Consider the following 56037-nt stretch of genomic DNA (forward strand, 5'->3'; position numbering starts at 1 on the left):
CGCGCCCGCCGCGCGCGCCGGGCCCGCCCGGCCCGGGCTGCTGCCGTCACCAGGGTCGGTGTCGGCGAGGAACCCGGTCATCGACGCCGCGCCGGTGGCCGCGACCGCGCCGGTGGCCTCGACCGCCCCGGTCTGCGACATGCTTCCCGAATGGACGTGCGGGCCCGTGGCCTCGAGCTCCCCGGTCGCCCCCATCGCGCCCGTGGCCCCCATGGCGCCCGTGGCCTCCATCGCGCCCGTCGCCTCGGTCAGACCGGTCGCCGTGGCGGCCTCCGTCACGGCCACCGCCTCGGTCCGCATCGTGGCCTGCGTGCCGACGCTGGGTTCGCCCTCCTCGAGCGGGTCGTCCCACTTCCGGTAACTCATCGCTGCTCCTCCGGCACGTATCTCGGCACCGGCATCCCGGGGTTGGGCCCCAGCCCGGACAACCACGTCGAATACATGCGGTTCCACGTGCCGTCCGCCCTGATCCGTTCGAGCGTGGAGTTGACCTGACGGACCAGCCCGTCGGTGTTGTCGCCCGGCGTGGACTTGGCGATGCCCACCCCGTACGGCTCCGCGTCGAGCTGCGGCCCCACGATCTCCAGGTACGGGTCCTGCGCGGTGATGCCCACGAGGATCGCGTCGTCGGTGGTGATCGCGTCCACCTGGTTCTGCTGGATGGCCACGAGGCAGTCCGCCCACGTGTTCACCGACAGCACCGTGATCCGATCCAACTCCTCCCACAACCGCGACGCCGACGTCGTCCCGGCGGCCACGCACACGCGCTTGCCCTCGAGGTGCTCGATCTCCGTGATCCCCGACCCGCGCACCGCCAGGACCCGCTGGTAGGCCTGGTAGTACGGCACCGAGAACGTCACCCGCTCGCGCCGTGCGCACGTGATGGACATCGACCGGATCACCACGTCCACCTGGTCGTTCTCCAGCGCCTCGAGCCGGTTCGACGACGTCAGCGACCGGAACTCCACCTGTCGCGGATCGCCGAAGATGTCCGCGGCGATCTCGCGCGCCAGGTCCACGTCGAAGCCGGTGAGTTGGCCGCTGGCAGGGTCGCGGAAGGAGAACAGGTTGGAGCCCTGGTCCAGTCCCACGATCAGTCGACCCCGCTCGAGGATCCGCGGCACCCTCTCCGCGGGGGTGGCGTCGTTCGGCCGCAGACTGGGCAGGGGGTCGCAGCTCTCGTCGTTCTCGTCGGGCAGGCCGGCGGGGACGTCCGTGCTGATGACCGCGCCGGCGGGAAGTGGCATCACCGCGTCGATCTGCGGGATCCCCGCCCCGGCGATCCCGGCCAACTCCGCGGTCGCGTCTCGTTCCGGCCCGCCCGCGCCGGGGCCGCCCTCGTCGTCGTCGACCCCACACGCCGCCCCGAACGCCAGGGCCGCCACCATCACGCCCCCGAGCGCGACCCGCCTCGCCCGGCGCCGCGCGCCGTGTCCCCGCGCGCCCGACCCGGTCCGCACCCCCGCCGTCACAGGTACTCCCTGATCCTCGGCGCGATCCCCACGACCACGGCGAACGCGGCCAGGGTGGACAGCGCGATGATGAGATCGGGCCCGTTGGAGGAGGTGCGGCGGGCGTTGTCGATGCGCGTGCGCAGGGTGTCGCGGGCCTCCTCGATGGCGTCCTGCATGGACTCGTCGAACTCCTCGAACGCGGCCCCCGAGTCGCCCTCGCTCTGGCCGGAGGAGATGGTGATCGCGCCCTGGTAGTCGCCCTGTTGGTACAGGGAGTCGGCGCGGTTCTGGGCGGCCATCCAGGCGTCGAGCGCCTCGATCGCGTCCGTCACCGCACCCTGCGAGTCGAGGTTGATGCGGCCGGAGGAGTCCGCGTCGTCCTCGTCGTCGAGGTAGACGGTCAGGGTGTCACGCACGTTGCCCAGGGTGGTCGCCCGCTCGGCCGCCGACCCTTCCGGATCGGTGCGCCGCACCAGGTTGAGCGTCTCCTGCGCGCGCACCTTCTGGGCGTTGATGCGCTGGCGGGTGAGCTCGTTCATCGGTGCCGCGCCCTCGGACAGGCCCTTGGCGTTGTCATTGGCCGCGAGGAACCCGGCGATCATCGTGAGCAGGAACGTCGCCACCATGAGCAGCGAGCCCAGGGCGAGCGCCGGGTTGAACCGCCGCCCGGTGAGTCGCCACAGCCACTGTTGCAACAGCAACAGCACCGCGATCGCCAGCCCCAGCAGGAAGAACGACCCCCATGGCGGCGACGACCACTCCCTGTCCGACTGTCCCACCGACGTGGACTGCCGGTCGTACAGGTCCGCGGCGGCGGGCAGGATTGTGTCCTGCATCAGCGTCGACGCAGACGCCAGATACGCCGAGCCGACCGGATTGGCCACGCGGTTGTTGGTGCGCGCCGTCTCCACCAGGCCGGTGTAGGTGGCCAGCTGGGCGTTGATGAGCGCGAGCTGTTCGATGGACTCGGTGTCGGTGCGGTCGAGGCCCTGGGAGGCGGCGATGATCGACGACGACGAGGTCGCGATCGCCTGGAGGTAGCGTTCGCGCAGTTCCGCAGGCTCGATACCGCCGGTGATGAACGCGGTGTTCGCCGCGGAGTCCGCGATCGTCAGGGAGCTGTACAACGTCTGCGAGGCGTTGGCGACGGGCTCGACCTCGGCCAGCAGCGTCTCGGTATAAACCTGCCGCTGGGTGATCGTCGAGGACGCCACGATCCCGCCCGTGAGCACCGTGATGATCGCGAGCAACGCGAAGACCGACATGCGGCCCGGCGTGGTGAGCACGTCGTTCCAGAAGCGGGCGGCGCGGCGACGGACCGGCCTGCGGGGTTGGAGGGTGGATGACGACTCGCCACTCGAGCCGGGCGTTGGTGTGAGCGTGGAGGCGGAGCCGGACCGGGAGCCGGAGGCCGACGTGGAGGCGGAGCCGGACCGGGAGCCGGAGGCGGCACCTGATGCGGGTGCGGCGCCGGCCCGGGGAGCGGCGTCGGCCGAGGATGCCGGGGTGGACTGTGCGGAGCCTGACTGGGACGCGGAGCCTGACTGGGACGCGGAGCCTGACTGGGACGCGGAGCCTGACTGGGACGCGGAGCCTGACTGGGACGCGGACGCAGGCGTGGCCCCGGCGGCGGACGCCGCGGGCGTGGATGCCGACGTCGACCCGGCAGGGGCGCCGCCCACCGGTGCGTCGCCGGGTGCGGGCGTGTCCGCGGCCGCACCGCGGGCGCGGCGTAGCGAGAAGGTTCGGGCGCGCATCTGCTCGCTCACCTCCCCGGTCTCCGCCCGCCGAGCCGACGATCCGACGGGAGTGTCTCCCAGGTTAGTGAAGTGGCGGCGCGGAGTCGGGCAGACTGGTCGACGAGGACTCAAGGTTCCGCCCGATCCGGGGGTGGACGGGTCCAGGGGAGGTGGACGACCGGTGGCGGCGAGCGAAGGTGACGGCAACGGCTGGGTGGTGTCCGACGAGGGTGATCGCCGGTGGGGGCGGTTCGGCGCCGCCGGGCTGCTCCTGCGGGCCGTCGACCCGTCCGATCCCGACACCCCACTCGTGTTGCTGCAGCACCGCGCCGTGTGGACGGCCTCGGGCGACACGTGGGCGCTGCCGGGTGGTGCGCGGGACTCGTACGAGGACGCGCCCGTGGCGGCGCTGCGCGAGACGGAGGAGGAGGCCGAGATCCGGCCCGCCGACGTGGTGGTCCGCGCGCAGGTCGTGACCTCCCGCATGCCCGGGACCGTGTGGCACCGGCCCGGACTCGACCTGCGGCACGCGGCCGAGCTGCTGAGCCGGCTGCGGCCCGACCAGCGCCACGACGAGCTGCCCGCGAACCCGTCGGGCTCCGCCCGCCCACGCGCCATCCCGCCGCTGGTCCAGGAGTCGCCCGACGCGGTGGAGTGGACGTACACCACCGTCATCGCGGACGCCCCGCGCGCGCTGGAGACCGTGCCCAACAACGAGAGTCTCGAACTCCGCTGGGTGCCCGAGACGCTGGTGGCCGAGTTGCCGCTCATGCCCGCGTTCGCCCACGCCTGGGCGAACGGGCTGCGCACCGACCCCGTCGAGCTGGTCGTGGACGTGGCCAATGTGCTCGGCTCCCGCCCCGACGGCTGGTGGAAGGACCGGGCCGGCTCCACCTCGCGACTGCTCGACGACCTGGGCGCCGGGATGCCCCGCACCCTCGAACTGCCGGGGGGGTTCGGCTGGGTCGCCCGCGCGCACGCCGTCATCGAGGGCGTCGCCAAGGCCGCCGAGCACGAGGGCCCGCTCGTCGTCCACCGCGCGTCCGGGTCCGGCGACGACGCGATCGTCGATCTGGCCACCGAGCTGGATGGCGGGCCCCGCCGGGTGGTGGTGGTGACGGCCGACCGGGGACTGCGGGACAGGCTGCCGGGCGACGTCGTCGTCGTCGGACCCCGCGCCCTTCTCGGGTAGCACGCGCGCACGCCGGCCCGGTCCCACCCCGGTCCCACCCCGGTCCCGCCCCGGTCCCGCCCCGGTCCGACCCCGGCCCCGCCCCGGTCCCGGCCCGGTTCACCGGGTCCACCCGACCTGACGGGTTGGATCTGCGCGCCGCACCGCCCCGCGGGTGCACACTGGAACGCATGACCCTGCCCCCGGAGATCCTCGTCGGCCCGATGCTGCGCTACGTCGACAGCACCGACGCCACGGTGTGGGTGGAGGTGTCGGCGCCGTGCGAGGTGACCATCCGTGCCGGCGACGAGGTGGTCACCGAGCGTTCGTGGGGCGTGCACGGCCACCACTTCGCGGTACTGCACCTGTGCCGGCTGCCCGAGGGCGAGATGACGCCGTACGAGGTGTCGCTCGATGACCGGCTCGCCTGGCCCGTCGACCCGGGTCGGCCCAGCGTGATCCGCACGCCTCGCGCCGACGACACGGTGCGGCTGGCGTTCGGGTCGTGCCGGCGTGGGGAGAGCCAGACCTCGGTGGCGCTGCGCAGGATCGGTGCCGACGCACTGGTCGCCCTGGCGCACCGCATGGCGCACACCCCGCAGGAGGAGTGGCCGGACGCGATGCTCCTGCTCGGCGACCAGGTGTACGCCGACATCCCCAGCCGGGAGATCTCCGAGCGGCTGGCCGAGCGTCGGCGCGCGGGCGGTGGCCCGCAGTCGGTGCGGGACTCTGCCGGCGCCGGGGGAGACCGCGACGTCTCCGACGAGATCTGCGATTTCGAGGAGTACTCCTGGCTTTACCACGAGTCGTGGCGTGACGCGGATGTGCGCTGGTTGCTGTCGACGGTGCCGAGCTGCATGATTCTCGATGACCACGACCTGCGCGACGACTGGAACTCCTCCCACGCGTGGCGTCGCGAGATGACCGCCCAGCCGTGGTGGAGCGACCGGGTGATCGGCGCGTTCGGCAGCTACTTCGTCTACCAGCACCTGGGCAATCTCGCCCCCGACGAGCTGGAGCGAAACGAGATGTACCGGGCGTTGCGGTCCGCCGGTTCGGACGCGGAGAGGGAGTCGCTGCTGGACGACTTCGCGCTGTCCACCGATTCCGAGCGCCGCACCGAGCAGTGGAGCTTCAAGCGTGACTTCGGTCGGGTGCGGGTGGTGATGCTCGACGTGCGGGCGTCGCGGCATCTGGACCCGCAGGACCGGCGGGTCATGGACGCCAACGAATGGCAGTGGACGCGCGAGTCCTGCCTGGACACCGACGTGGACCACCTGGTGATCGGCTCGTCCCTCCCGGCGTTCATGCTGCCGGCCCTGCACAACCTCGAGGGCTGGAACGAGGCGGTGTCCCGGGACCGGCCCGGCAAGCCGGCCACCGCGCGGGTCGGCGAGTGGATCCGCCTGGCCGTGGACCTCGAGCACTGGGCGGCGTTCCGGAACAGCTTCGACGATCTGGTGGGTCTGCTCACCGAGGTGGCGGCGGGCGATCACGGGCCCGCGCCCGCCTCGATCCTCCTGCTGGGCGGCGACGTGCACTGCTCGTACCTCGAGGAGGTCGACCTCACCGCCGAGCGGGTGGTGGACTCAACCACCCGCGTCCATCAGCTGGTGATGTCGCCGTTCCGCAATCCTCTACAGAAGTCGATCCGGGCGGTGAACCGTCTGTCGGTCCGCGAGCCCGTGCCCGCCCTGACGCGCCGCCTGGCCCGGGCGGTGGGGGTGCGGGAGCCCGAGGCGCGGTGGCGGGTCACCGACGGACTCTGGTTCGACAACGGGGTGATGACCCTCGTACTGCGCGGCCGCCGCGCCACGGTGCAGGTCGATCACGCCACCGTCGAGTGGCCCGCGCGCGGACTGGGCAAGGCCCTCACCCTGGTGCCGGGGCTGGCGCCGGAGTCATGGGGACGACGACGGCGAGAGGGCGATTCGCTGGGCCGCAAGCCCCGGCAGGTGTTGCGCAGGACGCTGAGCAAGGAGTTGACCGGGGAGGGCCTGTCTCCGCGGGGATCGGCCGACCGGACGGATGCGGACCGGGACGGAGCTCTCCGGGGCGGGGCTGGTCAGAGTACGGCTGTCCGGACCGAGGCCGCGCGCTAGACCGACACCGCCGACCGGCTAGGCCAGGGCCGCGCGGAGTTCGCGGGCGGCGGCGGTGGGGTCGGCGGCGCCGGTGATCGCTCGGACCACCACCACCCGGGTCGCACCCGCTGCCAGCACCTCCGGCAGGTTCGTCGCGTCGATCCCGCCGATGGCGAACCACGGCGTCCCGGCCGACCCCGCAGCCGACCCCGACCCCGCGGTGGTCCCTGCCGCGTGGCGCACGAGGTCCGGGCCCGGCGCGACGCGGCCCGGCTTGGTCGGGGTGGGCCACACGGGGCCCGTGCAGAAGTAGTCGACCAGCGGGTTCGCCGCGGCCCTGTCGACCTCGTCCACCGCGTGGCAGGACAGGCCGAGCACCACGTCGTCTCCGACGATCCGGCGCGCCCACTCCACCGGCAGGTCGTCCTGCCCGACGTGCAGCACGTCCGCCCCGGACGCCACGGCGACGTCGGCGCGGTCGTTCACCGACAGCAGCGCCCCGTGGGAATCGCACACCTCGCGCATCACCGCCAGGGCCCGCAATTCGTGCCCGGCCTCGAGCGGCCCGAGGTCGCGTTCGCCGGCCGAGTGCTTGTCCCGCAGCTGCACGATGTCGACCCCGCCCGCCAGGGCCGCGGTGACGTCCCTGCGCAGCGCCGGGAAGTCCCCCGACCACCCCTGTTCGCGCGCCTGCTCGTCGAGGTGTCGACGCGCGTCGATGCAGAGGTAGAGACGGGCGTCGGCGAGGCGGGCACGGAGGCGGTCGGCGCGGGAGGTCATGGTCACAACCGTAGGCCAGGGCCCCGCTAGGCTGGCCTGCATGACCTCCCGCGCCGCCGCCGACGACGACGGCCACCGTCCCGCCGCCGACGACGGCTTCCGCCCCGGTGCCGGTGCCGGTGCCGGTGCCGCTGCCGTCGCCGCGGCCCGGGAGGCCGCGGATAACGGTGTCGCGCGTATCGGGGCCCGGCGGCTGGCCGTGATCGGCGGCTCGGTGATCGGCCTGGCCTGCGCGTGGTCGGCCGCCAGGACCAAGCTGGCCACGGAAGTGGTGATCTACGAGCCCGACGAGTCCGGCCCCGACGGTGTGCCCGCCGCGGCCGCGGCGTGGGTGGCCGGTGGCATGCTCGCCCCGTTCAGCGAGGCCTGGCCGGGAGAGGAGGCAGTGTTCGCGCTCGGAGTGGACTCCCTGCGGCGGTGGCCGGACATGCTGGACGCCCTCGAGCCGTACGTCCCTGCCGGCCCACCGGTCCGCACCGGCACCCACACGCACATGCTGGCCGTGGACGAGGCCGACGCCCGCGACCTCGACATGGCCATGGAGTGGGCCGCCCGCCAGCCGGACTCCACCGACGCCGACCTGCGCCGAATCACCCGGCGTGAGCTGCGCGAGGCCGAGCCGTCCCTGGCCCGCGTCGCCCGCGCCGCCTATCGCATGGACTCCGAGGGGGCCGTCGACAACCGCGTCCTGCTGGCCGCCCTGACCCGCGCCTGCCGCGCCGAGGGTGTGAGGTGGGTGCGCAGCGCGGTGCCCTCGCTCGACGACGTCGACGCGGACCGCATCGTCCTGGCCGCAGGTTCCGGGTCCGCCGAACTGGCGGGGCTGCCGGTGCGCCCGGTCAAGGGCGAGGTGCTCCGGCTACGCGCCCGGCCCGGCTGCGAGGACCCACCCCGGGGAGTGGTGCGGGCGTTCGTCCGCGGGCGACCGCTGTACCTGGTCCCGCGCGACGGTGGTCTGGTCGTGGGCGCCACGCAGTACGAACACGGCGACGACCGGCAGGTCACCGTCGCCGGGGTGCGCGACCTGCTCGCCGACGCCGAGACGATCTTCCCCGGGATCGGGGAGTACGAGTTGGCCGAGGCGATCGCCGGGCTCCGGCCGATGTCACCGGACAACCTGCCGTTCCTCGGCGCCGACCCGACGGACCCGCGCGTGATCCACGCCACCGGGCACGGCCGCAACGGCATCGCGCTCACCCCGGTGACCGTCGCGGCGGTCTGGGCGGCACTGCACGCGGTGCGCGGTCCGGCGGCGGCGCGTGCGGCCGCTCCCGACCGCTTCGCCCGCGGGTGAGCCCCGGGTGCCGGGCGCCGTGGGGCCCGGGTGCCGGTCGCTGTGGGCCCACCGCACCGACGTCACCGGGCACCCCCGCAGGCGGCTACGGGCACCCCGCGCAGGCGACTACGGTGGAGACGTACAGCCGCGACCAGGAATTTGGAGGCCCCATGATCGTCACGGTGAACGGCGAGGACCGCACCCTGGCCGACGGCGCGACCGTCCGCGCACTCGTCACCGAGCTGGACTTGCCCGACGAGGGCGTCGCCATCGCCGTCGACGGCGTGGTGGTGCCCAGCTCGGGCTGGGACGACGCCCCGCTCGGTGCGGGCGCGGAGATCGACGTCCTCACGGCGGTCCAGGGTGGCTGACCCGACCGCGACCCCGGTTCACGGCGTCGCAGGGCCGTCCGCGTACCCGTCCGACGTTGCCGCGGTGCTGGACTCACCCCTGGTGATCGCGGGCGAGGAGATCTCCTCGCGGCTCATCACGGGCACCGGCGGCGCCGGTAACCAGGAGGTCCTGCGCGAGGCGCTGATCGCCTCGGGGACCGCGTTGACCACCGTGTCGATCCGCAAGGTCGACCTGCGGCTGGGCTCAGACGGACTCGGGCTGCTCGGGATGCTGAAAGAGCTCGACATCCGCCCGCTGCCCAACACCGCCGGCTGCAGGTCCGCCACCGAGGCCGTCAAGACCGCCCGGCTCGCCCGCGAGGCGCTGGGCACGAACTGGGTCAAGCTCGAGGTGATCGCCGACGAGCGCACGCTCCTGCCCGACGGGGTGGAGTTGGTGGAGGCCGCAGAGGACCTGGTCGACGACGGTTTCGTCGTCCTCCCCTACACCACCGACGACCCGGTCCTGGCCCGCCGACTGGAGGACGTGGGCTGCGCTGCGGTCATGCCCCTGGGCGCGCCGATCGGCACCGGGCTCGGGATCTGCAACCCGCACAACCTGGAGATGATCGTCGAGCGCGCCGGGGTTCCGGTGATCTGCGACGCGGGGATCGGCACCGCCTCCGACGCAGCACTGGCCATGGAGCTCGGTTGCGACGGTGTCCTGCTCGCCACCGCCGTCACCCGGGCGGAGAACCCGCCGCTCATGGCCGCGGCGATGCGCGAGGCAGTCCGGGCCGGGCACGCCGCCCGCCTTGCGGGGCGGATCCCCAAACGCTTCTGGGCGCAGGCGTCCAGCCCGCCGGTCGACTGAGGCCCTACCGACCGCCCGACAGCATGCGCGCGACCCGCCCGCCACCCCGCCGGCGGTCAGTCCTCGCTGCGCGGCACCCGCCGCACGCCGATCCCGCCCATGAGCGCCAGCCCGGTGACCCGGATGACCGGGGCGCCGGGCGGGGCCTGACGGACCGGGCGCGGGTCCGGCTTCCAGTGCCCCGACTCCTCGCCGAATCCGCCCATCAGGCCGATCCCCTCGACCTCCACCCGCACGTCGTCGGGGACGTAGATGTCGATGCCGCCCATGATCGCGAACGCCCGGATCGTCGTCTCGTGGGACTGCAACGAGGCACCACGCAGGTCGATCTCGATGCCGCCCATCAGCGCGAACGCGGTGTGCACGGAGGGAAGGGTCCACGCCCCCGCCCGCTCGACGCCTCCCATGATCGCCAGCGAGGAGGCGGGTCCGCTGGCCCCGGTGACGCGACGCGCCGGGGCCCCGTGCGGCCGGGTCGCGGGCGTCGAATCGTGCTCGTGGTGGGCGATCGGCAGGTCGTGCGTCAGCTCGATGAGCTCGGACCGGAAGCGTGCGGCGTACGCCCGCGAGGTCCGGTCATCGAATTCGGCGAGCGTGAGCCGCCCCTCCGAGAAGGACTCCTGGAGGAGCCTGGCGGTGGCGTCGCGCTCGGCGTCGGAGGCGCGGACCGACGGCAGGTGACGATCCGGCTCGGGCGTGGCGTCATCCATGGTCACGAGCCGAGTACTGCACTACCTGTACGCGGGCTGAGTAGGTGGACGCACGCTGCCAGCACCCCGGCAGGCAGACTGGGGGCCATGATCGAGGTACGGAATCTCACCAAGCGCTTCGGCGCCTCCACCGCCGTGGACGACCTCAGTTTCGAGGTGCGGCCCGGCGTCGTCACCGGATTCCTCGGCCCGAACGGCGCCGGAAAGTCCACGACGATGCGGATGATGGTCGGTCTTGACACCCCCACGTCCGGGCAGGCGCTGATCAACGGCACCCCGTACCGCGAGCTGGACCGGCCCGCCCACAAGGTGGGCTGTCTGCTCGACGCGTCCTGGACCCACGCCAACCGTTCCGCCGGCGCGCACCTGAGGATGGTCGCCGCGGCGGGCGGGGTGGCCCCGGGCCGCGTCGACGAGGTGCTCGGCCTGGTCGGCCTCACCGACGTCGCCGGCCGCAAGGTCGGCGGATACTCGCTCGGCATGCGCCAGCGACTCGGTCTGGCCACCGCCATGCTCGGCGATCCCGAGGTCCTGCTCTTCGACGAGCCCGTCAACGGTCTCGACCCCGAGGGCATCCTGTGGATCCGCCGGTTCATGCACGCACGCGCCGCCGAGGGCCGCACCGTGCTCGTCTCCTCGCATCTGCTGTCGGAGATGGCGCAGACCGCCCAGGATCTCGTCGTGATCGGCCGCGGCAAGCTGCGTGCGCAGACCTCCGTCGAGGAGTTCCTGGACGCCGCCACGTCCTCGGTGGTGTTGCGCACCCCGCACGTCGACGAGTTCACCGCCGCCGCGCGCGACGAAGGCATCGAGGCCACGTTCGACGCGGAACAGGGTGTCTTCGTCATCCAGAACCTCCGCGCGCCGCAGGTCGGCGATGTCGCCGCCAGCCTGGGGATCACCGTCCACGAACTGCACGAGAAGCGGGCGTCGCTGGAGGAGGCCTTCATGGCGCTCACGGACCAGGACGTCGAGTACCACGGTCAGGAGTCCACCCGATGAACCAGTTGAAGTCCGAGTGGATCAAGGTCACCACCACCAAGAGTGCCTACTGGCTGTACGCGATCGGCATCGGCCTGGCAGTGGTGCTCGCGGTGGTCATCGGCCAGTTCGAGCAGCCCGCCACAGGGGACCCGATGGCCGGTGCGCCCGGCGGCGGCAGTGACCCGCTGTTCGCGATCCTCGGCGTCAGTGCGTTCACCGTCCTGCTGGCGTGGATCGCCGCGATCGTCGGTGTGACCGGCGAGTACCGCTATCACACGATCAAGGCGACGTTCCTGACGGCGCCGTCGCGCTGGCCTGCCATCCTGGCCAAGACCGCCCTGTTCACGGTGCTCTCGATGGTGGTCACAGCCATCGCGGTGATCCTGGCGCTCCTCGTGGCCGGGGCGCTCTCCGGAAACGAGGGCTGGACCCCGTTCTCCGGAGACGGGCTGACCTACCTGTGGCGCTTCCCCGTCTACGCCGCACTGGGGACGATCGCGGTGACGGGCCTGGCGTACATCATGCGCAACGCCGCCGGCACGATCTCCCTGTTCCTCGTGTGGATACTGGCCCTCGAGGGCATGGTCTCGTTGATCCCGCGGGTCGGCGAGGACATCGCCGCCTGGATGCCGTTCGCCAACGGTGACTTCTGGACCCAGGGAGAGAGCGTCCGCGGGTACATCACGTGGGGCGAGTGGCCGGCGTTCGCCTGGTTCGCGGCCGTGTGCGTGGCCCTGTGGGTCGTCGGGGTGCTGATGACGCTGCGCCGGGACGCCTGAGTCCGGGCTCCCGATCCGACGTCGCACCGGGGCTCGCCCCGTCGAGGGACTGGTGGGTGGCGGCGCTGTCGGTGACGACGACGAGGTCGACCCGTCGCTCCACCGGTGCGACCTGCCGGTCGACTCGCCTGGCCGGAGCGGTTATCGACCGGTGATCGGCAGGTAGACGCGGCCACCGAGTTCGGAGAATTCGGCCGACTTCTCCGCCATCCCCGCCTCGATCGCCTCCACCGTCTCCATCCCGTGCTCCGCGGCGTAGTCGCGGATGTCCTGGGAGATGCGCATCGAGCAGAACTTCGGACCGCACATCGAGCAGAAGTGCGCGGTCTTCGCCGGCTCCGCGGGCAGCGTCGCGTCGTGGTACGCCAGCGCGGTGTCCGGGTCGAGGGCCAGGGCGAACTGGTCCCGCCAGCGGAACTCGAACCGGGCGGTACTCAGCGCGTCATCGCGGGCCTGCGCGCCCGGGTGACCCTTCGCCAGATCGGCCGAGTGCGCGGCGATCTTGTAGGTGATCACTCCGGTCTTGACGTCGTCCCGGTCGGGCAGGCCCAGGTGCTCCTTGGGGGTGACGTAGCACAGCATCGCCGTGCCGGCCTCGGCGATGCGGGCTGCACCGATCGCGGACGTGATGTGGTCGTAGCCCGGCGCGATGTCCGTCGCGAGGGGGCCCAGCGTGTAGAAGGGGGCCTCCTCGCACCACTCCTCCTCGAGGCGCACGTTCTCCACGATCTTGTCCATCGGCACGTGACCGGGTCCCTCGATCATCACCTGCACGCCGTGGCTCTTGGCGATCCCGGTGAGCTCCCCGAGCGTGCGCAGTTCGGCGAACTGAGCCTCGTCGTTGGCGTCGGCGATCGACCCCGGGCGCAGGCCGTCGCCGAGGGAGAACGTCACGTCGTGGCGGGCGAGGATCTCGCAGAGTTCCTCGAAGTGGGTGTAGAGGAACGACTCGCGGTGGTGCGCCAGGCACCACGCCGCCATGATCGAACCGCCACGCGACACGATGCCGGTGACCCGCTTGGCCGCCAGCGGGACGTAGCGCAGCAGCACGCCGGCATGGACGGTCATGTAGTCCACGCCCTGTTCGCACTGTTCGATGACGGTGTCGCGGTACAACTCCCAGGTCAGACGGGTCGGGTCGCCGCCCACCTTCTCCAGTGCCTGGTAGATGGGCACGGTGCCCACGGGGACGGGGGAGTTGCGCAGGATCCACTCGCGCGTCTCGTGGATGTCCCGGCCGGTAGACAGGTCCATGATGGTGTCCGCGCCCCAGCGGGCAGCCCACACCATCTTCTCGACCTCCTCGGCGATCGAACTGGTGACCGCCGAATTGCCGATGTTGGCGTTGATCTTCGTGAGGAAGCGCTTGCCGATGATCATCGGTTCGCTCTCCGGATGGAGGTGGTTGGCCGGGATGACCGCCCGCCCGGCGGCGACCTCCGAACGCACCACCTCGACGTCGATCCCCTCCCGCACGGCGATGAACCGCATCTCGGGGGTCGTCAGCCCCGCCCGCGCCCAGGCCAACTGCGTCCGGACGAGGGTGGGGTTGTTCGGCGAGGCGGGGACGGCCCCGGGGTGGGACCACTCACGGCGGGTGGGCGGCAGGCCTGGGGCGAGGTCATGGCAGTCGGCCGCACTCGCGTAGGCGGTATACGGGCCGGAGGTGTCGTAGACGTCGAACGTCGTGCCGTCGGTGAGCGCGATCCGGCGCACGGGCACGCGCTGGCCGTCACCGGACTCACCGGGCACCTCGAGATGAGCCTTACTGCTGGAATGGATGGGGCCGCACGTCACGGCGTCGATCGGGGTGCCGTCGGTGCCGTCGGTGCCGTCGGTGAATAGAGCTGTGCCCATGGTGTTTCCTGATCTCCCTACGCCGGCATGATCCGGACAGGTTCTACGGTCGACGACCCGGCTGGTCGTCCTCTCAGCCCGCGCATCGAAGCGGACTCCCGTGTGGATGAGTATGTGATTGTGCAGGGGCGAGCGTAACCCGACGAGTAGCATCGCGGGTGGAACACGCCCTGCAGAAGGAGTTCTGATGTCCGCTGTAACGTCGCTCAAGCTGGTCCACAACACCGATAGAGACCGCTTCGAACTGTGGGACAGCGAGACCTTCATGGGTCTCGTTGGTTACGAGAAGGACGGCGACGTCTACATCCTGCTCCACACCGTGATCGAGGAGCGGTACGGCCAGCAGGGGATCGCCCGCCTGCTGGTCAGCCTGGTCCTCACCCGCATGCGGCTCGATGAGCTCAAGATCCGGCCGGTGTGCAGCTATGTGCGGCGGTTCCTCGTTCGCTTCCCGGAGTATCAGCTCCTGGTCGCCCAGCCGTGACCGACGCCGGGCGGTGACCGTCGACCGCCTGCGGTGACCGGTGTCAGTCGCCCCGCGAGCGGCTGAGGAGCGGCCGGAGGAGCGGGACGTAATCTGACCCCAGACGACCAGCTACCCGGAGGACTCCCATGACCTACCCGCCCCAGGGGAATACTGCCGACGGCGACTCGACCGGTGGCGACGATGCGAGTCGGGGCTCCTACGGCCAGAACCCGTACGGCCAGGGCACATACGGACAGAGCCCGTACGGACAGGGCACATACGGACAGAGCCCGTACGGCCAGGGCTCGTACGAGCAGACCGACTACAGCGCGCAGACCCCGACCGGTTACGGCGCGCAGACCCCGTCCTTCGGCGGGGCGGGCGGATACGGGACCACCTCGGCAATTCGCCCCGGCCCGCCGTCGAACGTCGGCTGGGCGGTCGCGTCGATTCTCTTCTTCTGGCCGCTGTCGTTCGTCGCGATGACCCGCGCGCTGGACGTCTACCCGCTGTGGGCCGCCGGTCGCCACGCCGAAGCCGAGGCCGCCAGTGCGACCGCCAAGAAGCTCGGCATGATCTCGCTGGCGATCGTGGCAGTCCTCATCGTGCTGTACTTCATCTTCATCTTCGCGATGGTGGGACTGGCCTCGAGCGGCTTCTAGACCGGGCCGGGTCCGCGGTTCAGGCCAGGCCCAGACGAGGGGCTTCGATCGCAGGGCAGGCGTCCATCACCACGTCCAGCCCGGCATCCTTCGCCCGCTGCGCCGCGGCCTCGTCGACCACGCCCAGCTGCAACCAGACCGCCTTGGCTCCCTTGGCGATCGCATCGTCCACCACGCCGCCCGCGAGCTGCGAGTTGACGAACACGTCGACCACATCGACCTCGCCGGGAACGGACGCGAGATCCGGGTAGCCCTGCTGACCGTGCACGGTCTCGGCCTTGGGATGGACCGGAACGATCTCGTGCCCCAGGTCGCGGACGTAGGCGGCGATCCCGTACGCGGTGCGCGCGGAGTTGCTGGACAGGCCGGCGACGGCCCAGCGGCCCTTCTCGGTGAGCAGGCGCTTGATGACGGCGGGGTCGTTGGTATGGCTCATACCCAGTGCAAGGCCCGCCGCCGCCGAGACATTCCCGGGGCCTCCCATCAGGCCCGGTCAGTCAGTCCCCGACGGGTTCTGTGCGCGGGGACATCGCTCCGCTCGCTGGCGCTCCCTCCGCTAGTCTCCGACGGCGTCCTTGCCGCGGCGGACGATCTTCGGGTCCGGGTCGAACACCACCTGGGGGTCCTTGTCCGGGTAGTCGAACTGGTTCAGGAAGTAGCGCATCGCGTTGATGCGGGCCCGCTTCTTGTCGTTGGACTTGATGGTGATCCACGGCGCGTGGTCGGTGTCCGTGCGCCGGAACATCTCCACCTTGGCGTCCGTGTACTTGTCCCACTTGTCGAGGGACTCCAGGTCCATGGGCGAGAGTTTCCAGCGCCGCACCGGGTCGAGTTGCCGGATCGCGAACCGGGTCTTCTGCTCCTCGCGGGTGACCGAGAACCAGAACTTGGTCAGACCGACCCCGGACTCGACCAGCATCTTCTCGAACATGGGCGCCTGCTCCATGAACGTCTCGTACTGGGAATCGGTGCAGAAGCCCATCACCCGCTCCACGCCGGCGCGGTTGTACCAGGAGCGGTCGAACAGCACGAGCTCGCCGCGGCTGGGCAGATGGGCCACGTACCGCTGGAAGTACCACTGGTACATCTCGGTCTCGGTCGGCTTGACCAGCGCGACGACCCGGGCCTGCCGGACGTTGATGTACTCGGTGAACCGCTTGATGGTCCCGCCCTTGCCGGCGGCGTCGCGGCCCTCGAACACGATCACCTGCCGGTGCCCTGATTCGGCCTGCCAGTTCTGGAACTTCAGCAGTTCGATCTGCAGCAGGTACTTCTCGACCTCGTACTGGTTGCGGTCCATCCGCTCGTCGTACGGGTAGTTCTCCCGCCAGGTGTCGACGGCCCGGCCGTTGATGTCGATGAGGTCCGGGTCCTCACCGTGGTCGTCGCGGACCGTGAAACCCTCGGCGCGGAGCCGGTCGATGTAATGGCGTAGCTGGAACGTGGACATGGCTCAGTCGAGCTCCACGACGACGGGCGCGTGGTCCGAGGCGCCCTTTCCCTTGCGTTCCTCGCGGTCGATGAACGCCCCGCTCACCCGCGCGGCCAGCGCGGGGGAGTGCAGTTGGAAGTCGATGCGCATGCCCTTGCGCTTGGGAAAGCTGAGCCCGGTGTAGTCCCAGTAGGTGTAGACGCCGGGTCCGGGCGTGTGCTCGCGGGTGACCTCGCGGAACCCGGCGCCGTCGAACGCCGCAAACGCCAACCGTTCGGGGCCGGAGACGTGGGTCTTGCCGTCGAAGACCTCCATGTCCCACACGTCCTCGTCGAGCGGCGCGACGTTCCAGTCACCCACCAGGGCGATCTGGGCGTCGGAGTCGGCGGCCAGTTCGGCGGACGCGTGGTCGCGCAGGCGGGCCAACCACTCCAGCTTGTAGGTGTAGTGCGGATCGCCCAGCTCACGGCCGTTGGGGACGTAGAGGCTGTACACGCGGACGCCGTCGCAGACCGCCGAGATGGCGCGGGCCTCGGGGTCCTGCGAGACCTCGGGGTCCTTGTGGAAGCCCGGCATCCCGTCGAAGCCCAGGCGCACGTCCTCGAGCCCCACCCGGGAGGCCACGGCGACGCCGTTCCACTGGCTCAGCCCGTGATGGGCGATCTCGTAACCGGCCTCCCGGAAGGCCTCGGTGGGGAACTGCTCGTCCTTGCACTTGGTCTCCTGCATCGCCAGGACGTCGACGTCGGACCGTTCGAGCCACGCGAGCACGCGGTCTCTCCGGGCGCGGATCGAGTTCACATTCCAGGTGGCCAGACGCATGCGCCCGAGTGTATTGCCCTCGGCGCGGCGGTGTCACCGTGGGAGCGGAGCCGGTGTCAGTCGACGACGACGAGGTGGCGCAGCGAATGGTGCGGCTGCAGTCCGAGCTTGGCCCACAGGCCGCGCCCGGCGGAGTTGTCCGCGAACACGTGCAGGTGACATTCCTGCGCGCCGAGGCCCAGTCCCCACTCCACGAGCGAGCCGGTGACCACCTCGGCCAGGCCGCGGCGGCGGTGGGCGTCCGCGGTCTCCACGCACGAGACCGCGATCCGCGCTTCGCCGTCGGGACCGGTCGTGACGGCGCCCCGGGCGATCGCGGCCAGCTCCCCGTCCTCCTCGAGTCGGGCGAACACCGCGTGGCCGCCGGGGCCGGGGGAACCGGCGTCGGGCCCGGAGCTGACGAGCCCGGCGGTGGCGAGCATCGCGGGCCGGACGCGTTCGGGGGCGAGGTCGGCGGTGGCGTGGTAGAGCGCCAGCCAGTCGTCATCGGGACGATCGACCAGCGTGACCGCCGGACGGGTGGCCGCGGGGAACGCCTCGTCGACCACCGCGAGCAGGTCGCGGCTGTCGACCGTGCAGAGCAGGAGTTCGCGGTCGGCGTGGATCCGTGCCGGGTCCACCGGGACACCGCCGAGGGTCATCCGGTCGGAGGTCACGAGCCGGTCCACGTCCACCAGTCGCAGCGGCAGGCCACGGGCGGCGTACCAGTCACGCACGCCGTCGAGTTCGGAACAGCTGGCCCACGGAAGGACGGGCACGGCCGAGTTCCCGCGGTACGACCAGTCGTCGCCGGCCCGGCAGAACCAGCCGTCGACGATCTCGTACTCCCGGCCGGGCCACGCCAGGGCGCCGGCGTACTCGCGCGCCCGGATGTCGCGGGCCCGCACCGGCCGCGGCGGAACCACCTTGAGTACGGCGATGTCGGCGTCGGGGATCCGCACCTGCTCACCGGACTCCCGGGCCACGACCAGTTCCGGCTCGAGTTCGACCACGCGACCGATGACGTCGGTGTACAGGTGCGAGGTCTGGCCCGCCTCCAGATGACGACGCACCACCACGCGATCGCCCACCGCCACCCGGCGGCCGGCGTTCCACCGGGACCGTTCCGACAGGTCCCGGTCCCGCTCAGTCATGGTCGGGGACGACCTCGTCGTCGTCGTCGTCGTAGTCGTCCTCCTCGTCGGCGAACGGGTCCGGGTCGGAGGCCGGATCCCAGCTCAGGCCGGGTACGCCCCACCCGGCGTCACGGATGTGGCGCTTTGCGGCCTTCCGGTTCCGTCCGATGAGGCCGTCGGTGTAGAGGAAACCGTCGAGGTGGCCCACCTCGTGCTGCAGGCAGCGGGCGAACAGTCCGTACCCCTCCACCGAGACGGGCTCGCCGTGCTCGTCGGTGCCCGTCACCCGCGCCCACCAGGCGCGACCGCGCGGGAAGTTGACCGCCGGGACGGACAGGCAGCCCTCGAGGTCGTCCTCCGGATCCGGCATCGTCTCGGGGATCTCGGAGGTCTCGAGCACCGGGTTGACTATGCACCCGCGGCGGTTGAGCCAGCCCCCGCGCGCCTCGACCTCCTCGCGGGTCACGCCCTCGCCGTCCTCGGTGTCCAGGTCCGGGCAGTCGTAGACGAACAGGCGCTTGCGCACGCCGATCTGGTTGGCGGCCAGGCCCACCCCGTTCGCGGCGTCCATCGTGTCGTAGAGATCCTGCACCAGCCCGGCGAGTTCCTCGGGGGACTCGGTGACGGGCTCGGTGGGGGCGTGGAGCGCGGGATCGCCGAGGATGACGATGGGACGGACGGCCATGGTGGTCGATTCTAGAGCGCCGGACATGGCGATGTGTCGGAGGCGTGTGGTTCACTACGGGGGAATCACAAGGGTGTATTTCACCCGCACAGCATTTCACTCGCACGGTATTCCATCCGCACGGTGATCCGGGTAGTGGTCATCAGTGGTCAACAGAGGTCATCACGGTCAGGAGGCAGGCACATGGGTCGGTCAGCCACCGCGGCACGCGAGGTGCAGGGCGAGAAGGACCGCGCGCAGGGGGCGGCCGAGCTCCACGCCGCCGACCCCGTCCTGTCCGAACGAGACCGGGCCATGCTCGAGTTCGAGCGGCAGTGGTGGAAGTTCGCCGGCTCCAAGGAGGAGGCGATCCGGCAGCAGTTCGACATGTCCGGTACGCGCTACTTCCAGATCCTCAACGATCTCATCGACCGCCCCGAGGCCCTGGCCGCGGATCCGCTCCTCGTCAAGCGGCTGCGCCGGATGCGTTCCAGCCGACAGAAGGCACGCGCGGCGCGCAACCTGGGAATGCGGCTCGACTGACCTAGACTCGGCGGCGTGAGCTCCCAGTCCGGAAACCCGCAGTACGACAGCCCGCAGCCCGGCGATGCCGAGTACGGCGATCCCGAATACGGCGGCCCGCACGGCGCCGACGACCCCTATGCGCCGGGCGACGGCCCGGCCGTGGACGAGCCGACCGGCCCGCCGTACCGCGCCATCGCGATGGTGCTGCTGGCCGCGGTCGTTCTGGCGGTCGGCGTCGGACTGGTCCAGCTGTTCGGGGGTGACGACGACGAGGCCGCCCCCACCGCCGACGACACCACCTCCCAGGTGGAACAGGACGCTTCGGCGGGACAGGGCGCCGACGGCCAGACCGGGGCCGACGGTGCCGACGCCGCAACCGCCCCGGGCGATGCCGGCACCGGTCAGGACGGTGCCGGCGGCGCGGACGGTGAGTCCGGCGGAGGAACCGACGGGCAGGACCCGCAGTCCGGCGACCCCGCGGCGCCCGCGCCGGGCCAGCCCGCCGGTCAGGCCCCCGGCGGAGCGGTGCCGGACGTGACGTCGGTGCCCGTGCAGGTCTTCAACAACAGCACGGTGACCGGGCTGGCCGGCCGCACCGGTGAGACGCTGCGCGAGAACGGGTACGCCGTCGGCGAGGTGGCCAACATGCCGTCCAACCGCGGCGTCGTGGCGGAGTCGACCGCCTTCTACGGCTCCGGCCCCGGCGAACAGCAGGCTGCACAGGCGATCGCCTCCCAGTTGGGCATCACCGCCAAGCCGCGACCGGCGGATCTCGCGGACGAGGCACCAGGGGTGATCGTGATCGTCACCCAGGATCTCGACCGCTGACCCCTGAGGATATGATGAGCCCACGCATTCCGTTCCGCGGGTTGCGTGCTCACTAGCGACTTGCAGCTTCCCGAGATCGAAGGAGCCCCCATGGCCCCGCGTCAGACCGCCCGCCGCCTCCTGGTCGCGGCTCCCGCACTCGCCCTCGCGTTCGCCGTGGCCGCGTGCAGCCCGCCCAACGAGCAGCCGGCCGAGGCCGACGCGCCGTACACGCTGCCCAGCTACACCGAGGACGCCGCGCCGACGAGCTCGATCCCGGAGACGCAGGAGACCGACGTGCCCGAGGGTGCCGGCGACTTCGAGCCCGGCGTGACGGAGACGGGCAATCCCGGTGGCGAGGGCGGCGGCCAGGCCACCACAGATGACGGCATCGTCGTCCCGGGAACCGGACAACAGGCCGGCAACGCCCCGGCGCAGCCCGCCCCCTGAGCAGCCCGCCCCTGACCTGACGGGTCGGCACCACCCCCGGACGACGAGAAGAGCGTCCCGCACACGTTCCCCGAGAGGGACAGGTGCGGGACGCTCTTCTCGTCGGGCCGGCGGCCGGCCCCGGCCGCGCGACGGGTCAGTTGGCGGCGCTACCGTCGAGGCCCGACCCGGTGAACTTCTCCAGCACCGGGGCCTCGTGGGTGATGGTGCCGTCCTCGACGCTCTCCCGGTAGGCGAGGTTGCCCACGCGGTTCGCGATCACCGGCGCCGTGCACACGGCGACGATGGCGGCCAGCACGAGCATGCCCAGGTCGATGTCCGGGAAGATCCGGATCCCGGCGCCGAGCAGGATCAGCACGAGGCCGAGGACCTGCGGCTTGGCGGCCGGGTGCATGCGGCTGAGGGTGTCGCGGAAGCGGACGAGGCCGATCGCGCTGGCCAGTGTCAGCAGCGCGCCGGCGAGGACGAACAGTGCGGAGATGATCTCCACCAGGTCGTTGGTCATGGGAGGGCCTCCTCGGGCGATCCGACGGTGTCGTTCACGCGGAAACGGGCCACGGACACCGACCCGAGGAACGCCACGAGGGCGAGCGCGACGAGCGCGGCGGCGGGGGTGGTGTCCTTGGACCAGGCGATGTAGACACCGATGCCGCCCTGGGCCACCGCGACGAGCGCATCCAGGGAGATCAGGCGGTCGAGGGTGTTGGGGCCGCCGACGAGCCGGATCATGGTGGCGAACAGCGCGGCCGTCAGCGCGATGATGGCCAGACTCCACAGGATGAGCGAGATGATGTTCACCGGGGGGCCTCCTGTTCCGGGGTGGGGCCGTCGGCGTCGTCCGCGTGGTGGGCCGAGTGCTCTGCTTCGGCCTGCTCTGTTTCGGCCTGCTCTGCTTCGACTCGTGCAGCTCCGGGCTCGTCTGCGTCGGTGTGGTCTGCGGCGGCGTGAGCTGGCGCGGCGTGCACGGTGGCGTGGGGAGCGGATTCCGCCGAGTCCGCGGTGCCCACGGTCGTCGGGGCGCTGTCGGCGGGTGCGGAGTAGTGCTCCGGGCTCGGCTTCCAGTCCTCGTCGCGCTCGAAGGCGCGCTGGTAGAGCGTCTCGATGTGCGCGGTCTGGGATCTGAAATGCTCCACGGCGTCGTCGGTTCCGGTGTTCAGCACGTGGATGTAGACGTACCGGGCCGCGGGATCCACGCGGACGACGATGCCGCCCGGCATGAGGTTGAGGGTGTTGACGGCCAGCGCCAGTGTGAAGTCGGATTTCAGCCGCATCGGGGCGCGCAGCACGGCGGAGCGCGGGGGAGCCTGGGGCCGGACCGACAGCCAGGCGACGGCGATCGACGACCGGACGAGGTAGTAGGCCACCACGATCACCAGCCACACCATCGACACCGGCCGCAGCAGACCCTCGACGGGGACGCGGGGGAGCGGGAGGACGGCCATCACCACGGTCGCGACGATGAGTCCGGCGGCGATGGTGCCGATGTCGATGCTGCCCCACAGCAGGACCCAGGCGAATGCCAGCCACAGGGTCATGAACAGGCGGGCGCCGAGCACCCGCGGCTCCAACGTCATCTTCCGGGCCATGTCAGCGCACCCCCGTCACGGAGTCGACGAAGCGTTCGGGTGTGGCGTCGGTGGGGACGGTCACGAGGTACTCGACACGCTCCCGCAGACTCTCGGCGGCGCCGTCGGTGACCGCGAGCAGCGGGCCGGCGAAGACGGTCATGAGAAGCGAGACGACGATGAGCGCCCACGTCGGGGCCAGCATGCTCCACGGCATCCGCCCGACCTCGTCGCGCTCGTCGAACTCGACGTACTCGTCGGACGGCAGCAGTGCGAGCGGCTTGGCCAGCGCGATCGCGCCCTCGGGGGCGTCCGCCCGGGGCCGCCAGAACGCCTTGGACCACACGCGCACGACCACGTACAGCGTCAGCAGGCTGGTGACCATGGCGCCGGCGACGAGCACCCACATGAGGACCCCGCCGACCTCTGCGCCGGCCTGGACCACGGCGAGCTTGCCGACGAAGCCGGAGAACGGCGGGATCCCGCCCAGGTTGAGCGCCGGGATGAGGAACGTGACGGCGAGGACCGGGCTGACGACGCCGAGGGACCCCAACCGGCGGAGGGAGGACGACCCCGCCTGCCGTTCGATGAGGCCCACGACCAGGAACAGTGTGGTCTGCACGACGATGTGGTGGCCGACGTAGTAGATCGCGGCGCTCAGCCCGGACTCGGTGGACAGGGCGACCCCGAAGATCATGTAGCCGATGTGGCTGACCAGGGTGAACGACAATATCCGCTTGATGTCCGACTGGGCGATCGCACCGAGGATCCCCACGACCATCGTCAACAGGCCGGCCACCAGGAGGACGCCGTCCATGCTGCCCCCGGGGAACACCAGGGTGTGGAAGCGGATGATCGCGTAGACGCCGACCTTGGTGAGCAGACCGGCGAACACGGCGGTGACCGGGGCGGGCGCGGTCGGGTACGAGTCGGGCAGCCACGTGGACAGCGGGAACACGGCGGCCTTGATGCCGAACGCCACGAGGAACACGGCGAAGATGGTGTGCCGCAGGCCGTCCGGGACCTCGGCCATCCGGGTGGCGACCTGCGCCAGGTTGAGCGTTCCGACGGCGGAATAGGTCAGCGCGATGCCCAGCAGGAAGACCATCGAGGACACCATCGACACAACGGTGTACGACACGCCCGCGCGCACACGTTCCTGACTGGCACCCAGCGTGAGCAGCACGTACGACGCGGCCAGCAGCATCTCGAACCCGACGAACAGGTTGAACAGGTCGCCGGCGATGAACGCCGCGTTCAGGCCGGCGGCCAGCGCGAGGTAGGTGGGCAGGAAGACCGAGGTCGGCTGGTCGCCGTCACCGTCGCGGACACCCTGGCCGACGGCGTAGATGATGACCGTCAGCAGGATCACGGCGGATACGCACAGCATCAGCGCGCTGAGCCGGTCCGCGACCAGGGTGATGCCGACCGGGGCGTCCCAGCCTCCCACCTGGACGGTGTGCATCCCGTGTTGTTCGGTCAGCACCAGCAGGATGCCGGAGATGACCAACACCCCGGTCAGGGTGGCGATCGTGATGACGTTCTGCACCCGCGGTCGGCGGGAGACCACCAGACAGAGGGCGGCCGCCAGCATCGGGGCGAGGACGACCGACGGGATGAGGTAGCCGAAGAGTTCGGGGGAGATCACAGGTCCTCCTCCTTTCCGGCGTCCTTGTTGCGCTTCACGCGTCGATCGATACGTCGGGCCTCCGCCTCGGCGCGGGCCCGTGCCTCCGCGCGAGCGTCGGCCTCGGCTCTGGCCCGGGCCTCCGCTCGGGCTTCGGCGGCGGCCTCGGCTTCGGCCTCCTCGAGGTCCTCGTCGTCGTAGTCGACGTGGTCACCGAGTTCGGTGGGCTGACCGGTGGCGTGGTCGTCGGAGGCGTCACGGTCGGGAGCGGACCAGGCGTCGGTGGGGGAGCGTCGGGCGATCTTCGTGTCCTCGACGTCGTCCGCGACCTCGTCCACGGTGGTGAACTGGTACGAGCGGTAGGCCAGCGCCAGGATGAACGCCCCGACACCGGCGGTGATGACGATGGCGGTGAGGATCATGGCCTGGGCCAGCGGATCGGAGTCGGTGGCGTTGCCGCCCCAGGTCCGGTCGCGGATGGGCGGGTTCCCGGGGGCGCCGCCGGCCGCCAGCAGCAGCAGGTTGACGCCGTTGGACAGGATCATGATCCCCAGCAGGATCTTGATGATGGCGCGCTCGAGCAGTAGGTAGACGCCGGCGGCGCTGAGGATGCCCGCCAGGAGCAGCAGTGCGAAGTCGGCGGTCATGGCATCCCCCGGGAGGTCGTGCCCTGGTTCTCGGCGGCTCTCAGGCGGTCGGCGCGGCGGGCGGCCAGGTCGGACCGCGGTGCGGCGCCGTCGACGCCGGGGACGCGGCGCAGGGAGGCGGTGGACGGCGAGTCGGTGGCGTCGACGTAGACGGCGCGGAGTTCCTCGAGGTCCTCGGCGTCCAGGTCGAGTCGGGCGCCGAGGCTGCGGAGGATGTCGAGGACGAGACCGACGACGATGAGGTAGACCCCCGCGTCGAAGAACAGCGCCGTGACGAACTTGACGTCCCCGAAGACGGGAAGCGTTCCCTCGAAGGTGGCGCTGGACAGGGGAGGTGCCCCGAAGAACATCGAGGCGGTGGCCGTGCCGGCGGCCAGCAGGAGCCCGAATCCGAGGATCCGGCCGGCGTCGATGGGGATGGCCTCCCCGAGTTCGTAGCGGCCACCGGCGACGTACCGCAGCACCAGGGCCAGACCGGCCACCAGACCGCCGGCGAAGCCACCGCCGGGGTTGTTGTGCCCGGCGAAGAAGAAGAACAGGCTCAGGATCATCATGGTGGGGAAGATGAGCCTGGTGGTGACCTCGAGGACGAGGGAACGCGCGCGCGGATCGCGGACGGTCGCCCCGACCAGCCAGCGGCCGGGGGAGGCGCCGGGAGCCTCGACGACGATCCGGGCGGCCTCGATGCCGCGCCGGCCGGAACGCGTCTTGCCGGCGTCGGCGAGGCGCGGGCCCGAGCCGTAGCGGCGGTTGCGGAAGACCAGGCTGGCCACACCGGTGGCGGCGACGAGCAGCACCGTGATCTCGCCGAGGGTGTCCCAGGCGCGGATGTCGACCAGGGTGACGTTGACCGCGTTGGCGCCGTTGCCGATGTCGTAGGCGAGGTCCGGGAAGACCGTGGACACGGCGGGTCGCTGGCGGGCGTTGATGGCGTAGGCGCCCACGATCACCACGAGCAGGCCCACCCCGATGCCGAGCCAGGCGCGGGTCCGGCGGAAGCCGTCCGACAACGGGACCTCGGCGGGCATCGTGCGCAGCACCAGGACGAACGCGACCATCAGCAGCGTCTCCACCAACACCTGGGTGAGGGCCAGGTCCGGGGCGCCGTGGAAGGCGAAGATGATGGCGACGCCGTAGCCGGTGACGGACATGCTGATCACCGCGGCGAGGCGGTTGCGCAGGACGGTGGCGGCGATCGCGGCGACGGTCATGGGGATCATGACGAACAGCACGACCGGGTTGCCCGCCAGCTCCATCCGCAGGCCCTCGCGGGTGCCGACCATAAGGGACGCGAACGGGAACAGCACGAGGGTGAACAGGATGATGCCGAGCGTCAGCGGGAGGGAGCCGCGCTGGATGCTCGCGGTCAGGCGCAGTGACAAGAGGTCGAAGAAGCGCAGGACGGCGTCGTAGATGCGGTCGGCGTTACCCAGCGCGGGCGACTCGAACTGCATCCGCTCGACGGTCCGCTGGGCGACATAGAGCATGGCTCCGAGCACGTACACGACCGCCGTGAGCGCCAACGGGATGCCGACGCCGTGCCACAGTCCCAGGTGGTAGGCCTCGTCTCCGCGCCACGGGCTGCCGGGCGGGAACGCGACATCGACGAACCGGACGAGGAGGTTCTCGACGGGCGCCGACCACAGGCCGAGCACCAGGCCGGCGACGGCGAGGACCGCGGGCACCGAGAGGAACATCGGGTTGACGGGCTTCGAGTCGGCGACCGCGGGGCTGATCCCGTCGGGGAAGGTCGGCTTGTCCCGGAATGCGCCCATGACCAGGCGGGCGGTGTACGAGAAGGTGAGCACCGAGCCCAGTACGAGGCCCGCGGTGACAACAATCGCGGGCATCCCGTGTAGTCGGCCCTCGGTCAGCACGGTGGCGAACGCGGACTCCTTGCCGATGAACCCGAGGAAGGGCGGGAGCCCGGCCATCGAGGCGGCGGCGAGGGTGAAGAACACCGCCAGTGCGGGCCGCGAGCGGCCGAGGCCCGACAGCTCGCGGATCTCGCGGGTGCCGGTCGTCTTGTCGATCACGCCGACCGCCATGAACAGGGACGACTTGAACAGCGAGTGTGCGAGCAGCATGGTGAGCCCGGCGAGCATGGTGTCCCGGGAGCCGATGCCCACCAGCACGAGCAGGAAACCCAGCTGGGACACCGTGCCGAAGGCCAGCACCAGCTTGAGGTCCGTCTCGCGTAGCGCCCGCCACCCGGCCATGAGCAGGGAGACCAGGCCCAGGGCGATGAGTGGCAGCTGCCAGGTGGACGAGCCGGACAACCCGGGACTGAACGCCGCGACGAGGAAGACGCCGGCCTTGACCATGGCCGCGGAGTGCAGGTACGCGCTCACCGGGGTGGGGGCGGTCATCGCCCCCGGTAGCCAGAAGTGCAGGGGAGCGATGGCGGACTTGCTCGCCGCGCCGATGATGACCAGGGCGAGAGCCCAGTGGACGAGGGGCCCCGACGGTGGGGCCGCGATGATCTCGCTGAGCAGGTACGACCCGGCTTCCTGCGCCAGGATGATCATGCCGACGAGCATCGCCAGGCCGCCGAGGGTGGTCACCAGCAGTGCCTGGGTGGCGGCACGCCGGGACGAGGCCCGCTCGGCGTAGTGGCCGACCAGCAGGAAGCTCAGAACGGAGGTGATCTCCCAGAAGATGTACAGCAGGATCATGTTGTCGGCCACGACCAGGCCGAACATGACGCCCGCGAAGGCGACGAGCTCCGCGGCGAACAGGTGGAGTCGCGGTTCGGAGTCGTCGAAGTACCAGGTGCAGTAGAACAGCACCAACGCACCGACGCCCAGTGCGATGAGGGACATCAGCGCGGACAGGGCGTCCATCCGCAGGTCGAGCGCCAGGTGGATGCCGGGAGCCCACTGGATGGACTCCGTGGGTACCCGGTCGAGGTTCGCGGCCACCCAGACCGCGCCGGCGGCGGGGACCAACGCCAGGAGCGGGAAGGCGCGGCGTCCGAACCTGGACACCAACGGGATCGCGATCAGGGCGGCCACGGCATGGGCCGCGAGGATCACGATCACCGGCGGCTCCTTTCCTTGCGTCGAACGGACGACGACATGCGGACGTATCCGCCGCGAGGCGGCGGGGAGTCGGTGGTCGACCGGGGCGTGGTTCCTGTGATCACTTTACAGAACGGTGTTTCCGAGCCGACTTCACCGCAGGTGGAGACGGGTCGCGGCGCTGAGCAGCGCCGCGATCGAGGCCTCGGTGGAGGTCTGCCCGAACCCGAGCGCCCACGTCTCGCGGCGACCACAGCTGGCGCGCAGGATCGTGCACCACGATCCGGCCTCGCCGAAGGCGTGGCCGCCGTGCCGGTGGCCCTCGTACTGGTGGAACTGCTCGATCTCCGCACGCGCGCCGACCTGGCCCAGCATGTCGGACATCGCGGTGACGTCACCGCAGGACTCGGTGGTCAGGCGGCGGGCGGTGAACTCGCCGGGCGCGTCCCCTGCGGCACGGGTGGCCAGGATCGCCTCGTAGGCGATGATGCCCCGACCCAGCGGGCGGCGGGAGAAATCGGCCAGATGAAAGCGGTCGGAGGACGGGGCGTAGGTGTCGAGCAGCGTGCGCCAGTCCAGGCCCGCGGCCTCGGAGGCGAACCCTCGTGGCAGCCGGCGGCCGAATCGATCCGCGAAGGGGCAGATGGGAGAGCCGGTGGTCGCGTGGGGTCCGCCGAACGTGGGATTCGCCGTGGGGGTCATGGAGTTCTCGCTTCTGGTGCGTCGGTGAGATGACCGACGTCAGAAGGAGCAACCACGCAACGGGGGTGCCGGTCTGTCAGGCCCCGTTACGTCCGGTTACTACGAGAATCTTCCGCATGGTCAGACACTCTAGGCCGCCGGCGTAAATCCCGGCAAGCCCGTGGCGCCCCGCCCCCGCGCGCGGCACCCTCGCGCTGCTCAGCTCTCGCGACGCTCGGCGTACTGCCGGAGGTCCTCCACCTGCACGGGGTCGAGAGAGGGTCTGACCGCGCGGCGGGCGCGATCCACGTCGTCGGCGGTGACCTCGGCCGCGTCGATGTCGCGACGCATCGCGGTCAGCGCCGACTCCCGCAGCAGTGCGGCGCAGTCCGCGGCCGAGTACCCGTCCAGGTCGGTCGCGAGCTCGGTCAGGTCCACGTCGTCGGCCAGCGGGACGTCCCGGCCGGCCGCCCGGAGGATGTCCGCCCGGGCCTCGGCGTCCGGCGGGGGGACGAACACCAGGCGTTCGAGCCGCCCCGGACGCAGCAGGGCGGGGTCGATGAGTTCGGGCCGGTTGGTGGCGCCGAGGATGACCACATCACCCAGTGGCTCCGCACCGTCGAGTTCGGTGAGCAGGGCCGCGACCACCCGGTCGCCGACGCCCGAATCGCCGGACTGGCCCCGCCGCGGGGCGAGCGCGTCGATCTCGTCGAGGAACACCAGCGACGGCGCGGAGTCCCGGGCCTTGCGGAACAGGTCGCGGACGGCCTTCTCCGAGGACCCGACCCACTTGTCCATGAGCTCGGCGCCCTTGACCATGTGCACCGTCAGCCGGCCGCTCGCGGCGAGGGCCCGCACGACGAAGGTCTTGCCACACCCCGGGGGGCCGTACAGCAGCACGCCCCGCGGCGGCTGCACCCCCAGCCGTTCGAAGGAGTCGCGGTGCTGCAGCGGCCAGAGCACCGTCTCGGTGAGCGCCTGACGTACCTCCTCCATGTCCCCGACGTCGTCGAGGGTGATCGATCCGAGGCTCAGCTCCTCGGTGCCGGACCGGGACAGCGGCCGGATCACGCTGATCGCGCCCAGGAGGTCGTCCTGCTCCAGACGGGCGGCGGGGTGGTCTGGCGCGGGACGGTCGGGTGCAGCGTGGTCGGCGGCGCTGTCGCCCGCGGCCCGCCCGGCCGCCCGCAGGGCCGCCTCCCGGGTCAGTGCCCTCATGTCGCCGGCGACGTACCCGGGGGTGCGCTCGGCGATGGCGGGCAGGTCCAGCGTCCCGGTGGGCACGTTTCTGAGCATGACCTCCAGCAGCGCGGCGCGGTCGGCCGCGTTGGGCAGGGGCAGGTCGAGCACGCGGTCGCAGAGGTCGGGTTCCCGGAGCCGGGCGTCGGCGTCCTCTGGGCGCACGCAGGTCGCCACCAGCACCGATCCTGGGGACGCCACCACCGACCGCAGTCGGTCGAGGACCAGCGTGGACACCGGCTCGGGCTGGGCGGGGAGCAGTGCGTCGACGTCGGTGACCAGCAGGATCCCGCCATTCTCGCGGGCCCGCTCGGCGGCGGCACGTACCGCCTCGAGTCGTGAGGCGGGGTCGAGCGCTCCGACCGAGGGCCCGTCGACCACCTCGAGCCGCCGGTGGCCGGCGACCGAGCGGACCAGCGTCGTCTTGCCGACGCCCGGAGGTCCCGCCACCAGCACCCCGAGGTGCGGCGACGCGCCCAGCGTCCGCAACAACTCCGAGCGGTCCAGCGCGAGGGAGAGCCACTGCTCCAGCACCTCGGCCCGGTCGGCGACGCCGACGAGGTCTTCCCTCGCGACGGCAGTGATGGCCGAGCCGCCGGCCGTCTCCGGGCCCGCGCTGCCCCCGGCGGCGGCAGGAGCCGCCGCGGTGGGGGAGCTCGCCGTCGGACCGGTGCCCCCGGCCCCCGCGCCCCCGGTGCCCACGCCGGTCACGATCGCCGTGGTGGGCTGCACGGAGACGGTCCCGCCGGGCACGGTCGCGGTGACGGTGAGCAGCTCGGTGCCCCATGCCGCGCCCATGGTGTTGCGCAGGGTGCGGGTCGTGTCGGAGGTGGGGAAGTCGGGGCCGAGGTCGCGCGGCATCAGCGTGACCGAGTCCCCGACCCGCACCACCTTGCCCAGCAGCGCCGACCGCAGCACACGCTCGGCGACTCCGCGACCCGCCGGCGGGAGGCCCTGGACCTCGACGGACTGCGCGCCCGTCACCTCCGCGGCCCGCACGGTCACCCGCGCGTCTTCACCGAGGCCACAGTTGGCGGCCACCACCTCGTCGACGACCAGCACGCCGCTCGGCGCGCCCGTGGCCGCGGCGGCGACCACGGCGCCCGTCGTGCGGGCACCGATGATCTCGATGGCATCCCACTCGCGCATCCCCAGCGCGAGGATCACTTCCGGGTGTGCGCGGACGATTCCCCGTCGGGAGTCGGCCGCGGACGCCGACAGGCGCAGGGTCAGGTCAAGATCCGGGCGGGGGTTCACGGAGGTGAGCGTATCGCGGCGAGCGCCGGCTCCTCTGGGTCCCCGGTGGGGTTACAGCGCGCCGCGGATGGCGTTCCAGGCGACGGGGATCTGACGCGAGTAGTAGGACCAGTTGTGCAGCCCGGTGGGCAGGTGGTCGATCGTCGCCGGGATGCCCAGGTCCCGCAGGCGACGGTCCGCCGCGCGCGTGCACTGCCCGGTGGCCTGTTCGAGCGCCATGCCGGCGATGAAGTTGGCGGCGTCGTTGTTGTAGTCCTCCCAGTCGCCCGGGTTGGCCACGCCCGTGCCGGACGAGAGGTAGATCGCCTTTCCGCGCAGCTCCTCCGCGTTGATCAGCGCGTCGTGGGCCGCCCACTGCGCGGTGCCCGGCTCGCCCCACATGTTGGTCAGGGTCGCGCCGCGGCTCTCCACGGTGTAGCGGGTGAGGATCTGACCGAGCGTGCCGGTGGAGTAGCAGCCCGAGACGCCGAAGACGGCCCGGTAGAGATCGGGGTGGCGGGTGGCGATGGTCACGGCCGCGCCGGCGCCCATCGAGATGCCGCCGATCGCGCGGCTGCGGCTGGTGCTGACCTCGGGCTCGACCAGGGCGGGCAGGTCGCGGGTGATGAACGCCTCCCACTTGCTGATGCCCAGCACCGGGTCGGGCTCGTTCCAGTCCGCCCACATCGAACCCTGGCCACCGGTCGGGATGACGAGGTTGACGTTCTCGTCCGCGAACTGCTCTGCCGCGCCCCACTGCATGAAGCCGCTGGGGAGTTCGGAACCGACGCCGTCGAGGAGGTACAGGAACGGCGCGTTCTGATTACCGTCGGGCGCGCGGTAGACCTCGACGGTGATCCCGCGCTTCATGTCGGCCGAGTCGATGAGCCACCGCTCGTAGCGGCCGTCGACGTCCTTGCGCACGACACGGGTCTCGGTGATGTTCGGGTTGGGTTGGGGCGCCGGCGGCGGGGGTCCGGCGAACATGTTGGGGGAGAATCCGAGTCGGTTGGCGATGCCCATCATCGATGACCCGGACGAGCCTGGCAGGTTGCCGAAGTAGAGGAGCTGGCTGAGGCTCTCCGGCGAGATGGTGCCGAGAGCACCGTTGGCGATCTGCTCCGGGCTGATCGACCCCGGTAGCCCCTGCGCCTGCGCGGGGGCGGGGAGCAGCCCCACCGTCAGCGCGGCGGCGACAGCGGTCGCGAGGAGGGCGCGGCCTGCGCGGGTGACGCGGTGGGCGAGTGCGGGCACGGGCATGGCGGCTCCTTCTTCCGGGCAGCCGAGACCTGGTCGCGCCGCCTCTGGTGACAGTATCGGCCCACGGGCATCACACCGTTACCGGTTCTCCGGGCCGGGGGGCTCAGCGGTAGCGCTGCAGGAACGCCGCCTCCGCCAGTGCGATGCGCTCGATCTCCCGCGGGTCGACGCTCTCGTCGGGGGAGTGGATAGCGGCCGCGGGATCCTCGACGCCGAACAGTGCGATGCTCGCGTCGGGATGCGCCCGCTGCAGCGCGGTGCACAGCGGGATCGATCCGCCGGAGCCGACCACGGCGACCTCCTCCGCACCGTAGGCCTGCACCAGGCACTGCGAGAGCAGGTCGTGGACCGGGTCCGAGCCGCCCGCCGGCACCGAGCGGAACGGGTGGCCGACGGCCTCGGGTTCCACCGTCACCCGGGCGTTCCACGGCCTGCGCCGCTCGATGTGCGCGGTGAGTAGCCGCTGCGCCTCGACCGGGTCGATCCCGGGTGGAACGCGCAGGTTGATCAGGGCGCGGGCTCGGGGTTGGACGGCGGCGATCGCCCCCTCGACCGGCGGGCAGTCGATCCCCAGCACGGTCACCGCGGGCCGTGACCACACCAGGTCCGCGAGCGGGGCCGCCGTGGAGACCTCCACCCCGTCGAGGATCCCGGCGTCGGCGCGGAACGCCTCTTCGGGGTAGGCCTGCCCGTCCCACTCGCCGGTGAAGTCCAGGCCGTCGACGGTCGTGGCGCCGGTGGCGGGGTCGCGCAGCGAGGCGAGGATGGAGATGAGGGCGGCGAGCGCGTCGGGCGCCGCGCCCCCGAACTGTCCGGAGTGGACCCCGGCCTCCAGGGTGTCGACGACGACGACGAGGTTGGCGATCCCCCGGAGGCTGGTCGTGAGCGTGGGGGTGCCGACCGAGACGTTCCCGGAATCGGCGATGAGGATCGCCTCCGCCGCCACCAAGTCTGGCCGCGACGCCACGAGATCGTCCAGGCCCCCTCCGCCGGTCTCCTCGGAGCCCTCCACGACGAGTCGGATCCCCAGGCCGTCCAGCGGGTCCGCCCCGGGGTCGCCGACCTCGTCGTCGTCACCCAGGGCGGCGAGGGCGCGCAGGGCGGCGAGGTGCACGACGAGGTTTCCCTTGCAGTCCGCGGCACCGCGGCCGTACCACCGGCCGTCGCGCTCGGTCAGTTCCCACGGCGAGGACGTCCACTCGCCCGGGTCCCCGGAGGGCTGGACGTCGTAGTGGCTGTAGAGCAGCACGGTGGGGCGGCCGGGTGCGGCCGGGCGGTGGGCGAACACCGCGCGCGACCCGTCGGACGTCTCGATCACCTCGACCGAGTCCGGGCCCAGGCCCGGGATCGGCAGGTCCGTGAGCAGGCCGCGGACGAGGTCGCTGGCCTGTGCGCCGGCCTCCGGCTCGGCATCGTGCACCGACGGTAGGGCGACGAGATCGGCGAGATCGGAGCGGGCCCGGTCGAGTTGGGCGGCGACCGCGGCCGCGAGCGGGGCGAGATCGGCGTGGGGGTCAGCGAACGCGGGGGAGTCGGCCATGCGCACAGAGTAGTTGCCCGCTCCGACACGACTCGGCGACATGAACGGAAAGTGAACGCAGCATGAAGTATGGTGTGCACATGAGTAGCTTTGTGATCGTCGTCACCCCTGCTGAGAAGGAGCTCCGCGAGCTCACCTCCGTCGACGAGTTGCCCGCACGCGTGCGGGCGGACCTCGAGGCGCTGTGCGACGAGCTGTCGGAGCGGTTCCCGGAGGCCGAGGCGATCGGCGAGACCGGCGCTCTGTGCTCGCGCCCGGAGATCGACGGCGTGGGCGTGGTCATCCGGCCCGAGGTGATCACCCGCCCACTCGTGGTCAACGCCGTCATGCGGTACGCCGCCCCGCGCCAGCTCCGCGTGACCTCGCCCGAGCTGGGACTGGTGGCCGACCCGCGCGAGCGCATTGATGTCGACGTCCACCGTCGGCCCACCATGGTGGGCGCGGGGATCGCCGACCACGCGGTGCGCGGTCGACCCCGCGGCACGCTGCCGTGGGTCACCCGTGAACTCCTGGGCCAGCTGATCGGCAAGCTCCTGATCGACGGCGACCGGTTGGAGCTGGAGGTCGACGGCGAACGCTGCTTCCGCTTCGAGCGGTCTGGCGACTGCCTGCTCATCCAGGCGAAGGACGGGCCGGACGTCCCCGTGTGCCGACGGACCGTCCCGGTCGACGCGGCCGACGCCGCGGCGGACGCCGGCTGGGCGTGGGCCCGCTGCGACCAGGGGTGGGCGGAGTTTTTGCCGCGTGACGCGCGGACGGACGAGGTGATCGCACCGTCCGCCGGGGGCGATCCCGCGACGGGCGGACGAGACTCCGCCACCGCGGCCTGAACCGGGTGGCCGCGCCCGGGTGGCGTCACACCGAGATGTCGTAGCGCAGGGACGCCACCACGGCGTCGATCGTCTCCGTGGGCTGCACGCCGGCCTCGCCCTCATCGGACATGAGCACGAACACCAGTGAGGCCGGCGCGCCGTCCGGGCCCCGCGTGGACACCGCGATGGTGTCGAAGCGGATGGTCGGCGGGGTGCAGTCGTTGCGCGGGGGACGCACCTCGCCGCGCAGCGAGACGTACCAGGCGGGCACCCCCGAGACCCCGATCCTGCGGGCATCGGGGACGGGGACGTCGGCACCGGCCTGGGTGAACCGTCGGTCGATCGAGTCCGCCATGGCCCGGGACGCCGATTCGGCTTGTTCACGCGCCTCGCCCGGCAGTGCCGTCGCGCTGATGCCGACCAGGGTCCGGAAGCTCAGGCCCCCGAGCCGGCAGTAGCCACGGTCGGCGATGGCGTTGGCGGTGGTGACGTAGCCCGATCCCCAGTCCGATCCGGGGTCGCCGGCGTCGTCGTCGACCCCGGACGGGTCCCCGACCTCCCACCCCGGCGGAACCGAGTACACGAGCCCGGTGGGGCTGCGGACGTCCTGCCAGTCCGCCGGCGGGGGGCCGGCGGCCAGGGTGGGCCCGGGCTGCTCGCGGGCAGGGGCGTCGACGTCGTCGCCGTCGCCCGACCACAGGGCGCAGCCGGAGAGCGACGCGACGAGCGAGCCCGCGATGAGGGCCGCGGCGGCCCGGGCCATCCCGGCCTCAGCTCCGCTCGGCGAGCGCCTTGATCCGCTGCAGGGAGGTGGACACGCCCCGGTCCAGCTCGCTGGTGAACGACTTCTGTCCTCCGAACACCTTGTCGGTGAGGAATCGGGAGATGAAGGTCAGCCCGTCCGGGACCTCCCTGCGCTCGGTGAGGAGCGTGCCGCCGGCGGGGGTCGGCTCGAGGTCGAAGACCCAGACGGTGGTGTTCTCGGTGATGCGGTTCGCGAACCGGCGGCCGGGCTCGAACTCCACCACACGGCTGGTCGTGGGCCACAGGAGCGGCCCACGCTTGTTGATGTTCAGTGCCCACGTGCCCTTGGCGGTGCGACCGCCGAGGGGGAAGATCTTCCAGGCCTGGCTGCTCCACTGGGTGGCGTTGCGGACCTCGGAGATGACCTCCCAGACCCGGGCCGGCGGGGCGTCGATCTCGATGGAGCTCTCGATGGCGCCTGCTGCGGCGGGTTCGGTGGGCATTGACGAGCCTTTCGGGCGAACGGGTGGGACGGCGTCTCGATGGTAGGGCAGGACCGGACGACATGAGGGTCGTTCGCCGAGCGCGAATCAGTCGTCCGGGCCTTTGCACTCGTCGGGGGCGAGTGCTAGAAAAGCGATTGGCACTCGGTTACCCTGAGTGCCAGCAAGATCTGAGAACCGAGGTCGCAAGGTGAGGCGCGGATCCGACACGGTCCGCACCGTCCGTCGCGGGCACCGACGCTGACCACACGCGTGTCACCCCATACCCGGAGGATGATTCACCCCATGGCAAAGATGATCGCGTTCGACGAAGAGGCCCGGCGCGGCCTGGAGAGCGGTCTCAACCAGCTCGCCGACGCCGTCAAGGTCACGCTCGGCCCCAAGGGCCGCAACGTCGTGCTGGAGAAGAAGTGGGGCGCCCCCACGATCACCAACGACGGCGTCTCCATCGCCAAGGAGATCGAGCTCGAGGAGCCGTACGAGAAGATCGGCGCCGAGCTGGTCAAGGAGGTCGCCAAGAAGACCGACGACGTCGCCGGCGACGGAACCACCACCGCCACCGTTCTCGCCCAGGCGCTCGTGCGCGAGGGCCTGCGCAACGTCGCCGCCGGTGCCAACCCCATGGGCATCAAGCGCGGCATCGAGAAGGCCGTCGAGGCCGTCACCAAGCACCTGATCGACTCCGCCACGGAGATCGAGACCAAGGAGCAGATCGCCGCCACCGCGGGGATCTCCGCCGGCGACCCGGCCATCGGCGAGCTCATCGCCCAGGCCATGGACAAGGTCGGCAAGGAGGGCGTGATCACGGTCGAGGAGTCCCAGACCTTCGGTCTGGATCTCGAGCTCACCGAGGGCATGCGCTTCGACAAGGGCTACATCTCGCAGTACTTCCAGACGGATCCGGAGCGCCAGGAGGCGGTCATGGAGGATCCGTACGTCCTGCTGGTCTCCGGCAAGGTCTCCACCGTCAAGGACCTGCTCCCGCTGCTGGAGAAGGTCATCGGCGAGAACAAGTCGCTGCTCATCATCGCCGAGGACGTCGAGGGCGAGGCCCTGTCGACCCTGGTTGTGAACAAGATCCGCGGCACCTTCAAGTCCGTCGCCGTTAAGGCCCCGGGCTTCGGTGACCGCCGCAAGGCCATGCTGCAGGACATCGCCATCCTCACCGGTGGCCAGGTCATCTCCGAGGAGGTCGGCCTCTCGCTCGAGACCGCCGACATCTCCATGCTCGGCAAGGCCCGCAAGGTCGTCGTGACCAAGGACGAGACCACCATCGTCGAGGGTGCCGGAGACCAGGGTCAGATCGAGGGCCGGGTCAACCAGATCCGCGCCGAGATCGAGAACTCGGACTCCGACTACGACCGCGAGAAGCTCCAGGAGCGCCTCGCCAAGCTCGCCGGCGGCGTCGCCGTCATCAAGGCGGGCGCGGCCACCGAGGTCGAGCTCAAGGAGCGCAAGCACCGCATCGAGGACGCCGTGCGCAACGCCAAGGCGGCCGTCGAGGAGGGCATCGTCGCCGGCGGCGGCGTCGCCCTGGTCAAGTCCGAGGTCGCCATCGATGGTCTGTCCCTCGAGGGCGAGGAGGCCACCGGCGCGAACATCGTCAAGTTCGCGCTCAGCGCCCCGCTCAAGCAGATCGCCCACAACGCCGGCCTCGAGCCGGGCGTCGTGGCCGAGAAGGTCCGCAACCTGCCGGGCGCCGAGGGCCTGAACGCCGCCACCGGCGGTTACGAGGACCTGCTCAAGGCCGGCATCAACGACCCGGTCAAGGTGACCCGCTCGGCGCTGCAGAACGCCGCGTCGATCGCCGCGCTGTTCCTCACCACCGAGGCCGTCGTGGCCGACAAGCCCGAGCCCGCCGCGCCCGCCATGCCGGGTGGCGACGAGATGGGCGGCATGGGCTTCTGATGTAGCCCATCCCAGCACGCGGCCGTGGCCCGCACCGGAGATCCGGTGCGGGCCACGGCTCTTATCGGGCTCTCCTGGGGCATTGGGTCGCGTAACAGGATCGTCACGTGGGTCGTTCCGCGTAAAACGTCTGTGACCTGCGGTTAAGGAACGGTTTCGTCTCTGGTGGCTGCTGAACGGCCGCCCTAATGTCTGTGTCAGGCGCCCCGGAGGGCGCCGGTACACACTGAGAACGGAGACCTCCATGCCTAACTTCGGTCAACTGTCCGACCTCTTCGGCGGAATCACCGACATCCTCGGCGCCGTCGTCTTCTTCACCGGGTCCCTGGGTGGCGAGGGTGGGGTCAACGACTTCATCGGTGCGATCACGAGCATCAGCGCCGAATAGCCGTCACGACCCGCCCACGACACACCAGAACACCTCCAGGAGCAGACGATGACTTTCCCCGAGTTCGGATCCCTTGCCGGCGTCAGTGGCGCACTGGGCTTTCTCAACGACTTCCTCGGCGCGTTCGGAGACATGTTCTCCGGCCTTGCGTACTTCACCGGAGGTGACTTCCAGGAGGCGCTGACAGGAGGCTTCCTGCAGTGACACGAGCCCCGTCCGGGGCGGCGCTGCCCCTGACGGTTCCGATGCGGCCCGCGCGACTCTCCTTCGCGCGGGCCGCTTCGACGTCGCCGGAGGGGCGCGCGACGGGGTGAGAACCGCGCCCGCGGTGCCCTCGAGGGTGAACAGGGGTTGACGCCGGAACGGCGTTCGCCAACGGCAGACGTCCTCCGGGTGACGTATGAAAGAAATTCCCTGCAAGGTGCTCGATTAATGAGTCTTCTTAAGCCTTGGTGGGCTACAGTAGCCTAGGACACGGGCCCAGAGTAGGTGCCTGGCCAGCGTCAAGAGGCGAACCTGAGACGCGCGTCACGATTGACATCAGCGCGACTTAGGTTAACCTTACCGAGGGCCCCACGAGTCGGGGCGACATCACAGCAAAGGGAGAAACACATGCCTGACTTCAGCGCGATCAGCGCCGCGCTCTCCGCGGTCAAGAACCTCATCGATGGTGCTGTCGGCATCTTCGGATCGGTGAACGGCGACGGCACGCTCGATGCGTTCGAGGCCGCTTTCGCGAGCCTTGGTGGCGGCACCGAGGCGGCCTGAGTCACAAGCTTCACTGCGGCACTGATCGCAGCAAGTGCCTCGGTTGCGGCCAAAAGCAACCACCTCCAGTCTTGACACCGCATCCCGGTTCCTCTTCCGGGTCATCCTCTTAGGAGAACAGTATGGGTATCGACCTCGGTTCGCTCGCTCCGGTCGCCGGCGAGGGCGGCCTTCTCGACCTCGGCGGCACGTTTATCGGCGCTGTCAACAACCTGGTCAAGGGCATCGGCTACTTCGCCGGTGGCGACCTCCAGGAGGCTCTGGGTAAGGGCTTCATGGCCTGAGTCGTCCACCGACTAGCGGAAGGGCCCCGGACTGGCGTCCGGGGCCCTTCCTCGCACCCCTGCCGGTCGCCGGTACTTGCCCCGTGGGAGATCGGCGAATATAAGTTTGTTCATACCGGTAACGGGGCGCCGGTTACCGTCGATAATGTTGACGTGAGCCGCACCGGCCGGCTCCGTGGTTTCCCTCCGTTCACCTGACTGTGGGAGCCTCGGAGCGTGCCCCGCGGATGCAATACGCACGACCTGCGGACGCAACTATGGTACTACTGTGTCTGGTGGGACTTGTGTGACTACTGGGAATCGGGTTAGCGTTCCCGCAGGAATGCCCGGGTCCGTCTGTGAACAACGAGAATGTAAGGCGTCGAAATATGCGTTCAGTGAAGCGGTTCGGCACGAAGGTCGCGACAGCGGCCCTCGCTGCGGCCATGGTCCCCGTCGTCGCCACGGGCACGGCCCAGGCCCAGGGCGGAAGCATCCAGTACACCAAGGCCACGGCCGCGAACAAGGTCGTCGAGACCGAGCTGCCCGACGGCCGCAAGATCGTCTCGGTGTGGTCGGACAAGATGGCGATCGAGGTCCCCAACATCGTCCAGCCGCCGCGTGACGGCAACGCCGGGGCCCCGGTGCTGTACCTGATCAACGGCGCCGGCGGCGGCGAGGACTCGGCCACCTGGCAGGCGCAGTCCGACGTCAAGAAGTTCATGTCCGACAAGGACGCGTGGACCGTCACCCCGATCGGCGGCGCCTTCTCCTACTACACGGACTGGCAGCGTCACGATCCCAACGTCCAGACCCGCTTCGCCCGCGAGACGAATCGCCCGATGGCGTTCGAGACCTACCTCGCCGAGGAGCTCCCGAACCTCTTCGAGGGCCGCTACGGCGGCAACTACGAGGGTCGAAAGCGTGGACTCGCGGCGATCTCCATGACCGCCACTTCGGTCCTGACCATCGCACAGAAGCACCCTGGCAGGTTCCAGGCAATCGGCTCGTACTCGGGTTGTGCCGAGACGTCCACCCCGATCGGTCATGAGTTCATCAACATCGTCACCGGCATGCGCGGCGGTGCGAACCTCGACAACATGTGGGGCCCCTTCCCGGGCGAGCCCCGCACGGGAACCAACAACTGGTTCGACAACGACCCGGTCTGGGGTGCCTTCCGCTTCCAGGAGCAGATGAAGAACAACCAGCTCCCCGCGATGTTCATCTCGACCGGCAACGGCCTGCCCGGGCCGCACGAGTCGCTCGAGAACTGGCGTCTGCGCAACAGCATCCCGGCGCTGGCCAACCAGGCGATCGTCGGCGGCGTCATCGAGGCGGCCACCCAGTACTGCACGGCCAACCTCGCCCGCCGTTTCGGCGAGCTCGGCATCCCGGCCCACTTCGACTTCGCGCCCAACGGCACGCACTCGTGGGGCTACTGGGAGGATGACCTCAAGCAGTCCTGGCCGATGATGGCCGAGGCCATGGGCGCTCGTTACGGCGCGATCTGATCCTGTAGGGCAGGGCGTCGTACACACCGCCCGGGGCGCCACGAACCCCGCACCACCGACGACCGGTGGTGCGGGGTTCGTCGTACCCGGGGGTGACCGCGCAGACCGGAGCGTAGTCCGGCATCCTGTACAGATGACCACAATGGAGGACCCGCAGCGGGTGGAGCTGCAGCACTCGGACGGCAGCACGAGTCCGTTGCTGATCGTCGAGACGGCTCGGCGGGACGAGACCCGGCCGGCGGTCCTGGTGCTGCCGGGCATCGCCGTCGGCGCTCGGTACTACCTCCCCCTCGCCCGCGTGTTGGCGGCCGAGGGCGTCGACGTCGCGATCACCGAGCTCCGCGGTCAGGGTGAGAGCACCTACCGCATCGGGCGTCGCAGCGGCCCGGCCGGCTACCACGAGAGCGCCGCCGAGGACGTCCCGCTCGCGTTGGACGCGATGGAGCAGCGTCTCGGCACCCGGCCCGTCGTGCTGCTCGGCCACAGTATGGGCGCGCAGATCGGCGTCTACCACCTCGCCCGCCACGACCCGCGGGTCGTGGGCCTGGTCGCCGTGGCCGCCCAGTCGCCGTTCCACCGGGGGTTCCCGGGCTCCTTCGGGCACAAGCTGCGCGCCGCGTCGGTCATCCTCCCGACGCTGGCCTGGCTGTCCGGGCACGTGCCGGGCCAGTTCTTCGGCGCACAGGGGAGGATCCCGGCCGACCGCGTCCGCGACTGGTCCAGGCTCGCCGGACGCGGCGTCATGCAGCCGGCACGGGCGGACCTCGACTACCCGGCGGGCCTCGCGCGCGTCACCGTGCCGGCGCTGGCGGTGGCGATCGCCGACGACCCTCTGGCCCCGGCCGGCGCGGCGCGGAACCTCTTGGCCATGCTTCCCTCGGCGCGGACGACGCTGGAGCTGGAGCCGGAGGCGCTGGGCCACAACGCGTGGGCCCGCCGCCCCGCCGAGGTGGTCGCCCGGGTGCTGTCGTGGATCGACCGCGAGCTGGGTGCCGTCACCCCTGGTGGGGACGACGACGAGGTAGTCGACGCCTGAAGAACTCGTACGTGAGGACCGCCTTCCGGGCCTCCTGGGAGTTGTCGGCGGCGCCGGCGTGCCCGCCCTCGATGTTCTCGTAGTACTGGACCTCGTGTCCCGCGTCCTCCAGGGCGGCGGTCATCTTGCGGGCGTGGCCCGGATGGACGCGATCGTCCCGGGTCGAGGTGGTCATGAGGACCGGCGGGTAGCGGACCTCCGAGGCGGGCCGGATGTGCTGGTAGGGGGAGTAGGCACCCAGGAAGTCGTCCCAGTCGGCGGTGTCCGGGTCCCCGTACTCGGCCATCCACGACGCTCCGGCCAGGAGCAGGTGGTAGCGCTTCATGTCCAGCAGGGGCACGGCGATCGCGAGGGCACCGAAGAGCTCCGGATAGCGGGTGAGCATGACGCCCATGAGCAGGCCGCCGTTGGACCCGCCGGTCGCCCCGAGCTGATCGCGGGTCGTCACGCCCTCCTCGACGAGGGCGCGGGCCACGGACGCGAAGTCCTCGAACGCCCGGGGACGCTTCTCCCGTACGGCGGCGCGGTGCCACGACGGCCCGTACTCACCGCCGCCGCGGATCCCCGCCACGACGTACACCCCGCCCTCCTCGAGCCAGAGCGCGCCGCGCAGGGCGGCGTAGGCGGGGCGCATGGACACCTCGAACCCGCCGTAGCCGTAGAGGATGGTCGGGCGTGGTCCGGCGGGGCCCGGCCCGCGCATGACCGTGTAGGGCACCTCGGTGCCGTCGTCACTCACGGTGGTGTGACGGGTGACCTCGATCCCGGAGGAGTCGAACCGGTGGGGCGTCGAGCCGAGGGTGGTGGTGCTGCCGTCCGCCCGGAGCAGGACCAGCGACGGCGGGACGACCGGCCCGGAGACCGCGAGCACCGCGTCGTCGGGGTGTGGGCGCTCGCCCGCCTGGGTGGGTGCGGTTGAGCTGGGTGCGGTTGAGCTGGGTGCGGCTCCTGATACCGGGTCGTCGTCCATCCCGGAGAGCCGGTCGCAGGACAGCACGTCGACCGAGACGTGCTCCGGCAGGCCCTCGACGGGCAACGGGGACCACTCGCCGTCGGCGGTGTCGGGGAGGGAGAACGCGTCGATCCGCGACTCGGTGTCGTCGAGGACGGTGAGCAGGATCCGGCCGCGGCCCCAGGTGACGTCCTCCACGGTCGTGGACGGGGTGGGGGAGAACAGCACGACGGGCTCCGGCAGCCGACCCGGCTCGGCGTCGACGGCGGCCCACGGCACCACGAGCACCGACCCACCGGGGTGGGAGCGGCCGGCGATCTCCAGATCGGTGCGGGGGCGCAGCATGAGCCAGTCGCCGCACGAGGTGACGTCACAGTCCTCGGGCACGGGCACCGCGAGTGGGGTGGTGGAGGCGGGGTCGGTGCCCGGGGTCCAGAACACCTCCTGCGAGGTGTGGAAGTCGGGCGCCCGGCTGGCCAGGAACCGCCCGGTGACGGGGTCGTGCGAGGCGCCCACCGCGACGTCGTCGGTGCGGCCCTCGAAGATCACCGGGGCCTGGGCGGGATCGGTCCCGCGACGCCAGAGCCGCACCACACGCGCGTACCCCGAGTCGGTGGCGTCGGAGCCGCCCGGGTCCAGCGGCGCGGTGAGGAGCACGGTGTCGCGGTCCACCCAGGACACCGAGCACTTGGCCTCGGGCAGGTGGAACGCCCCCTCCCCGGCGGTGACGAAGCGGCGCTCGGTCAGATCGAACTCCCGGACCTCCACGGCGTCCGCGCCCCCGCGGGACAACCGCAGGAGCGCCCGGTCGTCGACGGGACGACGCACGACCGTGCCGGAGTACACCCAGTTGACGCCCTCCTCGTCGGCGAGGGCCCCGACGTCCACGAGCGTCTCCCAGGCCGGGTGGTCGACCCCCGGCGCCCCGTCGGCCAGCACGGTCCACGGCACCCGGCGCCACAGCCCGCGGGGGTGGTCACAGTCCTTCCACAGCGTGTAGGCGTACCGGCCGCGCAGGACCGGCCACGCGATCCGGTCGGTGGCGTCGAGGATCTCCAGGGCGCGGGAATGCGCGGCTTCGGCATGATCGCCGGTGGCGAGATCTGCGACCGTCCGGTCGCTGCGCTCACGCACCCATCCGAGCGCCTCGGGGGAGTCGACGGCCTCGAGGTGGAGGAACGGGTCGAAGATCGTGGTGCCGGTCATGCCCTCGATGATGCACGTGATCAAGCGAACAGATCGAAACCCACCTCGGATGTTCACAGGCTCTTGTTACGCGTTCGTGAGGTCAGTAGCATCTTCCGTAGCCGCGGGCCGACTGACCCGGCCATTCCCGATCAACGCGGGAGTGCATTTCAATGAACGGAGATACACACAATGGGTTCCATCACCGACCTCCTCAGCGCCGGTTCCGGCGAGTCCGGCTCCCTCAGCGGCGGCAACGCCACCGGCAACATCACCGACACGATCGCCGAGACCATCGGCGAGCTGGTCGCCACCGCCCTCAAGTCGGTCCTGGGCAACCTGTCCTGATCCTCGCTCACGCGAGCGGTCGCGCCGCCTTCTCCACATGGAGGGGGCGGCGTCGGTCATTTCGGGTGCAGTTCCGGCCAGCTCCGCCGTTCCGGTGCCGCCGGGAGCGCTACCCTGAGTGGCGTGGCTGACACTCATTACGATCTCATCGTCCTCGGCGCGGGCCCCGGTGGCTACGTCGCCGCCATCCGCGCCTCGCAGCTCGGCCTCAAGGTGGCCGTCGTCGAGGAGAAGTACTGGGGCGGCGTATGCCTCAACGTCGGATGTATCCCCTCCAAGGCCCTCCTGCGCAACGCGGAGCTGGCCAACACCGTCCAGCGCGACGGCAAGCTGTTCGGTATCTCCGGGGACGTGAGCTTCGACTTCGGCGCCGCGTTCGACCGCAGCCGTAAGGTCTCGGACAGCATCGTCAAGGGCGTCCACTTCCTCATGAAGAAGAACAAGATCACGGAGATCGACGGCTTCGGGAAGTTCACCGACGCCAAGACGATCGAGGTCGACGGCACGGAGTACACCTTCGACAACTGCATCATCGCGACCGGTTCCGTGGTCAAGACGCTTTCCGGGATCGAGTTCAGCGAGAACGTGGTGGGCTACGAGGAACAGATCCTCACGCGCGACCTGCCCGACTCGATCGTCGTCGTCGGCGCGGGGGCGATCGGCATGGAGTTCGCGTACGTGATGAACGCCTACGGCGTCGACGTCACGATCGTCGAGTTCATGGATCGGCTGCTGCCGAACGAGGACGAGGAGGTCTCCAAGGAGATCGCCAAGCACTACAAGAAGCTCGGCATCACGCTCCTCACCGGCCACAAGACCACCTCGATCAGCGACAACGGCGATTCGGTCGAGGTGGAGATCGAGTCCAAGGACGGTGAGGACACCCGGATCGTCACCGTCGACAAGGTGCTCATGGCCGTCGGGTTCGCCCCGCGGGTCGAGGGCTACGGGCTGGAGAACACCGGCGTCGAGCTGACCGACCGCGGCGCGATCGACATCGACGACAACATGCGGACCAACGTCGACGGCATCTACGCGCTCGGCGACGTCACCGCCAAGCTGCAGCTGGCGCACGTCGCCGAGGCCCAGGGCGTGGTGGCGGCCGAGACCATGGCCGGCGCCGAGACCCAGACGCTGGGCGACTACCGCATGATGCCGCGCGCCACCTTCTGCCAGCCGCAGGTCGCCTCGTTCGGGCTGACCGAGGCCCAGGCGAAGGACGAGGGCTACGACGTCAAGGTCGGCAAGTTCCCGTTCTCGGCCAACGGCAAGGCCCACGGGCTCGGTCACGCGACCGGGTTCGTCAAGGTCGTCGCCGATGGCACGCACGGCGAGCTGCTGGGCGCCCACCTCATCGGCCCCGACGTCTCCGAACTGCTGCCCGAGCTGACCCTGGCGCAGATGTGGGACCTCACCGCCGAGGACATCGCCCGCAACGTGCACACGCACCCGACCCTGTCCGAGGCCATGAAGGAGGCCGTCGAGGGCGTCGGCGGCCACATGATCAACCTCTGACAGCCTGCGGCGGGCCCGGCACCGGGTCCGCCGGCGTCGGGGGGCCACCCGACGGGGGCCCGCCGCGGTGTGCCGGGCGACTACTCGGCGTTGAGGATCTTCTCCATCTGCGCGACGTAGATCGCGTCCAGGGCGCCGGCCGCGGTCGGCAGGACGGGGTCCGCCGCCGGGTCGTCACCGCGGGCCGCGTACTCGACACTCACGGTGGTGTCGCGGGCGAAGCCGTGGATGGCGATGGCCCGGCTCAGTGCGCGCGTGCCGTCCGGCTGCGTCGTGATGAAGTCGCTGGTGACCCGGAAGCCCTCGGTGCCGTCGATGGCTGGGGCGTCGGCGACCGTCATCTTCAGCTCGACGTTCGGGTTGGCGGCGCTGCGCGAGGTGGTGCACGCCTCGTAGAGGGAGCGGTCCATGAACTCGTCGAGCCGCTCGCCCACCATGCCGATGCCGAAGCGGTGCTCGGTCTCGTCCTCCTCCGACTGCTTGTAGCGGACGGCGGCGGTCACCCCATCGGTGGTGGCGTGGTTGGAGACGGTCTCCAGGCGCGAGACCTTGTCGCACGCCGGGTCCTCCATGAGCTGGCGGCCCTGGTCGGCGACGAGCTTGTCCACCGCCTCCTGCAGCAGCTGACGGTCGACGACCTGGACGACGCCACCACCGGGCGCCTCGCCCTCCGCCAGGACGAGTTCCTCCACGGGCGCCTGCGGGGCGGACTGCGCCGCGGTCTCCGAGGTCTGGGTCTCGCTCGCGGGCTCGCCGCCCCGGGGGTTCTCCTCGTCCGACGAACAGGCCGTGAGAGCAGCCGCGGTGGCCAGCGCGAGACCGGCGATCGCGACGCGGCGGGGGGTGCTGGTGCGGAGGCGCATCTCTCTCCTTTGTCATTCGGTTACCCCTCATAGTGCCACCGGGCCCGTCGGTTCTGTGCATCAAGGCCGCGCGCGCCGCCGCCCGGTGATCGACGCCGACCGCCCCGGGGGCCCGAAGTCGGGGGCGGCGCCCGGGCGGGGGGAAGCAGTGGAAATCGCCGGGTGGGACTAGCCTTGGTCCGTCGCCGGACGAGCTCGATCGGCACCCGGACGAACACCCCGACCCGTCAAACCGACCCGGAAATAGGACAACGCTATGGACCATGACGGTGTGGACGCCGTGCTCTTCGACCTCGACGGGGTCATCACCCCGACGGCCGAGAAGCACATGCAGGCGTGGAATCGGATGTTCACCACCTACTTCGACGCCCAGGGGATCGACCCGTACTCGGATGAGGACTACTTCCGCTACATAGACGGCAAGCCGCGGGTCGAGGGCATCGCGTCGATGCTCGCCGCGCGGGGCCTCACCCTGCCCGAGGGCGACGACGACGACGAGGCCGGTCCCGACGCGGACACGATCCACGGGCTCGGTCTGCGCAAGAACGTGATCTTCCGTGAGCTGCTCGACGAGGGCATCGAGGCCTACCCCGGGTCGGTGGCCTACCTCGACGCCCTCGACGCCGCCGGCATCGCCTCCTGCGTGGTCTCCAGTTCCAAGAACGCCGAGGCCGTGCTCACCGCGGCCGGGCTGCGGGACCGGTTCGAGGTGATCGTCGACGGCCTCGTCGCCGCCGCCGAGGGGATCCCCGGCAAGCCCCGCCCCGACACGTACCTGCGGGGCGCCGAGCTGCTCGGTGTACCCGCGGACCGCTGCGTGGTGATCGAGGACGCCGTCTCCGGCGTGCAGGCCGGCGCCGCCGGCGGGTTCGCGCGCGTGGTCGGTGTGGACCGCGGAGCCGGGCGTGAGACCCTGCTCGCGGAGGGCGCCGACCTCGTCGTCGTCGACCTGGCCGAGCTCATCCCCGGACTGACGGAGGCGAACCGGTGACCCGTATCCCCTTCTCCCGAGGACCGGTCCACGACACCGTCGGCGAGTCCGTGCCCGGCAACATCCGCACCACCTACGGCGTGAACCTCCGGAGCCACCTCGAGGTCCCCGAGATCAACCGCTCCACCCACCCCGCCGACCCGTGGCGTTGGGTCGAGACCCGTCCGAACGCGTCGCCGCTCGGGGTGTCCGAGACGCAGTTCGCGGTGGCGAACGGCTACCTGGGCATGCGCGGCAATCCGGAGGAGGGGCGCGACTCCGCCCAGCACGGCACCTTCGTCAACGGCTTCCACGAGACGTGGCACATCCAGCACGCCGAGGACGCCTACGGGCTCGCCCGCGAGGGCCAGACGATGATCCAGGCCCCCGACACCAAGACCATCCGCATCTACGTCGACGACGAACCGCTCCGGCTATCCGTGGCCGACCTCGAACACTACGAGCGCAGCATCGACTTCCGGGACGGGGTGCTGCTTCGGGAGATCGTGTGGCGCACCCCCGCCGGGAAGAAGGTCGTCATCCGCACCAGCCGGATGGTGTCGATGGTGGAGAAGCACCTCGCGGTGATGACGTACGAGATCGAGCTCCCGGACGAGCCCGCCCCCGTGGTGATCTCCTCGCAGGTCCTCAATCGGCAGGACGGCGAGGACGAATACAGCTCCGCCGCGGACGACGGCGCCCCGGCAGAGGGCTTCGACCCCCGCCGCGCCGAGGGACTCGAGCACCGGGTGCTCGAGCCCCAGGTCACCGAGGACCAGGGCGGGTACCACGTGCACGGGTACCGGTGCACCAACTCGGGCATGACGATCGCCGTCGCCGTGGACCACCTGCTCGAGACCGAGGACGACGTGGCCATGAGCCACGAGATCGACGACGACTCCTCGAAGATCGTCTACCACGCCCACGTCACGCCGGGACGGGTACTCAAGCTGACCAAACTGGCCGCGTACCACACCTCCGAGGTGGTTCCCGCGAGCGAGCTGGCGGACCGGTGCTCGCGCACCCTGGGACGGGCCCGCGTGCGCGGGGTCGAGGACCTGCACCGCACCCAGCGGGACTGGTACGACCACTTCTGGGATCGTGCCGACGTCGAGGTGGAGGGCCCCGCGGAGACGCAGCAGGCCATCCGGTTCAACCTCTTCCAGCTGGCCCAGGCCTCGGCACGGGCCGAGTACAACGGCATCGCCGCCAAGGGCGTCACCGGTAGTGGCTACTCCGGCCACTACTTCTGGGACACCGAGACGTACGTCCTGCCGTTCCTGACGTACACCATGCCGCGGTTCGCGCGTAACGCCCTGCGCTTCCGTTACAACATGCTCGACAAGGCGCGGAACCGGGCCAAATACCTCTCCGTGAACGGCGCCCTCTACCCGTGGCGGACCATCAACGGTGAGGAGGCGTCGGCCTACTACGAGGCCGGCACCGCCCAGTACCACATCAACGCCGACATCGCGCACGCCATGGTCAAGTACATGTGGGCCACCGAGGACCAGGACTTCATGATCCGCGAGGGCGTGGACGTGCTGGTCGAGACCGCGCGGATGTGGGTCTCGCTCGGTTTCTTCGACGGCGACGGCATGTTCCACATCCACGGCGTGACCGGGCCGGACGAGTACACGACCGTCGTGGACAACAACCTGTTCACCAACGCCATGGCCCGGTTCAACCTCGTGGCCGCCGCGATCGCCTGCAAGCGGATCGCGGCGTTGGGTGACGGCCAGTGGGAGGCCGTCTGCCGGCGGCTCAAGCTGCGCGACGACGAGACCAGCGAGTGGCGGCGTGCCGCCGAGAACATGGTGATCGCGTTCGACGAGGATCTGAAGGTCCATCCTCAGGACCAGGACTTCCTCGCGAAGGAGGTGTGGGACCAGGACCTCGAGGATCCCCGCCGCCCGCTGCTCCTGCACTTCCACCCGCTGGTGATCTACCGGCACCAGGTCCTCAAGCAGGCGGACGTGGTGCTGGCGATGTTCCTGCGCGGAGACGAGTTCACCGAGGAGGAGAAGCGGGCGAACTTCGAGTACTACGACCCGTTGACCACCGGCGACTCGACGTTGTCGGCCGTGGTCCAGTCGATCATCGCCGCCGAGATCGGCTACTGTGACGAGGCCTTCGAGCACTTCTCCAAGGCGCTCGTGGTGGATCTGGCCGACGTGCACGGCAACGCCGCCGACGGCATCCACGTGGCCTCCACCGGCGGGGTGTGGTCGGCCCTCGTCAGCGGGTTCGGCGGGATGCGCGACTACCGGGGTGAGATCTCGTTCGACCCGCGGGTGCCCGCGGAGTGGACGGGACTGACCTTCCGGTTGACGGTGCGGGGTACGCACGTGCGGGTGCGGTGCACGCACACGGAGATCACCATCGAGAACCTCAACGGCGCCGATTTCGCGTGCTCGGTCCAGGGCCAGCCGGTGACCGTACCGGCGGGGCGGACGATGTCGATGGAGCTCGATGCCCGGGCTCGCGTCTGCCTGCCCTGCGTCGACGCCGGCTGAGCGGCGCCCCGACTCCGGCGGGGTCGGGGTCGGGGTTGGGCTGGCGATAGGTGGGCGAAGCCCCAGCACACCCGCCCCGACTGATCCTGCTTCGTCGGCTTGTGCTGGCCGATTGCCCGGATCCGTCCGGGGTGTGCTGCTTGAGTGGACCTTTCTCGCAGCACACCGCCGAGGGGCGGCGTACTCGACGGGGGTTGTGCTGCGCGTGTGAGCGGGGGCGGTTTCTTCCACAGGCCGGCTCTGTCCACAGGTGGCGGACAACGCAGCCTGTCTTGACTCGGACCGCAGGCCCCGGCGCGGCATGATCGCCGCCATGACCGGGTTCAATCACAACACGCACCCAGTGCTGGAGCTCGCTCGGCTCAGCCACGAGATCGCGCACATCCCGCGGCGCCGTCGAGAGCGGGACTACGTGAAAATTGCCGACGAGCTGTGGCTTCCGGCCCACATCGGCCGGGACTTCGAGACGCTGTCGGTCGCGTATTCACGGTTGTATCCGAAGGGGGTGTTAACCGGGTGGTCGGCAGCGGTCCTGCACGGGGTCAGTCCGCCGGAAGACGTCGTCCCCGAGCTGACCATCGGACGCCACGGTCGAGCCCGCGAGGGGTTGAGGCTCAGGCGATACCCGTTACCGGACCGAGCGGTCGCCACCATCAGAGGCGTCCCGGCGACCACACTGCGGTGGACGGTGTTCGATATCGCCCGTTTCAGTTCGCACGTGGATGGCGTGCTGGCGGTGGAGAAGTTCTACCGGCGCGGTCTCGCCCGGGCGGCAATGGAGGAAACCGTCGCCTACATGGCTGGAGTATGGGGAGTTGCGCGGGTCCGACGGGTTCTGGCGGACGCAGATCCCCGGACCGAGTCACCGCGAGAAACGGAGACCCGTCTGCTCCTCAAGGCGGCCGGATTCACCGAGTTCATCCCGCAGGTGGAGGTTCCTGAACTCGGCTACCGCCTCGATCTCGCCGATCCCGTGCACAAGATCGCGGTCGAGTATGACGGGCCCCACCACGACGATCCCGTCCAGCAGTCGAAGGACCGCCGGCGGAGAAACCGGCTTCAGGCCGCGGGGTGGATCGTGATCGTGGTGGACAGACGCCTATTCCGTCACCAGCGTGGCGACATCCTCGACCAAGTCGAGGCGGCATATCGGCTTCGTCGGTTCGCTGCATGAATGGTCCATTCAGCCAGCACACCCTGGGTGAATCCGGGCAATCTGCCAGCCCAAGCCCAAAAGGCAGCGTAAGTCCGGGTGGGGTGTGCTGGTGCCTTGTACGGAGTATGCGCCGAAGCTCGGCAGGCCGCGGGGTGGAGCAGGCCGCGGCGGGGTCAGGCGCGGCAGGTCAGCGGGGGCGGTCCGGCTGGACCCGGAGGGCGTGCAGCGACGTGGCCAACCCGTCGTACTGCGCCACCAACTGCACCAGCCCCACCAGTTCGGACGAGCCGAGGTGCGACGAGAGCCCGGCCCACGTGTCGGCGGAGATGTCCTTGGTCAGCACCAGCTCGTCGACGGCGGTCAACAGCACACGCAGCCGGTTCGGCCACCCGGCGGTGGCGGGGTCGGCTGTCGTGCGGGCGATCTCGTCGTCGTCGAGACCCACGCCCGCGCCGATCCGCTCGTGGTGGGCCCGCTCGTACGCGCTGCCCCGCAGGTGCGCGACGCGCAGGATGACCAGCTCGGTGGTGCGGCGGTCCAGCACGCCGAACGGCATCATCATCCCGGAGTAGGCGAGCCACGCGGGGAAGAGCCGGCGGGCGTGGCCGAGGGTGGCGAAGAGGTTCACGTCGCGCGAGCCGGTGACGCGTGCACCGAGCCGGTTGACGGCCCAGCCGAACGGGCCGAGCTCCCGGAAGCCGCCGGGCCGGATGCGGGGGACCTGCGCGGCGGTGCCGTCGTGGCTGTCGCTGCTCTCGTGGGGCTGGCTCATGGCCGTCAGGGTAGGCCAGCCGACCCGCCGGGGGCGGACGGTTGGTCGAGGAGATACGGCGAGAGCGAGGACCGGTGGGCGTCCACCCGCAGCGCGTGGTTGAGCGGCGGGAAGGCCCGCTGCGGGCACGCGGGGCGGTCGCACATGCGGCAGCCGGAGCCGATCTTGGTGGCGGCGTCGACGTCGTCGAGGTCCAGGCCCTGCGCGTACACGGTCCGGTGGGCGTGGCGGGCCTCGCAGCCCAGGCCGATGGCGAACGTCTTGCGCGGCTGGCCGAAACGCATCGGACGGGTGGTGACGGTGCGCGAGACCCACAGGTGGAGGCGGCCGTCGGGCATCTGCGCGACCTGCCGCATGATCTTGCCGGGGAACGAGAACGACTCGTAGATGTTCCACAGCGGGCACGTGCCACCGGAGGTCGTGAAGTGGAACCCGGTCGCGGACTGCCGCTTGGACATGTTGCCGGCGCGGTCGACGCGCACGAAGCTGAACGGCACCCCGGCCGCGCCCGGTCGCTGCAGGGTCGACAGGCGGTGACACACCGTCTCGTAGCCGGTGGCGTGGAAGGCCATGAGCCGCTCCACGTCGTAGCGGAAGTCCTCGGCGGTGTCGAGGAAGCGCTGGTAGGGCATGAGCACGGCGGCGGCGAAGTAGCTGGCCAGGCCGCGCAGCGCGAGCGCGACGGCGGCGGGGGAGCTGAACGAACCCTCCTCGACGAGGCTGTCGAGCAGGTCGCGGTGCTCGAGGAAGGCCAGCTCGGAGGCCACGCGGAACGCCTGCTGGCCGGGCGTGAGGTGGGCGGACAGGTCGAGACGGCGGTCCTCGGTGGAGTAGCGGTGCCACAGCCCGTCGGGCAGGTCGACGCGGCGGGCGATGCGGACCCCGTGGGCCTCGGCCAGGCGGTGTTCGAGCTCGGCGCGGACGTCGCCGCGGTTGAGCCGGATGCGGGTGGTGAGATCCTCGGCGGCGGTGTCGAGGGAGTCGATGTAGTTCTGCCGTTGGTAAAAGTAGTCCCGCACCTCCTCGTGCGGCATGGACAGCACCGAGCGGTCGACCGAGGTGTCCGGGACGTTGCGGGTCTCGGTCAGCGCGGCGAGCAGGTCCGCGGAGTTGCGGTAGCGCTGGTGCAGGAGCATGAAGGCACGGGCGAGCGCGGGGTGCGCGCGGACGAGGTCGACCACCTCGGCGGCCGGGACCTCGGCGGAGAGCTGCGTGTCGGTGAGCGCCTCGGTGACCGCCGCGATGAGCCGGGTGTCCGAATCCGAGGCGAAGAACGCGGAGTCCACGCCGTAGACCTCGGAGATCTTCACCAGGACCCGGGAGGTGACGGGGCGGGCGTCCTTCTCGAGTTGGTTGAGGTACGACGACGACAAGCCGAGCGACTGCGCGAAGGCGGCCTGGGTCAGGCCGTTCTCCTCGCGCAGTCGGCGGAGTCGCGATCCCATATGTGAGGCCGTCATCGGCTTTCCCTCCGAGGTCCGTGGCGAGCCCCACAATCTTCGCAAACTTTGCAAAGAAGGCAAAGAAACTCGCCACATTCGCACTTGTCGCAGGTAGACGCGCTGCCTGCCATGTGGCATTGTGTCTCCCGTAAGGGGCCGTAACTCGCAAGAGTGCGAATCCGGACCCGCCCCCGAGACAGAAAAGAGTCGCGATGTCGAACATCGGCAAGGCACGTACCGCTGAAGAGATCCAGCAGGACTGGGACACCAACCCCCGCTGGAAGGGCATCACCCGCAACTACACGGCCGAGCAGGTCGCGGAGCTGCAGGGCACCGTCGTCGAGGAGCACACCCTCGCCCGTCGTGGCGCGGAGATCCTCTGGGACAAGGTCAACAACAAGGACTTCGTCAACTCCCTCGGCGCCCTGACGGGTAACCAGGCCGTCCAGCAGATCCGTGCCGGCCTCGAGGCCGTGTACCTCTCCGGCTGGCAGGTCGCCGGCGACGCCAACCTCTCGGGCCACACCTACCCGGACCAGTCGCTGTACCCGGCCAACTCGGTCCCGACCGTCGTCCGCCGCATCAACAACGCACTGCTGCGTGCCGACGAGATCGCCCGCATCGAGGGCGACACCTCGGTCGAGAACTGGCTCGCCCCGATCGTGGCCGACGCCGAGGCCGGCTTCGGTGGCGCCCTGAACGCCTACGAGCTGCAGAAGGCCATGATCAACGCCGGTGCCGCCGGTGTGCACTGGGAGGACCAGCTCGCGTCGGAGAAGAAGTGCGGCCACCTCGGTGGCAAGGTGCTGATCCCGACCAACCAGCACATCCGCACCCTGACCTCGGCCCGCCTCGCCTCGGACGTCGCCAACGTGCCGTCCGTGATCATCGCGCGCACCGACGCCGAGGCCGCGACCCTCATCACCTCCGATGTGGACGAGCGTGACCGCCCGTTCATCACCGGTGAGCGCACCGCCGAGGGCTTCTACCACGTCAAGAACGGCATCGAGCCGTGCATCGAGCGTGCGAAGGCCTACGCCCCGTTCGCCGACATGATCTGGATGGAGACCGGCACCCCGGATCTCGAGTACGCCAAGAAGTTCGCCGAGGGCGTCAAGGCCGAGTTCCCGGACCAGCTGCTGGCCTACAACTGCTCGCCCTCCTTCAACTGGAAGGCGAACCTGGACGACGAGACCATCGCCAAGTTCCAGAAGGAGCTCGGCGCGATGGGCTTCAAGTTCCAGTTCATCACCCTGGCCGGTTTCCACTCGCTCAACTACGGCATGTTCGATCTGGCCCACGGCTACGCCCGCAACCAGATGACGGCGTTCGTCGAGCTGCAGCAGCGCGAGTTCAAGGCCGCCGAGGAGCGTGGCTTCACCGCCGTCAAGCACCAGCGCGAGGTCGGCGCCGGTTACTTCGACCGCATCGCCACCACGGTCGACCCCAACACGTCCACCGCGGCGCTGAAGGGCTCCACCGAGGAGGGTCAGTTCCACTGACCACCGGTCGACCCCACACGGTCGACGCAGTAACAGCGTGAACACACCGGGGGCCGCGGCCGTCTCGACGAGGCGGCCCGGCCCCCGGTGGTGTCTCCACCCTCAAGTTCCCTCCTCCCGAAGGACCCTGGACAGATGAACAGCTCCCGCGACGGCGCCGACCCGGGGCGGATCACCCGCGTCGGCGTGGTGGGCGCCGGACAGATGGGCGCCGGCGTCGCCGAGGTGTGCGCCCGCGCGCATCTCGACGTCCTCGTCTGGGAGTCCACCCGGGAGCTGACCACCAGCGGCCGCGCCCGCATCCTCGACTCCCTGGACCGGGGAGTGTCCTCCGGCAAGATCACCGCCCGCGAGCGCGAGCAGGCCGCCCTGCGGTTGCGTTTCACCACCGACCTCGGCGACTTCGTCGACCGGCAGCTGGTCATCGAGGCGATCGTCGAGGACACCGACGCCAAGACCGCCGTGTTCCGCGAACTCGACGCGGTCGTCACCGACCCCGACGCCGTCCTGGCCTCCAACACCTCGTCGATCCCCATCATGAAGCTCGGCACGTGTACCGCCCGGCCCGAGCGCGTGATCGGTATGCACTTCTTCAACCCGGTTCCCGTGCTCCCGCTCGTCGAGCTGGTGAGCACCCTCGAGACCGGGGCCGCGGCCCGCGACCGGGCACAGGCGTTCGCCGAGCAGGTCCTGGGCAAACAGGTCGTCCACTCCGCCGACCGCGCCGGGGCCGTGGTCAACGCCCTGCTCGTGCCATACCTGCTCTCCGCCATCCGGATGGCCGAGTCCGGGTTCGCCACCCCGGAGGACATCGACAAGGCCATGGTCCTGGGCTGCGCCCACCCCATGGGGCCGCTCACCCTGGCAGACCTCGTCGGCCTGGACACCATCAAGGCGATCGCCGACTCGATGTACACCGAGTTCGCCGAGCCGCTGTACTCGCCGCCGCCGCTGTTGTTGCGGATGGTCGAGGCGGGCAGGCTCGGCAAGAAGAGCGGCCACGGCTTCTACCGCTATGACGCGCCGCGGGCGATGGCACGCGCCGCGCGCTGAGATCATGTCGTCGTCGTCGTCGTCGTCGTCGT

Annotated in this window: 55 protein-coding genes and 1 riboswitch (2 of these 56 running past the window's edge); of the genes, 28 read left to right on the plus strand and 27 right to left on the minus strand. The window is 70.6% G+C overall.

Going from position 1 to position 56037, the window contains the following annotated elements; translation table 11 throughout:
- The 3 genes from G6R20_RS10240 to G6R20_RS10250 all read right to left on the minus strand — a co-directional run.
- Positions 1-366, minus strand: partial view of a serine/threonine protein kinase gene (locus tag G6R20_RS10240; RefSeq protein ID WP_163376333.1) — the beginning only. It extends 2157 nt beyond the left edge of the window; only the first 366 of its 2523 coding nucleotides appear in the window; it begins with the start codon at positions 364-366; the stop codon falls past the left edge of the window.
- A complete protein-coding gene (locus G6R20_RS10245; RefSeq protein WP_119192474.1) occupies positions 363-1388 on the minus strand; it encodes a glutamate ABC transporter substrate-binding protein in 1026 nt (341 codons plus the stop codon). The genes G6R20_RS10240 and G6R20_RS10245 overlap by 4 nt, the downstream gene beginning before the upstream one ends.
- 80 nt (positions 1389-1468) lie before the next feature.
- Positions 1469-2719 (minus strand): hypothetical protein, encoded by a 1251-nt coding sequence (locus G6R20_RS10250; protein WP_227022158.1) that lies wholly within the window; start codon positions 2717-2719, stop codon positions 1469-1471.
- Between G6R20_RS10250 and G6R20_RS19135 the strand changes: the two genes are divergently transcribed.
- Together G6R20_RS19135 and G6R20_RS10260 are read left to right on the plus strand one after the other, a co-directional pair.
- A complete protein-coding gene (locus tag G6R20_RS19135; protein WP_346010038.1) occupies positions 2679-4385 on the plus strand; it encodes an NUDIX domain-containing protein in 1707 nt (568 codons plus the stop codon). The genes G6R20_RS10250 and G6R20_RS19135 overlap by 41 nt on opposite strands.
- A 170-nt stretch (positions 4386-4555) precedes the next feature.
- Complete coding sequence (locus G6R20_RS10260) at positions 4556-6466, plus strand: alkaline phosphatase D family protein (RefSeq protein WP_163376334.1); 1911 nt, start codon at positions 4556-4558, stop codon at positions 6464-6466.
- 18 nt (positions 6467-6484) lie between these two features.
- On the opposite strand, the gene thiE is transcribed toward G6R20_RS10260, so the two are convergent.
- Positions 6485-7228, minus strand: a complete 744-nt coding sequence (thiE, locus tag G6R20_RS10265; RefSeq protein ID WP_163376335.1) for a thiamine phosphate synthase — start codon at positions 7226-7228, stop codon at positions 6485-6487.
- Between the two features lie 40 nt (positions 7229-7268).
- Here thiE and thiO point away from each other — a divergent pair, with 40 nt between their 5' ends.
- The 3 genes from thiO (at position 7269) to G6R20_RS10280 (ending at position 9710) form a co-directional block, all read left to right on the plus strand.
- Positions 7269-8522: a glycine oxidase ThiO gene (thiO, locus tag G6R20_RS10270; RefSeq protein ID WP_240341386.1), complete on the plus strand. Its 1254-nt coding sequence runs from the start codon at positions 7269-7271 to the stop codon at positions 8520-8522.
- Positions 8523-8674: 152 nt separating this feature from the next.
- Positions 8675-8875 (plus strand): sulfur carrier protein ThiS, encoded by a 201-nt coding sequence (gene thiS / locus G6R20_RS10275; protein ID WP_017836465.1) that lies wholly within the window; start codon positions 8675-8677, stop codon positions 8873-8875.
- Positions 8876-8939: 64 nt separating this feature from the next.
- Positions 8940-9710 (plus strand): thiazole synthase, encoded by a 771-nt coding sequence (locus G6R20_RS10280; RefSeq protein ID WP_163376443.1) that lies wholly within the window; start codon positions 8940-8942, stop codon positions 9708-9710.
- Between the two features lie 56 nt (positions 9711-9766).
- On the opposite strand, the gene G6R20_RS10285 is transcribed toward G6R20_RS10280, so the two are convergent.
- Positions 9767-10420, minus strand: coding sequence for a DUF1707 domain-containing protein (locus G6R20_RS10285; protein WP_163376336.1), 654 nt, complete (start codon positions 10418-10420; stop codon positions 9767-9769).
- 87 nt (positions 10421-10507) lie between these two features.
- On the opposite strand from G6R20_RS10285, the gene G6R20_RS10290 reads away from it, so the two are divergent.
- Together G6R20_RS10290 and G6R20_RS10295 are read left to right on the plus strand one after the other, a co-directional pair.
- Positions 10508-11422 (plus strand): ATP-binding cassette domain-containing protein, encoded by a 915-nt coding sequence (locus tag G6R20_RS10290; RefSeq protein WP_163376337.1) that lies wholly within the window; start codon positions 10508-10510, stop codon positions 11420-11422.
- Positions 11419-12183 carry an ABC transporter permease gene (locus G6R20_RS10295; protein WP_163376338.1) on the plus strand — a complete coding sequence of 255 codons (765 nt, stop codon included), beginning with the start codon at positions 11419-11421 and terminating at the stop codon, positions 12181-12183. Before G6R20_RS10290 ends, G6R20_RS10295 begins: the two co-directional genes overlap by 4 nt.
- 141 nt (positions 12184-12324) lie before the next feature.
- Here G6R20_RS10295 and thiC read toward each other — a convergent pair whose 3' ends face one another.
- Complete coding sequence (gene thiC, locus G6R20_RS10300; protein WP_096906745.1) at positions 12325-14040, minus strand: phosphomethylpyrimidine synthase ThiC; 1716 nt, start codon at positions 14038-14040, stop codon at positions 12325-12327.
- Positions 14038-14152: riboswitch (TPP riboswitch) on the minus strand. Its footprint overlaps the gene before it by 3 nt.
- Before the next feature lie 75 nt (positions 14153-14227).
- Here thiC and G6R20_RS10305 point away from each other — a divergent pair.
- Both G6R20_RS10305 and G6R20_RS10310 read left to right on the plus strand, forming a co-directional pair.
- Positions 14228-14524, plus strand: a complete 297-nt coding sequence (locus G6R20_RS10305) for a GNAT family N-acetyltransferase (RefSeq protein ID WP_096906746.1) — start codon at positions 14228-14230, stop codon at positions 14522-14524.
- 128 nt (positions 14525-14652) lie between these two features.
- A complete protein-coding gene (locus G6R20_RS10310; protein WP_096906747.1) occupies positions 14653-15168 on the plus strand; it encodes a CD225/dispanin family protein in 516 nt (171 codons plus the stop codon).
- 19 nt (positions 15169-15187) lie between these two features.
- On the opposite strand, the gene G6R20_RS10315 is transcribed toward G6R20_RS10310, so the two are convergent.
- The 5 genes from G6R20_RS10315 to G6R20_RS10335 form a co-directional block, all read right to left on the minus strand.
- On the minus strand, positions 15188-15604 hold the full coding sequence (locus G6R20_RS10315; protein ID WP_120286087.1) for a CoA-binding protein: 417 nt from the start codon (positions 15602-15604) through the stop codon (positions 15188-15190).
- Between the two features lie 120 nt (positions 15605-15724).
- A complete protein-coding gene (gene ppk2, locus G6R20_RS10320) occupies positions 15725-16618 on the minus strand; it encodes a polyphosphate kinase 2 (protein WP_096906749.1) in 894 nt (297 codons plus the stop codon).
- 3 nt (positions 16619-16621) lie between these two features.
- A complete protein-coding gene (locus G6R20_RS10325) occupies positions 16622-17422 on the minus strand; it encodes an exodeoxyribonuclease III (RefSeq protein ID WP_096906750.1) in 801 nt (266 codons plus the stop codon).
- A gap of 56 nt (positions 17423-17478) precedes the next feature.
- On the minus strand, positions 17479-18555 hold the full coding sequence (locus G6R20_RS10330; RefSeq protein ID WP_132062506.1) for a GNAT family N-acetyltransferase: 1077 nt from the start codon (positions 18553-18555) through the stop codon (positions 17479-17481).
- On the minus strand, positions 18548-19222 hold the full coding sequence (locus tag G6R20_RS10335; protein WP_163376339.1) for a peptide deformylase: 675 nt from the start codon (positions 19220-19222) through the stop codon (positions 18548-18550). Before G6R20_RS10335 ends, G6R20_RS10330 begins: the two co-directional genes overlap by 8 nt.
- Before the next feature lie 183 nt (positions 19223-19405).
- On the opposite strand from G6R20_RS10335, the gene G6R20_RS10340 reads away from it, so the two are divergent.
- The 3 genes from G6R20_RS10340 (at position 19406) to G6R20_RS10350 (ending at position 20983) form a co-directional block, all read left to right on the plus strand.
- Positions 19406-19744 carry a DUF3263 domain-containing protein gene (locus tag G6R20_RS10340; RefSeq protein WP_083249858.1) on the plus strand — a complete coding sequence of 113 codons (339 nt, stop codon included), beginning with the start codon at positions 19406-19408 and terminating at the stop codon, positions 19742-19744.
- 15 nt (positions 19745-19759) lie between these two features.
- The gene (locus G6R20_RS10345) at positions 19760-20554 is read left to right on the plus strand and encodes a LytR C-terminal domain-containing protein (protein ID WP_240341387.1); all 795 of its coding nucleotides are present in this window, start codon (positions 19760-19762) and stop codon (positions 20552-20554) included.
- A gap of 90 nt (positions 20555-20644) precedes the next feature.
- Positions 20645-20983 (plus strand): hypothetical protein, encoded by a 339-nt coding sequence (locus G6R20_RS10350; RefSeq protein WP_163376340.1) that lies wholly within the window; start codon positions 20645-20647, stop codon positions 20981-20983.
- A 136-nt stretch (positions 20984-21119) separates the two neighbouring features.
- Here the strand turns inward: G6R20_RS10350 and G6R20_RS10355 are convergent, their stop codons facing one another.
- The 10 genes from G6R20_RS10355 to G6R20_RS10400 all read right to left on the minus strand — a co-directional run bounded on the left by G6R20_RS10355 (position 21120) and on the right by G6R20_RS10400 (position 33798).
- Positions 21120-21488, minus strand: a complete 369-nt coding sequence (locus G6R20_RS10355; RefSeq protein WP_067719292.1) for a monovalent cation/H(+) antiporter subunit G — start codon at positions 21486-21488, stop codon at positions 21120-21122.
- The gene (locus G6R20_RS10360) at positions 21485-21712 is read right to left on the minus strand and encodes a monovalent cation/H+ antiporter complex subunit F (RefSeq protein ID WP_067719517.1); all 228 of its coding nucleotides are present in this window, start codon (positions 21710-21712) and stop codon (positions 21485-21487) included. The genes G6R20_RS10355 and G6R20_RS10360 overlap by 4 nt, the downstream gene beginning before the upstream one ends.
- Positions 21713-21777: 65 nt before the next feature.
- Positions 21778-22569, minus strand: coding sequence for a Na+/H+ antiporter subunit E (locus G6R20_RS10365; protein ID WP_240341388.1), 792 nt, complete (start codon positions 22567-22569; stop codon positions 21778-21780).
- Between the two features lies 1 nt (position 22570).
- Positions 22571-24196 (minus strand): Na+/H+ antiporter subunit D, encoded by a 1626-nt coding sequence (locus tag G6R20_RS10370; RefSeq protein ID WP_067719289.1) that lies wholly within the window; start codon positions 24194-24196, stop codon positions 22571-22573.
- On the minus strand, positions 24193-24822 hold the full coding sequence (locus tag G6R20_RS10375; RefSeq protein ID WP_067719286.1) for a Na(+)/H(+) antiporter subunit C: 630 nt from the start codon (positions 24820-24822) through the stop codon (positions 24193-24195). Before G6R20_RS10375 ends, G6R20_RS10370 begins: the two co-directional genes overlap by 4 nt.
- Positions 24819-27863, minus strand: coding sequence for a Na+/H+ antiporter subunit A (locus G6R20_RS10380; RefSeq protein ID WP_096906757.1), 3045 nt, complete (start codon positions 27861-27863; stop codon positions 24819-24821). Before G6R20_RS10380 ends, G6R20_RS10375 begins: the two co-directional genes overlap by 4 nt.
- 132 nt (positions 27864-27995) lie before the next feature.
- Entirely contained in the window at positions 27996-28544 is a 549-nt protein-coding gene (locus G6R20_RS10385) for a hypothetical protein (RefSeq protein WP_069388499.1), read from the minus strand.
- Positions 28545-28742: 198 nt separating this feature from the next.
- Positions 28743-31019 carry an AAA family ATPase gene (locus G6R20_RS10390; protein ID WP_163376341.1) on the minus strand — a complete coding sequence of 759 codons (2277 nt, stop codon included), beginning with the start codon at positions 31017-31019 and terminating at the stop codon, positions 28743-28745.
- A 51-nt stretch (positions 31020-31070) separates the two neighbouring features.
- Positions 31071-32258, minus strand: coding sequence for an alpha/beta hydrolase family protein (locus G6R20_RS10395; protein ID WP_067719275.1), 1188 nt, complete (start codon positions 32256-32258; stop codon positions 31071-31073).
- Positions 32259-32361: 103 nt separating this feature from the next.
- Positions 32362-33798 (minus strand): M20/M25/M40 family metallo-hydrolase, encoded by a 1437-nt coding sequence (locus tag G6R20_RS10400; RefSeq protein ID WP_096906759.1) that lies wholly within the window; start codon positions 33796-33798, stop codon positions 32362-32364.
- Positions 33799-33878: 80 nt separating this feature from the next.
- Here G6R20_RS10400 and G6R20_RS10405 point away from each other — a divergent pair, with 80 nt between their 5' ends.
- A complete protein-coding gene (locus G6R20_RS10405) occupies positions 33879-34628 on the plus strand; it encodes a hypothetical protein (RefSeq protein WP_240341389.1) in 750 nt (249 codons plus the stop codon).
- Positions 34629-34653: 25 nt separating this feature from the next.
- Here G6R20_RS10405 and G6R20_RS10410 read toward each other — a convergent pair whose 3' ends face one another.
- Together G6R20_RS10410 and G6R20_RS10415 are read right to left on the minus strand one after the other, a co-directional pair.
- Positions 34654-35373, minus strand: coding sequence for a hypothetical protein (locus tag G6R20_RS10410; protein ID WP_096906760.1), 720 nt, complete (start codon positions 35371-35373; stop codon positions 34654-34656).
- 7 nt (positions 35374-35380) lie between these two features.
- On the minus strand, positions 35381-35857 hold the full coding sequence (locus G6R20_RS10415) for an SRPBCC family protein (protein ID WP_163376342.1): 477 nt from the start codon (positions 35855-35857) through the stop codon (positions 35381-35383).
- Positions 35858-36142: 285 nt separating this feature from the next.
- Here G6R20_RS10415 and groL point away from each other — a divergent pair, with 285 nt between their 5' ends.
- The 7 genes from groL to G6R20_RS10430 all read left to right on the plus strand — a co-directional run bounded on the left by groL (position 36143) and on the right by G6R20_RS10430 (position 41731).
- Entirely contained in the window at positions 36143-37765 is a 1623-nt protein-coding gene (gene groL / locus G6R20_RS10420; protein WP_120286075.1) for a chaperonin GroEL, read from the plus strand.
- Between the two features lie 244 nt (positions 37766-38009).
- A complete protein-coding gene (locus G6R20_RS18500; protein ID WP_167457909.1) occupies positions 38010-38153 on the plus strand; it encodes a hypothetical protein in 144 nt (47 codons plus the stop codon).
- 48 nt (positions 38154-38201) lie between these two features.
- Positions 38202-38357, plus strand: coding sequence for a hypothetical protein (locus G6R20_RS18505; RefSeq protein WP_167507209.1), 156 nt, complete (start codon positions 38202-38204; stop codon positions 38355-38357).
- A 408-nt stretch (positions 38358-38765) separates the two neighbouring features.
- A complete protein-coding gene (locus G6R20_RS18510; protein WP_205475813.1) occupies positions 38766-38921 on the plus strand; it encodes a hypothetical protein in 156 nt (51 codons plus the stop codon).
- 122 nt (positions 38922-39043) lie between these two features.
- Positions 39044-39205, plus strand: coding sequence for a hypothetical protein (locus tag G6R20_RS18515; protein ID WP_205475814.1), 162 nt, complete (start codon positions 39044-39046; stop codon positions 39203-39205).
- 368 nt (positions 39206-39573) lie between these two features.
- Entirely contained in the window at positions 39574-40695 is a 1122-nt protein-coding gene (locus tag G6R20_RS10425; RefSeq protein ID WP_067719258.1) for an alpha/beta hydrolase family protein, read from the plus strand.
- A 133-nt stretch (positions 40696-40828) separates the two neighbouring features.
- On the plus strand, positions 40829-41731 hold the full coding sequence (locus tag G6R20_RS10430; protein WP_067719255.1) for an alpha/beta fold hydrolase: 903 nt from the start codon (positions 40829-40831) through the stop codon (positions 41729-41731).
- On the opposite strand, the gene G6R20_RS10435 is transcribed toward G6R20_RS10430, so the two are convergent.
- Entirely contained in the window at positions 41691-43889 is a 2199-nt protein-coding gene (locus tag G6R20_RS10435) for a prolyl oligopeptidase family serine peptidase (protein WP_082924090.1), read from the minus strand. The two genes, G6R20_RS10430 and G6R20_RS10435, sit on opposite strands and share 41 nt — an antisense overlap.
- Before the next feature lie 171 nt (positions 43890-44060).
- On the opposite strand from G6R20_RS10435, the gene G6R20_RS18520 reads away from it, so the two are divergent.
- Positions 44061-44216 carry a hypothetical protein gene (locus G6R20_RS18520; RefSeq protein WP_167492369.1) on the plus strand — a complete coding sequence of 52 codons (156 nt, stop codon included), beginning with the start codon at positions 44061-44063 and terminating at the stop codon, positions 44214-44216.
- Between the two features lie 123 nt (positions 44217-44339).
- The gene (gene lpdA / locus G6R20_RS10440) at positions 44340-45731 is read left to right on the plus strand and encodes a dihydrolipoyl dehydrogenase (RefSeq protein ID WP_069389979.1); all 1392 of its coding nucleotides are present in this window, start codon (positions 44340-44342) and stop codon (positions 45729-45731) included.
- An 80-nt stretch (positions 45732-45811) separates the two neighbouring features.
- Here the strand turns inward: lpdA and G6R20_RS10445 are convergent, their stop codons facing one another.
- A complete protein-coding gene (locus G6R20_RS10445) occupies positions 45812-46594 on the minus strand; it encodes a hypothetical protein (protein ID WP_067719249.1) in 783 nt (260 codons plus the stop codon).
- 256 nt (positions 46595-46850) lie between these two features.
- Between G6R20_RS10445 and G6R20_RS10450 the strand changes: the two genes are divergently transcribed.
- The 3 genes from G6R20_RS10450 to G6R20_RS10460 all read left to right on the plus strand — a co-directional run bounded on the left by G6R20_RS10450 (position 46851) and on the right by G6R20_RS10460 (position 51254).
- Positions 46851-47585 (plus strand): beta-phosphoglucomutase family hydrolase, encoded by a 735-nt coding sequence (locus G6R20_RS10450; RefSeq protein ID WP_163376343.1) that lies wholly within the window; start codon positions 46851-46853, stop codon positions 47583-47585.
- Positions 47582-50080 carry a glycoside hydrolase family 65 protein gene (locus G6R20_RS10455; RefSeq protein WP_163376344.1) on the plus strand — a complete coding sequence of 833 codons (2499 nt, stop codon included), beginning with the start codon at positions 47582-47584 and terminating at the stop codon, positions 50078-50080. Before G6R20_RS10450 ends, G6R20_RS10455 begins: the two co-directional genes overlap by 4 nt.
- Before the next feature lie 301 nt (positions 50081-50381).
- Positions 50382-51254, plus strand: a complete 873-nt coding sequence (locus tag G6R20_RS10460) for a DUF559 domain-containing protein (protein ID WP_240341390.1) — start codon at positions 50382-50384, stop codon at positions 51252-51254.
- Between the two features lie 169 nt (positions 51255-51423).
- On the opposite strand, the gene G6R20_RS10465 is transcribed toward G6R20_RS10460, so the two are convergent.
- Both G6R20_RS10465 and ramB read right to left on the minus strand, forming a co-directional pair.
- The gene (locus G6R20_RS10465; RefSeq protein ID WP_163376345.1) at positions 51424-52008 is read right to left on the minus strand and encodes a carboxymuconolactone decarboxylase family protein; all 585 of its coding nucleotides are present in this window, start codon (positions 52006-52008) and stop codon (positions 51424-51426) included.
- Positions 52009-52013: 5 nt separating this feature from the next.
- Complete coding sequence (gene ramB / locus G6R20_RS10470; protein ID WP_163376346.1) at positions 52014-53468, minus strand: acetate metabolism transcriptional regulator RamB; 1455 nt, start codon at positions 53466-53468, stop codon at positions 52014-52016.
- A gap of 194 nt (positions 53469-53662) precedes the next feature.
- Between ramB and aceA the strand changes: the two genes are divergently transcribed.
- The 3 genes from aceA to metE all read left to right on the plus strand — a co-directional run.
- Positions 53663-54952 carry an isocitrate lyase gene (gene aceA, locus G6R20_RS10475; RefSeq protein WP_067717135.1) on the plus strand — a complete coding sequence of 430 codons (1290 nt, stop codon included), beginning with the start codon at positions 53663-53665 and terminating at the stop codon, positions 54950-54952.
- Positions 54953-55087: 135 nt separating this feature from the next.
- Positions 55088-56005, plus strand: coding sequence for a 3-hydroxybutyryl-CoA dehydrogenase (locus tag G6R20_RS10480; RefSeq protein ID WP_067717132.1), 918 nt, complete (start codon positions 55088-55090; stop codon positions 56003-56005).
- 4 nt (positions 56006-56009) lie between these two features.
- Positions 56010-56037 carry the 5' portion of a 5-methyltetrahydropteroyltriglutamate--homocysteine S-methyltransferase gene (gene metE, locus G6R20_RS10485; protein WP_163376347.1) on the plus strand. The gene runs 2399 nt beyond the window's last position, so the window shows 28 of its 2427 coding nt (coding positions 1-28); its start codon is at positions 56010-56012; the stop codon falls past the right edge of the window.

The organism is Dietzia sp. Alg238-R159, from assembly GCF_900537145.1.
Classification (GTDB): Bacteria; Actinomycetota; Actinomycetes; order Mycobacteriales; family Mycobacteriaceae; genus Dietzia; species Dietzia kunjamensis.

Bases quoted from the DNA above. Each gene is read 5' to 3' on its own strand.
- G6R20_RS10430 (WP_067719255.1), top strand. From the start codon at position 40,829: ATGACCACAATGGAGGACCCGCAGCGGGTGGAGCTGCAGCACTCGGAC.
- G6R20_RS10395 (WP_067719275.1), bottom strand. From the start codon at position 32,258: ATGCCCGTGCCCGCACTCGCCCACCGCGTCACCCGCGCAGGCCGCGCC.
- aceA (WP_067717135.1), top strand. From the start codon at position 53,663: ATGTCGAACATCGGCAAGGCACGTACCGCTGAAGAGATCCAGCAGGAC.
- G6R20_RS10410 (WP_096906760.1), bottom strand. From the start codon at position 35,373: ATGGCCCGGGCCGCCGCGGCCCTCATCGCGGGCTCGCTCGTCGCGTCG.
- G6R20_RS10250 (WP_227022158.1), bottom strand. From the start codon at position 2,719: ATGTCGGTCTTCGCGTTGCTCGCGATCATCACGGTGCTCACGGGCGGG.
- G6R20_RS10400 (WP_096906759.1), bottom strand. From the start codon at position 33,798: ATGGCCGACTCCCCCGCGTTCGCTGACCCCCACGCCGATCTCGCCCCG.
- groL (WP_120286075.1), top strand. From the start codon at position 36,143: ATGGCAAAGATGATCGCGTTCGACGAAGAGGCCCGGCGCGGCCTGGAG.
- G6R20_RS10310 (WP_096906747.1), top strand. From the start codon at position 14,653: ATGACCTACCCGCCCCAGGGGAATACTGCCGACGGCGACTCGACCGGT.
- thiE (WP_163376335.1), bottom strand. From the start codon at position 7,228: ATGACCTCCCGCGCCGACCGCCTCCGTGCCCGCCTCGCCGACGCCCGT.
- G6R20_RS10260 (WP_163376334.1), top strand. From the start codon at position 4,556: ATGACCCTGCCCCCGGAGATCCTCGTCGGCCCGATGCTGCGCTACGTC.
- G6R20_RS10405 (WP_240341389.1), top strand. From the start codon at position 33,879: ATGAGTAGCTTTGTGATCGTCGTCACCCCTGCTGAGAAGGAGCTCCGC.
- G6R20_RS10355 (WP_067719292.1), bottom strand. From the start codon at position 21,488: ATGACCAACGACCTGGTGGAGATCATCTCCGCACTGTTCGTCCTCGCC.
- G6R20_RS10360 (WP_067719517.1), bottom strand. From the start codon at position 21,712: ATGATCCGGCTCGTCGGCGGCCCCAACACCCTCGACCGCCTGATCTCC.
- G6R20_RS10315 (WP_120286087.1), bottom strand. From the start codon at position 15,604: ATGAGCCATACCAACGACCCCGCCGTCATCAAGCGCCTGCTCACCGAG.
- G6R20_RS18520 (WP_167492369.1), top strand. From the start codon at position 44,061: ATGGGTTCCATCACCGACCTCCTCAGCGCCGGTTCCGGCGAGTCCGGC.
- G6R20_RS10325 (WP_096906750.1), bottom strand. From the start codon at position 17,422: ATGCGTCTGGCCACCTGGAATGTGAACTCGATCCGCGCCCGGAGAGAC.
- G6R20_RS10330 (WP_132062506.1), bottom strand. From the start codon at position 18,555: ATGACTGAGCGGGACCGGGACCTGTCGGAACGGTCCCGGTGGAACGCC.
- G6R20_RS18505 (WP_167507209.1), top strand. From the start codon at position 38,202: ATGACTTTCCCCGAGTTCGGATCCCTTGCCGGCGTCAGTGGCGCACTG.
- G6R20_RS10375 (WP_067719286.1), bottom strand. From the start codon at position 24,822: ATGACCGCCGACTTCGCACTGCTGCTCCTGGCGGGCATCCTCAGCGCC.
- thiS (WP_017836465.1), top strand. From the start codon at position 8,675: ATGATCGTCACGGTGAACGGCGAGGACCGCACCCTGGCCGACGGCGCG.
- G6R20_RS10290 (WP_163376337.1), top strand. From the start codon at position 10,508: ATGATCGAGGTACGGAATCTCACCAAGCGCTTCGGCGCCTCCACCGCC.
- G6R20_RS10340 (WP_083249858.1), top strand. From the start codon at position 19,406: ATGGGTCGGTCAGCCACCGCGGCACGCGAGGTGCAGGGCGAGAAGGAC.
- G6R20_RS10365 (WP_240341388.1), bottom strand. From the start codon at position 22,569: ATGGCCCGGAAGATGACGTTGGAGCCGCGGGTGCTCGGCGCCCGCCTG.
- G6R20_RS10385 (WP_069388499.1), bottom strand. From the start codon at position 28,544: ATGACCCCCACGGCGAATCCCACGTTCGGCGGACCCCACGCGACCACC.
- G6R20_RS10460 (WP_240341390.1), top strand. From the start codon at position 50,382: ATGATCGCCGCCATGACCGGGTTCAATCACAACACGCACCCAGTGCTG.
- G6R20_RS10335 (WP_163376339.1), bottom strand. From the start codon at position 19,222: ATGGCCGTCCGTCCCATCGTCATCCTCGGCGATCCCGCGCTCCACGCC.
- G6R20_RS18500 (WP_167457909.1), top strand. From the start codon at position 38,010: ATGCCTAACTTCGGTCAACTGTCCGACCTCTTCGGCGGAATCACCGAC.
- G6R20_RS10425 (WP_067719258.1), top strand. From the start codon at position 39,574: ATGCGTTCAGTGAAGCGGTTCGGCACGAAGGTCGCGACAGCGGCCCTC.
- thiO (WP_240341386.1), top strand. From the start codon at position 7,269: ATGACCTCCCGCGCCGCCGCCGACGACGACGGCCACCGTCCCGCCGCC.
- ramB (WP_163376346.1), bottom strand. From the start codon at position 53,468: ATGACGGCCTCACATATGGGATCGCGACTCCGCCGACTGCGCGAGGAG.
- G6R20_RS10295 (WP_163376338.1), top strand. From the start codon at position 11,419: ATGAACCAGTTGAAGTCCGAGTGGATCAAGGTCACCACCACCAAGAGT.
- G6R20_RS10305 (WP_096906746.1), top strand. From the start codon at position 14,228: ATGTCCGCTGTAACGTCGCTCAAGCTGGTCCACAACACCGATAGAGAC.
- ppk2 (WP_096906749.1), bottom strand. From the start codon at position 16,618: ATGTCCACGTTCCAGCTACGCCATTACATCGACCGGCTCCGCGCCGAG.
- G6R20_RS10465 (WP_163376345.1), bottom strand. From the start codon at position 52,008: ATGAGCCAGCCCCACGAGAGCAGCGACAGCCACGACGGCACCGCCGCG.
- G6R20_RS10245 (WP_119192474.1), bottom strand. From the start codon at position 1,388: ATGGTGGCGGCCCTGGCGTTCGGGGCGGCGTGTGGGGTCGACGACGAC.
- G6R20_RS10450 (WP_163376343.1), top strand. From the start codon at position 46,851: ATGGACCATGACGGTGTGGACGCCGTGCTCTTCGACCTCGACGGGGTC.
- G6R20_RS18515 (WP_205475814.1), top strand. From the start codon at position 39,044: ATGGGTATCGACCTCGGTTCGCTCGCTCCGGTCGCCGGCGAGGGCGGC.
- G6R20_RS10285 (WP_163376336.1), bottom strand. From the start codon at position 10,420: ATGGATGACGCCACGCCCGAGCCGGATCGTCACCTGCCGTCGGTCCGC.
- G6R20_RS10435 (WP_082924090.1), bottom strand. From the start codon at position 43,889: ATGACCGGCACCACGATCTTCGACCCGTTCCTCCACCTCGAGGCCGTC.
- thiC (WP_096906745.1), bottom strand. From the start codon at position 14,040: ATGGGCACAGCTCTATTCACCGACGGCACCGACGGCACCGACGGCACC.
- G6R20_RS10415 (WP_163376342.1), bottom strand. From the start codon at position 35,857: ATGCCCACCGAACCCGCCGCAGCAGGCGCCATCGAGAGCTCCATCGAG.
- G6R20_RS10350 (WP_163376340.1), top strand. From the start codon at position 20,645: ATGGCCCCGCGTCAGACCGCCCGCCGCCTCCTGGTCGCGGCTCCCGCA.
- G6R20_RS18510 (WP_205475813.1), top strand. From the start codon at position 38,766: ATGCCTGACTTCAGCGCGATCAGCGCCGCGCTCTCCGCGGTCAAGAAC.
- G6R20_RS10445 (WP_067719249.1), bottom strand. From the start codon at position 46,594: ATGCGCCTCCGCACCAGCACCCCCCGCCGCGTCGCGATCGCCGGTCTC.
- G6R20_RS10480 (WP_067717132.1), top strand. From the start codon at position 55,088: ATGAACAGCTCCCGCGACGGCGCCGACCCGGGGCGGATCACCCGCGTC.